The sequence below is a fragment of the Arthrobacter sp. ISL-48 genome (assembly GCF_018613805.1).
GTDB lineage: Bacteria > Actinomycetota > Actinomycetes > Actinomycetales > Micrococcaceae > Arthrobacter.
On sequence record NZ_JAGGPL010000019.1, the window covers coordinates 1 to 54740 of the forward strand.

A 54740-nucleotide genomic window follows, 5' to 3' on the forward strand; every position below is an offset into this window, starting at 1 on the left:
CAGAACCGGGGGCAGTCCCCTGATCCCGGTGGCCGGGTCGGTGAAGCGCAGCGGCGGGCAGAGGTAGCGGGTCAGGATGCGGTGGACCGTGGAGACATTCAGGTGCAGGTGGTAAGCGATCCGGGCCGGGCCCCAGCGCCGGTTCACCCGCAGTCCCAGCACCCGCCGCTCCGTGCGTATCCGGGTCTGGTAAGGGCAGCTCAGGGGCCGGCTCCGACGGTCCTCCAGCCCGGCTTCGCCCAGTTCCCGGTAGCGGCGTGACCAGCGCACCGCGGTCGGGACCGAGACATGAAATCTTTCGGCGGCACGACGCAACGGCCACCCATCAACCACGATGCAGCGCGCCAGCTGCAAACGACCCGAATACGCCAAAAACGCGTTACGGTGGGACACGAGGACCTCCTGGTTTGCGTTCGCTCTTGACAAGCACCACACAACACCCGGAGGTCCTCTTATTGCGTCAAATCAATCCCCGTGTCACCAACCTGCCGGGACAGTACATCTAGGTGCCTGAAGCTCGCTCCTCTTCCTCCGGGACCACAGGCAGCTCGATATACGACGGACGGCTGGCGTCGTGGTAGAGCCGCTGATGCGCGGTGACGAACTCCGTCCCCCTTTGGTCACCCGTGTTCAGGTTCCGGTCCCACCGCGGGAAGCAACTGTTGGTGACTTGCACCCTGATCCTGTGTCCCGCCAGGAACACGTTGCTTGTTGACCAAAGATCGATCTCGATCTCCTGAGCCTCGTCTGCACCGCTGTCTATGCGGAGGATTCCATCGGTCAGGTTTAGAGACCGCCCGTCAGGGTCCACATCGCACAGGCGGGCGACCCAGTCAGTCGAGGGTGCTGTGCTCTGCACGTGCAGGCGTACACGGATCCGTCCTGTTACTTCCAGGTTTTCCTCAAGGACCGCGGAGGTGAAGGTGAGCACGTCAGGTCGTGACTCAACCAATGTTTGGTCAATTGGTCCCCGTCCGGGGCCGACGCCGAGGGTCCCGCCATGCGTGGGGACCGGGTCGGCAGGGTCGTAGTCGATCTCACTGGGTTCCGCCCCGAGGGGCAGTTCCGCTGCGCCAAGGCCACCACCGGGGTGCAGGTTCCAGCGCACGTCGCGTGAGCGCTGGAGGGGCCAGGCGTCCTCGTCGCGCCATTGGTTGAGTCCCATGACGAATATACGCACCGGCGCTGAGGTAATTGCAGGTGCATCATCGGTGAGGTGGCGGCGGAGAAACGCCAGTACCTCATCGCTCCAGCTCCCATTCGGATGGGCCCCCGCGTTCCGGCTGGACATAATTCCGAAATCTTGCGCGCCGATCCGGTTGCCGAAGTCTTCGTGGGTCCATGGGCCGATGATCAGCCGTGACTCCCGCCCGAGGTCGCGCATTGCTGTGAAGTTGTCGATGGTTCCCTGCAGGCAGCTGTCGTACCAGCCTCCACTGTGCAGGCTCGGGACCTGGACACGCGGGTGGCTCCCGCGCACGCGCATGTGCTGCGTGGCATCCACATCAGTGGCTGCGCCGGGCTCCACGAACACGGGCGTACCGTACCGTCGCAGCACGGGGAGGTCCGTGATTGGTAGTCCCCAGAAGCCGTCTGACTCGAGACCATCGAAGTCTTCAACCAAGGAGGCGACGCGGTCGGTCATCTCCTTGTCAGTCAGTCTCTGACGTGACAACCAGTCGAACCCGGCAGCCAGAGACCACGACGTAATGACCGATATTTGGGTTGCACCACCCCGGGCGACCAGGGCTTCACTCGGATCCGTCCATGTCATCAGGGGAGTGATCGCCTTCAACGCGGGCGGCTGCTGGATCGCGGCCTGCCATTGTGTGTTCCCGCAGTAACTGCCACCGACCATGCCGACCCGGCCGTTGGAGCCGGCGAGCTGGGCGGCCCAGGCAATCGTGTCGAAGCCGTCAGGACCCTCGTGGCGCAACGGTTCCCAGACACCGTCCGACGCATAACGTCCACGGACATCCTGGATGACCATGATGAACCCGCTTCGGGCCACTTCGGTCGGAGAGAAACCATTCCAGACATTGTCAGCGGCGCCGCCCTTATTGTAAGGAGTGCGCACGACCAAGGTAGGCCAGGGCCCTACCCCGGAAGGCCGGTAGACGTCAGCCCGCAGCACGACACCGTCCCGCATCCGCGCTGGGACATCAAAATCCACCTGCACAGACGCCGTGGCGTCCATCTCAGCGTTCATTACACTGCTCAATTCCTGTGCCTTGGTATCCACTGTCATTTGTCTTCAATCTGGTCTCGGAAGATCCATCGGAGTGTCTCGGGGAACACCGCGCCGGCGTGCCCGAGGGTGTGTCCGGCGCTGCCGAATACGAACATGGAATCGTAGCGGCGGTACTTCAGGGCGGCGTCGAGGTCGTGGTTGGCGATGGGGATGTTGCCGTAGATGATGTCGACGTCGCGCGTGCCCGATTGGTGCCAGACGCGGATTGGCTTGCGTGGGGTGCGCCGGACCATGCTGGGCAGGTTGTGCGCACCGCGGATGTTGATGAAGCTGCCGCAGTGAGAGATCACGTTTCCGAACTCGTCCGGGCGGTGGAAGGCAGCGGTGAAGGCGCCGGCGCCGCCGGAGCTGAAGCCGCTGATGACGCGGCCCCTGGGGTCGTCCGTGAGCCTGACTTTGGTCCGGATGACAGGAAAAAGCTCCTCCACGAGGTAGCGGGCGAAGTCCTCGCTCACTGTGTCGTACTCGACAGCACGGTTGGTGCTCCCGCCATAGATTGGGTAGCCAGGTCCGGTCTCGCCCGGGTTGTGGAAGAGGCCAACGGTCATGGGGATTTCGCCTGTGTGCACGAGGTTGTCCAGCACCGTGGTGGCCCGGCACTTCTCTCCGGCGTACTCCAGGCCGTCCAGGCAGACCATCAGGTTGACCGATTCAGCCTCTTCAGCGCCGTGGGGCAGGTACAGATAGACGCTGCTGGTGACGCCCGGATATACGGTGTGACTGGTCCACCTGAAGTGGTAGTACTTCCCGGCAGGAACGCCGTCCTGAGGAAGCGACTCGGACGTCAGGTGGTACTCGGATACCGTGTCGTTTTCTGATAACTCGTAAGTGGCAATGTCCCGGCTCGGCAACGTGTTCGCCAAGTCTTCGTCGCTGGTCATCATTCCCCAGTGGTCGAGATCCACCAGTTCGAGTTCGGTTGCAGCTACCTGTGGATGGGTCATGGTGAAACACCCTTTCTTCTTCTCAAGGTGGTCGAGATCTTCTCTCGAGGTCGTGAATACTTGGCCGCCTCGGTGGGCGCTGAGCTCGAAACGTGAAGTTTTGACGCTCTGCTGGTACAAGCACCAAGAAACCAACTCCGTGCACTCTGACGACGGCGGCTGCGGGCCACCGTCAGAATCGGCTTACGCGCCCCGCTGGCTCCATTTGTAGGTCAGGTGGTCTCCTTGGGTCGTAAGGTTTCGACGGCTGTGAACAAGTGGCCTCTAAGAGAGGTACTTGCGTGACTTTGGCGCTGCCGACTCCATGACACCAAGCCCAAACCGTCAATTCAGCAGCGTGCATTGATGTTGCCTTAAGTGTGATGCTTCAGATAGTGGTGGTTTAACCAATCCCCGAGCAAGGATTTGGTCTTGTTTCAATGTCCAAACCACTTTCAACGTAGCCTCCGTCACAAGCAGCAACTGTTTGCGCGGGTCAATAGTCGAGGACGGGACTGTCTGAATAACGGTGTGTGGGGTCCGGCCTGATCCGAAAGGAGATGGCCGTGTCAGAGTCCACGACCGCAATAGCAGGTGTGATGATCGATCCTGTGACGGGAGAGACCATCGATCAGAAGGAGCTTGCGGAGCAGTTGCTCGCGCAGGCCAAGGAACAGGGCGTGAGTCTGGTGGGCCCCGGTGGGCTATTGAACCAGCTCACGAGGAATGTGCTGGAGACCGCGCTGGAAGCCGAGCTGACCGAGCACCTCGGGCACGAGCATGGCCAGAGACCGCTCGCAGCCAACATGCGCAACGGCACCAGATCAAAGACCGTGCTAACCGAGATCGGGCCGGTCGAGATCGAGGTGCCGCGGGATCGGGACGGCTCGTTCGAGCCGGTGATCGTGCCTAAGCGGAAACGGCGTCTGGACGGGATCGACCAGATCGTGCTCTCGCTCTCTGCCCGGGGGCTCACCACGGGGGAAATCGCCGCGCACTTCGAGGAGGTCTATACGGCCAGGGTCTCTAAAGACACCATCAGCCGCATCACGGAGAAGGTCACTGGGGAACTGGCCGAATGGTCGGCCCGGCCTTTGGATCCGATCTATCCGGTGCTGTTCGTTGATGCGGTCGTGGTCAAGGTTCGTGACGGGCAGGTGCGTAACACCGCGTTCTATGTCGTCATGGGGGTCACCACAAACGGGGAGCGGGAGATTCTGGGCATCTGGGCCGGCGACGGTGGCGAGGGTGCACGGTTCTGGCTGCAGGTATTCTCCGAGCTGAAGAACCGGGGTGTGGAGGATGTCTTGATCGCCGTCTGCGATGGGCTCAAGGGCCTGCCGGAAGCGATCACGACCACGTGGGAGCGAACGGTGGTGCAGCAGTGCATCGTGTACTTGATCCGCAACAGCTTCCGATACGCCGGGCGCCAGCACCGCGACGGCATCGTCAAGGCACTCAAGCCCGTCTACACGGCCCCGTCCGAGAAAGCGGCAAAGGACCGGTTCGCCGAGTTCACTGCCGAATGGGGCCAGCGATATCCGGCAATCGTGCGGCTTTGGGAGTCCTCCTGGGCTGAGTTTGTGCCATTCCTGGAGTACGACGTGGAGATCCGCCGGGTGATCTGCACGACGAACGCGATTGAATCGATCAACGCCCGCTACCGAAGGGCAGTAAGGGCCCGCTGGCACTTCCCGAACGAAACCGCCGCCCTGAAATGCCTGTACCTCGTCACCAGGTCCCTTGATCCAACCGGTGGCAGTCGGGCACGCTGGGTGATGAGGTGGAAGCCAGCACTAAACGCGTTCGCTATTACCTTCGCCGGCCGGTTCGAAAGAACTATCCACTAATGAAAACCGCCGGAGCCTACACACCGTTTATCGGACAGTCCCTCGAGGACAGGAGTGTCTTACTCGTTAAGGGGCTACTAAGAAGTAGGTAACGTGCCTCTATGGTTTTCGTCAAGCGGCTGAGGGCAGCGTTCTCGGTTCGGGGTCTTGGTAGAGCGTTCCGTCGCGGAGCATGGCGAAGAGGACGTCTGAGCGTCGGCGTGCGAGGGCTATGAGTGCCTGGTTGTGGCGTTTCCCTTCGGCTCGTTTGCGGTCGTAGTAGGCCCGCGACGGCGGGTGGTGAAGGGCCGCGAAGGCGGAGAGAAACAGGGCGCGTTTGAGTTTCTTGTTTCCTCTCCGGCTGGTGTGTTCGCCGCGGATGGAGGTTCCCGAACGTCTTGTGACGGGGGCGATCCCGGCGTAGGAGGCCAGGTGGGCGGCGCTGGCGAAGTGTTTGCCGGTGACTTCTGTGAGGATTCGTGCGCAGGTCCTGACCCCGACGCCGGGCATCGAGGTCAGGACCTTGTGAAGAGGGTGGGCCTCCACGAGGGCCTCGACCCGGGCGGCGATGTCGTCCCGCTGGTGGCGCAGGGCCAGAAGCTGCTCGGCCAGTCTCGGCAGGACGATCCCGGCCGCGCTGGTGCCCACGACCACCACGGACTGCTGGCTAAGAGCAGCGAAGACTGCTTCGGTGAGGCGTTCGGCGGCGCGTGGGGCGTGTTTCCTCAGCCGGGCCCGGAAGTGTCCGCGGCCGGCCGTCTTCAGTGTTGCCGGGGTCGGATAGCGGGTGAGTAGATCGGCCACCGCTGGGTGGTCCAGGTGCGGGCCAAGCGCCCGCTCCAAGGCTGGGTGGATCTGGGTCAGCAGGCCGCGGATGCGGTTGGACGTTGCCGTGATCTGGGCGGCGAGGTCGTCATCGAAACCACAGAGGACACCGGGTTCGGCCAGAGTCTCGTCATCCACGGCGATGCTCCGTAGCGTGTGCGGCATGGTCCGGGCGGCTTCTGCAATGATCGCCGCGTCCCGGGCATCGGTCTTGGCCTGACCAGGATGGAGATCAGCGATCCGGCGCATGGCCAGGCCCGGCAGGTAACCCACCGCTGCGCCGGAGGCCTGGGCGACCGCGACCGGGAGTGCCCCGATGGTGGCCGGCTGGTCCACGACGAGCAGGACTTTCCCATGCCCGGACAGGGAACTGAGGATCTCCCGCAGTCGGGCTTCGTCGTTGGGCAGGGCCTTGTCGAACAGCTTCTTGCCCGCCCGGTCCAGTGCCACGGCGTGGTGGCCAGATTTGCCGACGTCCAGGCCGATGAAAACTTCAATGTCCTGCTGATCCAGAATCACCGCCATACCCGCTCCCTCGTTCGTGCGTCCCCTGTCGTGTGCTGGCTGGTCAACGGCGGCAGGAGTCGGCATCCACGTTACGAAGGACCCGTCGTCGTGCCTCTATCAGCGATCAGCTGCCGCCAAGCCGGTCCCGGTGACAACACCCCCCGGCTCATTGATGACTGGGGGCAGAAACCATGCCGGGACCGACCGGCCAACACACCCTTCATCCTGCAACAGGACCAGGGCTACGAAAAAGGTAACGGGGCCGGTACAGGTCTGGCCTCAGGATTTAGAGCTGGGTCGACCAGGAATATGGCTAAGAATGGACTTAGAGAAGCCACCATCGACACAGATGTCTTGCCCGGTGACATAACCCGATAGCGGGCTTACAAGAAATTCGATCACGTTCGCAATGTCCATGGGATCTCCAATTCTTGACAACGGGATAATGTCTTCTCTTGCCTTTTTGATCTGGGGATCTTCATACATTTTTTCAGTCATCCGCGTATGCGTCATACCCGGGGATACCACATTTACACGAATTCCTTCAGGTGCCCATTCCAGCGCAAGTGTTTGGGCCAGCATCGTCAAGGCGGCCTTGCTGGGGCTGTAAGCACCTGATCCGGCATGTGGTAGCTGGCCAGACATTGAAGAGGTAAAACAGGCGGAACCGCGGCTCTGCCTCAAATGCGGGTAGCTTGCTTTGGCAAGAAGCCACGGGCCGCGGAGGTTAACGGAGAACATGCCGTCCCAGTCCTCAATGGATAGGTCACAGATTGCGCCCGGGTTGGCGATTCCAGCGTTCGCTACCAACGCGTCCAGGCCACCGAATTCGGCTACCGCAGCTTCTACTAGTTGACTTGGCACCTCGGGATTACCGAGGTCGCCCGTCAATGCTATGGCGGTACCTCCCATTGACTGGATTGAACGAACAACTTGCTCTTGGCTGCTGTTCGATTCGTGTCCACACACGGCAATCATCGGGTGCACGCCACGTGCAAGAGCCGCCTCTGCGAGTCTCAGGCATGTAGACGCGCCTATGCCGCTACTTCCGCCACTGACCAAAGCTCTCATTGCATACACTCCTTTTACAGGGATTCACGTGGGAATCATTTTTGACTACCAAAATGAGGTAGTAAATCATGGGCTGCGAAACACGGATCGATTTGCAGTTCAATTCGCAAAGGAAGCCGATTTCATTGTTTTCTAACAACCATCGGTTGATGGGGCGCGGCGTTCAACCCGGGAGTTAATTGCCTAGTTCCCAGCCGCGATTTTTGAGATCATGCATCGCCTTCTCGAATTCTTGCACGGGGTTCTCCTCGCGAATGATCTCAAGGACGACGTTGTTGACACCGCACGTTTCCCTGACAGCTTTGCCCAGTCCGTTCCAGTCGATCACTCCGGTGCCGATCGGATCGTGGCCCCAAGTGTCAGTGCCTGTATCAGAAATGTGTACCAATCCAATGGATTCGTGATGGGAGAGCAGGCTTTCTACGGGATCCTCGCCTATGTAGGCAGCGTTGGCGACGTCGTACACGATCTTGACTGAGTCGTCGTTGATCGTGCTTACGACTCCTGCCAAGTCCTGGATGGTGGGCGTGAAGCAATAGGGGGTGTTTTCGAAGAGCAGTCGCGTACCGGCCTGTTTGGCCAGCGGGATGAGATTCTCTAGGCTCTCGTACATCCACCCGTAGGTCTTTTCAAGTGAAGGTGAGATCATCGGGCGTCTTGTACCGGGGGATATCACGACTTCGGGGACCTCCCAGGCTGCGGCCAAGTCAATCACCGATTTGATGTGCTCGATGCTTTTGCGACGCATGTTAGCACCAGGGCTGGCCAGGTTGATGTCATATCCGCCGGCGTTCAGTGACCTGATTTTTGCGCCGTATTCATTGAGTCTTGCATGAGTTGCCGAACGCTCCGGGCCGGATAGTTCGTCCGGCCAGCAATGTGGCGAGCTGATCGGAACTTCAAAAGTGTTATACCCGCTGTCGACCAATTCAGCTATTGCATCAATGGCCGTAGATGACCATAAATAGGAAAATGTATTAATAATCATTTGGTTCATTTGAAGGCATCCTCTCTATTCTTCGCTTATGGAAAAAGACTATTCACTTACGCAATCTGAATTATGATCCTGCGTACGGGATCGCAGGCGCGCGCCGGGCGGCTCGACGAGACCTCGGCGGACACCACCTCTTCTTGCCTGGTCGAGCCAGCACGGCTTACTTGGTACCAGCGTGCCTACCGGGAACGCGTCGGTTCTTCGGCGGACCGCGGAGTGCTGAGGAGCAGGCGTTCGCCTTCGAGTACCTCGGGGTCGGCGGGAGCTACGGTGGCCCGGGCGGCGCGGCTGCCGGTCTCCGGGAGGGTGAAATAGACGATAAGGCTGAGGGCGACAATGGCGATCATGTAGACCGCGACGAGCATCGGCTGTCCGGCGCCGACGAATGCGGCGGCGATCAGGGGCGCGGTACCACCGAAGACGGCAATCACGATCTGGTGTGCAAAGCCGATGCCCGATACACGGACGGATGCTGGGAACAGCTCGGCCTGGATGGTCGGATAGACCGACTGCCAGATGCCGAGAACAACCCATCCGGACGCCGATACCAGAACGTATACCCAAAAGCCCGGCTGGTTCAGCAGCAGGAGCATGGGGTAGAAGAGAACGATCATGCCGATGGCGCCGATAATGGGAAAGATTTTGCGTCGGCCGAGTCGATCAGAGAGCGCGCCGCAGACCGGCACGATGATCACAAGCAGGGCCAGCCCGATAACGCTCCCGGCAAGGGTGGAGGACAGGTCGCGGCCGGTGGTCAGCTTTGCGTAGGTGGGAAGGAAAGTAGCCCAGGTGTAGTAGGCCACAGCCGGGGCAGAGAGCGCTGCTGCCTGCAGCAGCGCCTTCGGGTGTTCGCGAAGCAGGTCCATGAGGCGGGCCGCGGCGGACTTTTGATCGACGAGGGACTCTGCCTCAAACTCAGGGGTCTCTTCTGCGCGTGCCCTCAGGAGCAGGCCGACGATGCCGAGGATGCCTCCCACGACGAATGGGATGCGCCAGCCCCAGGCGGCGAGGTCGGCGGGCGAAAAGGATGATGTCACCATCGCCGCGGCGCCGGTCGCTGCGAGGGTCGCCAGGCCGCTTGCCATGTTGGTGAACGAACCGAACAGGCCCCTGCGGTTCGCGGGAGCGTGTTCGACCATGAACGCAATAGCGCTCTGGCCCTCGCTGCCGGCCGAAATGCCCTGGATAATACGTGCAACCAGAAAGAGAACAGGCGCGGCATAGCCGATGGTCGCAAAGGAAGGCGTGAGGCCGATGATGAGCGAGCCGAGCGCCATCCCGGAGACGGACAGCGTCAGGATGAGCCGTCGGCCGAAACGGTCGGCCAGTGGAGAGACGATGATGCCGCTCAGGGGGCGTACAACAAACCCGACCGCGTAGGTGAGCAGTGCCGCGATCAAGGAGGCGAACGGGGAATCACTTGGAAATATCTGTGATGAGAACACCGCTGCTAGCAGCCCGTAAATGTACCAGTCGTACCACTCCACGAAGTGGCCGATCGTGCCTGCCACGATGTTGCGGAGGCTACGAGCGGGCGCCTTGAGACGATCGGAAAGGCCCGGGCCGGCGAGGGCGTCTTGTGAGGTCTTCATTGAACTCTCCATATTTTCACGTGTACTGAGGAGGCGTATTGGAATATTCCCGGACACCTGAAACGGTGTGCGGGTCTCGCCCGGCTGCAACTCGGCTGGACGGGACAACTGACTGCCAAGGCCAAGAACCGGCGCAACGCATAGGCGCTGCCTGACTTGCAGTGGGAAAGAAGCTGATTCAGCCTCCTCATTCTTAATTAATGAGATCGGTTGCTGAGATCGGTTGCAAGCAACGATACGGATGAAATGTGATCCTTGTCAACGTCTTGTGCTCGCGGCGCAGATATCGAAGGTAGGCCTCCGACTCGCTGCCACTAATCGCCCGACGCGGTTCACGTCAATCGACCGGAAGGGGCGCCTCATTGTTGAAGTCTTGGAAATTCACTCCGGACCAAGCGCACTCCAGGCTGCCATATACCGACCAGTAGTCATCCCAGTGGGCAAGTTTCCACTGGTCTCGCTCCAGTCCGCGGCGGGTGAGCCGCGTACGTAGAAGGTCTTGAGGTACCCGGACCCGTATGACGGTGATCGCGGGCGACGGCCATTGGAATTCTTCTGCCACACGACTCAGGTAGTCTGGGTCTCCGAAATAGGCTCCAAAGGGAGCATCAAGGACCACTGACCGGCCGAGACGCAGGTTTATCCCCGCCACATCCATGAGAGTCTCGTACTCAAGGGGCAGCAAATTGTCGCGATAGTAGTCGTTGGATTCGCGGTCGGTGGGAGCATGCCCGGTAGCGGTCAGCGCGAATTCGACGAAGCGGCCACTGACCCGGTCCTTGTCCAGGTACGCAGCCCCGTACTCTTGTGCTGTTTGCTGGGCAACCGTTGTTTTCCCTGAGCCGGCAGGACCGATGACAATGAAGACTTTGGGGGCCGTCATTGGCGGGCCTCTGCCACAGCTGACAGGAACTCCTTGGCGGCCTCGGTGACGCGGGAGAAGTCGCCATCGGATTGCCATGCTTTCGTCACGTAGCTGCCTACGCCGACGCCCGCCACGCCAGCCGCGAACCATTCGCCCACGTTCTCTACGGTTACGCCGCCAGCCGGCATGATCGGCAGATGTGCGAGCGGGGCGAGGACTGATTTCGCGTAAGGGATGCCGCCGGCTTCGGTGGGGAAGAGCTTGAGGATGTCGGCGCCTGCCTCGGCGGAGTTAACAAGCTCAGTGGGTGTATAGGCGCCGCTGATTGTCGGCACCTGGTATCGGTTCGCGGTACGGATCATCGCGGGGTTCAGCTGAGGACTGACCAGGAACTGAGCGCCGGCCCGAATGCATTCGTACGCTGAGTGCTCGTCCAGCACTGTTCCGGCACCGATTGCCACGCCGGTTGAGCCGTGTTTGGCGGCGAGCCGACGGATCACGTCGACAGCGCCTGGAATGGAAAGTGTAATCTCGAGGGCCCGGAAACCGCCTGCGATGGCAGCTTCCGCAACGCGCTCGGCAATCTCCGCGCTCTCCAGCCGCACGATAAGGACGGCCCCGGACTCGTCGATAGTTTGCAGGGTGCGAAGTTTCTTGTACATGTTGGCCTCTCTCTGGCCGGGTATCTCTTACTTCTTGAGCTGCCCGACCCTTGCTGGTGTTTGGTTGTCGTTGACAAACTCTCCCACCATCCATAGTGTTATTGCAACCGATCTCAGCAATCGATCTCATACAAGGGGGTATTGCGGTTGACTCACACACGCACAATCATTCTTGGTGCTTCCCATTGGCATGTTCCGCTCTGCGCGCCGGCCATTGCCGAAGAGCACGAGGTGATCGGAGTCAGTGACGACGACGTATCCCGCGTGCAGGTGCAGGAGCTGGCCGAAGGCTGGGGGGCGCCGGTTGAAGCCGACTGGCAGAAGCTGGTTGATCTCCCCGACGTCGGACTCGCATATGTCTTCGGCCCCCATGAGGGGATGGCTGAAAAGTGTCTCGCCCTGATCGCGCGCGGTATTCCGTTCGTCGTGGAAAAGCCATTGGGCACTTCCCTTGACGAGCTTTCTGCCGTGCGTCAGGCGGCCGAGGCAGCTGGCGTGCCTGCCACTGTCCCCCTGGTTCAGCGCGGCGGACCCACAGATCAATGGCTTGCCAAGGCAGGACGGCCCGCTTACCAGCGAACCTCATTTATTGCTGGTCCACCATCCCGGTATCTCGACAATGCCAATCCCTGGATGCTCGACCCGCTCAAGGCGGGCGGGGGTTGCCTGGCCAATCTGGGTCCGCATTTTGTCGATCTGTTCCTCAGGGGCAGTGGCGAGACTGCAGCACATGTGGACTCCCGGCTCTCATCGGTTCTTCACAGCCAGGCTGTTGAGGATCATGCCAGCCTCATCATCACGACACCGGACGGTCGCGAAGCCATCGTGGAAGTTGGCTACGCATTCCCTGGCTCGCCGCTCAAGCGCTACTGCAGCTTTACCTCGGTCGGTGAGGCAGGATTCGCCTCTGTTGATTCGGACGGTACAGCTACGTTCACGGCATTGGATGGCACCACGGAGGTCGACAAGATCAATGTGGATAGCGACCCTCTTTACGATCCGTTCGTGCGGAGCGTCGCCCGGACGCTGGATGATGGATTCCGGGGCCTGCCGACGCTGGCCCAGCTCGAAAATGTCATGCGCCCCATTTGGCAGGCCTATGACGACCAGCACGGAGGAAGAGAACATGCCTGATCTGAGTATCGACGTCGTTGCAAAAGCTGCCGGTGTCCATCGGTCAACGGTCTCCCGGGCGTTCTCACGCCCTGAGGCGGTGAAGAGTGAAACACGCGAGCACATCCTCCGGGTCGCCGAGGGACTCGGCTACACGATGAGTCCACTCGCCCAGGCGCTTCGCCGAAAGACCAGCACCTTTATCCCGCTGATCGTCCCTGACATCACGAACCCGTTCTTTGCAGAACTTGCCAAGACGATGACCCAGGCAGCTGACGACCGCGGATACCAGCTACTGCTCTGCGTCACCAACGGGGACCCGGCCAAAACCGACGGATACTTCACCGCCATGCAGGCCATGTATGCCCCCTTTGGCATCGTCGCGCCGTCCACAAAGGTCGATACCGAGGCCATGAAACGCTTCGACTTCGGCCACAAGGTCGTGGTGATCGACCGGGTTGAAGGGGACGATGCCGTCCCAACGGTCACCGTCGACAGCCGCCGCGGAATCAAGATCGCTTTGGAGCACCTGCACTCTCTGGGGCACACCTCGATCGGCTACGTATCCGGCATCGCCGGAACGCACACCGCCCAGGACCGGATGGACGCCTATTTGGAGCTGTCCGCCGAGAGCGGCATTGCACCTGTCGTGCTGGACAGCGGGTCGGATCTGGATGCGGGCACGCGCGGGGCAGAACATTACCTCGAGATCGACAATCCTCCAACGGCAATCATCGCGGCCAATGACATGGTGGCCTTTGCGGTCATCTCGGCACTCGGCCAACGTGGCGTACGGGTACCGGAGGACGTGTCGGTCATCGGCTTCGACGGTCTCGCTCTCGGCGCCCGGTTCAACCCTCCTCTGACCACGGTTCGCCAGCCGATCGCCGACATGGGACACATCGCCATCGAACTGGCTGAGAAGCAGAACATTGACGGTTCCGTGGACCACATCGTCCTCGAACCTGAACTTCTGGTCCGCGGCTCCACCTCTGGACCACGCAAATGACCAGGGGACAGGAATCAACGCTCCGGCGTCTGCCAGGGCTCCAGCACACAGACCACGTCGGCCTGACAGTGCCAAACCTAGAGGAAGGCATCCGCTTCTTCGTCGAAGTCCTCGGAGCTGAGGAGCTCTACCGCTCCGAACGCGGGCCCGACGAAGAATTCATGCCCACAAACTTCGAAGTCCCGGCAGATGCCAAGCTCACGCTCGCAATGTTGCGCCTGCCACCAAACCTCAACATCGAGCTTTTCGAATGGAGCAGCGCTGAGCGGCGTGATACCCCGCCGCGGCACTGCGACGCCGGCGGCCACCACCTGTGCTTCGTCGTGGACGACGTCGACGAGGCGATCGCAGTACTGCAGGCAACACCTGGAGTACGCGTGCTCGGTGAGCGCAAAGAAGTCGCCGGCGACAGCCCCCGAGTAGCCGGCAATCGCTGGACATACTTCATCACCCCTTGGGGATTGCTGATGGAAATCGTGGATCGATCCCGCGTCGCAGCCCCGCCCCGGCTGGTCGGTCCCGCGGACTGGGCAGCACCTCCAAACACTTCAGAAAGGACATAAACAATGCGGCTAGCCGGTCACACACTAGGCACCCCGGACCACACGGTTCCCCAAGCACTTGATCTATTCCGAGCCGCAGGGCTCGATGCCGCCGAAGTCATCTACCAGAATGACTACAAATCAGGATTGCCATTAGGCGACCGGCGTGCCGCGATAGAGGCAATGAAAGCCGCCGAAACCGCAGGGATACCCATCGTAGGTCTGACGCCTTACACGACCGCCATCAACTCGCTGGATGACGCGGAATGGCGCACAGCAGTCGATGAATTCCGCGGCGCCATAGAAACCGCACACCTGCTGGGCGCTGACCGGGTCCGTGTCTATGCTGGTTCGTGGCACCCTGGGGACAACCATCACGCCGCGCGTTGGGGCAAACTGCGTAAGGCGCTGGAGGCCCTCGCGCCCGAAGCCGGCCAGGCCGGCGTTCGCCTTTGCGTGGAAAACCACTTCGGCACCATGACCCAGACCGCGGCAGACACCGCTGCCCTTGTCCGGGAAATTGCCCATCCGGCCGTCCGCGTTCTCTATGACCAGGCGAACCTGACATTCACGCACGACGAAACGTACGAACAGGCCCTCGCAGTTCAAGGTGACCTGATCGGTCACGTTCACGTGAAGGACCTCGTCTTCACGGATCCCAACGCGGCCTTCCGCGCCACGGAAACAGCCCGAGTCAACGCTTCCGAGCGAGCCGTCCGATCCCGCGTCGTGGGAAGCGGCGTCGTTCCATGGTCGGACATCCTCGCCGCGTTGCTGCAGCATGGCTACGACGACGTGCTGAGCATCGAACTCGAGTACCGTTGGCACCCGCAAGACCTCCCCGCGCCCGAGGACGGATTCCGCGAATCCGCCGCCGTCCTACGCTCAATGCTCTCTGAAGTGAGGAACGTCTGATGACCACCAACCGTCTGCGCGTCGGAGTTGTCGGCGCGGGCAATATCGCTACGATTGCCCAATTGCCCACTCTCGTCCAACGCGATGATGTCGAGTTGGCCGCTCTGGTGTCCCGGCGTGAGGATCCAGGCAATCTGGTCCGGCGCTGGGGCTTCAACGCCGCCTACAAAACGGTGGAGGACATGCTGGATTCGCAGGAGCTGGATGCAGTTTTCGTCCTCACGCCGCGGTCCGAGCACGCCCATGCCGTCCAGCTGTGCCTGAACCGTGACGTCGACGTGTTCTGCGAAAAGCCGTTGGCTCCGGCAACCGATGAAGCAGAACGTCTTGCAGATCTCGCCGACGAGCGGGGCCGCATCCTGATGGTGGACTTCAACCGCCGCTATGCGCCGGTCTATACGGCCGGTCGGGAAGTCTTTGGTGCCAAAGGCGCCACCTTCTGCGTTGCCCAGAAGAATCGCCCTGGATCGGAATACCGTGCGACATTCGAGAACGCCATTCACATGGTCGATCTCCTCCGCTGGTACTGCGGCGGCGAACCGGAGGACGTCGCCGCCCACGCCGCCGGTGATGACCCTTGGGAAGAAGACGGCGTCGCAGCAACTATCCGCTTCAGTACCGGGAACACGGGCGTCCTGATGGCAGCCCGTACGGCAGGAGCATGGAACGAAAAACTGGACGCCTACGGCGACGGAAAGACCGTCGAAGTCAGGGCGCCGGAGACGGTTTCGACCACTATCAAAGGCGTCACCACCTCGCGGGAACTGAGCGCCGAGGCGTACGGTTGGGCTACAGCCACCGAAACCTTGGGGTTCTCGGCGGCCGTTCATCATTTTCTGGACCGGGTTGCTGACAGGGCGCAGCCACTTACCTCAGGCCGGGAAGCTGTCCATACCCAACGCCTGCTCGACCGGATTCTCGCTGCCGCCGGTTTGCCGACAGAAGAGCAAGCCGGCCGGGAATGGGCCAGCCACGCAGTAAACGGAAGCTAACAACCAACCGAGCTCGCCCATTCTCAACTGCACTTCCAGTCCTTGATGCGCGCACTGTGGAACCGTGGCCTGAACAAACCTGCGGAAAATAGGAGGTGCCAACATGGCTCGACTTCGCCTCCGTCAGGGCAGCCCATACATGGGGGGAGCGGGGAGACAACCGTTCCGCGGCCGGCTCACCGCGCTCGCCGGCATCCTGCTGGTCGCGTTCAGCGCCAGAGAAGCGGTTTCGGCGGTGTCCCCGCTCCTTGGTCCCATAAGCGAGGACCTTCCCCTCGACGCGGTGACGACAGGGATCCTTGGGATGCTGCCGACCGCCGGCTTCGCAGTGATGGGCTTCCTGGCTCCGCCGCTCCTCCGGCGTATCCAGCTGGAACACCTGCTACTGGTTGCGATGTTGCTGACAACACTTGGTCAGGTCGGCCGCGCACTGGGATGGAACATCCCGGCCTTTTTGCTGTTCACCTGGATCGCCATGCTCGGGATCGGCGTGGTCAATGTCGTGATTCCGCCTCTGCTGATGAAGTACTTTCCCGACAAAACCGGGATCCTCGCAGCGCTCCACATAACCCTCCTGGGCGCCAGCACGGCCATGGCCGCCCAATTCGCCATACCCTTGAGCGATCCTTATGGCTGGCGGTTCTCCATCGGCATTTGGGCGGCCCTCAGCGTGGCCGCTGCGATGCCTTGGCTGATTGTTCTTGCAGGCAAGCGCACTGTTGCCCGCTCCAAGACATCACCAGCCAACGATAGGCCATCTCTCCCTACGAACCCGATCAAACCCTGGAGATCATCAATTGGCTGGGGTGCAGCACTGATCTTCGCGGGTTGCTCAAGCAATACTTTTGCGGCGCTCAGTTGGCTTCCGGTTGTCCTTATCGACAGAGGAATGAGTCAGGAAACCGCTGGATCAATGCTGGCGCTCTATTCAATCCTTACCGTGCCTGTCGCCTTGATTGCGCCTCTGGTAGTAGTGAGAATGCCTCGCCCGCTACCCGTTGCAATCCTGTTTGTCCTCGCATTCGCCATCGGTTACGGAGGCATCCTCTTTGCTCCACCACGCTCTGCAGCGGTCTGGGTCGTCATAGCCGGACTTGGCCAAGGCGCGTACGCCTTCGCGTTCACGATGATCAATAAGCGAACACGAACGCAATCCGGCTCAGGGATCCTATCGGGGTTCGCCCAGGGAGTCGGTTACGCCCTTGCAAGCGTTGGCCCGTTCTTTTTTGGTCTCCTGCATCATCCGGGGGACGGCTGGCTGCCCTCGTTCGGCATGCTCGGAGCGTGGCTCCTGGTGCTTTCGGCAGGAGCGATGATGGTCAACAAGCCGCGCTTGCTCGAAGACGCCTTCCTGGTGGTACAGCCAGACGCCAAAGAAGCAAGAAACTGATGCAGAGCCTGACTGCAGCAGATAGACAGACTGAAATCAGTTTCGCTGACAGCCGAGACCGCCGGGCCCGGGAAGACCTGAACCACGTAGATCCTTGACAGACCCTTTTTGCGACCCTATGTTTATTGCAACCGATCTCAGCAATCGATCTCACTGACACTAAAAGAACGTCACCGATCTCAAGGGAGGGACTTTATGGTCACCTGCTTCGTCCCTGGCAGCATCTTCGGCGGCCCGACATCATGACCGTGACGGCACATGCCCCGCGCGTCGCCGTCGTGGGAGCGGCCGGCTGGGCCGGGTCACGGCACGCCCGGGCATTCGCCGCGGCAGGTGCCAAGGTCTCCATCCTTGCGGAGAAGGACGAGCGCGGCCTCGCCCTCGCTCAGGAGCTCGGCGCACAGTTGGTGCCCAGTACAGCGGATCTCCATCCCGAACACCTTGACCTGGTAGTCGTTGCACTGCCCACCACGATGCAACCGGTCATATGCGCAGATCTGCTAAACAGGGGATTCCGAGTGTTGACTGAAAAGCCGGTGGCCGCAGATGCCGAAGGTGCTGCCGTCCTGGCTGCCGCTTCCGGGTGCACGGGAGACTCATGGTTGGGTATACGCTCCACCACCATCCCGCCGCCGCACTGGTCTCTCAATGGATCAGGAACAAGGACGTGATCGCCGTGTCTGTCCGTTCCGTCGCCCACAAACAGAACGTCCACTCATGGCGCGCTGACCCGAAAGAGGGCGGCGTCGCTGTAGTGAATGGCATTCACGCCATCGAATTAGTCTCATCATGGTTCAACGGCGACCCGAAAGTACTGGCCACCAGCGCCAGCAGCAACCTCTTTGGGTCGCCGGTGCCGGAGCACGTCGTCTGCACCCTCGAATTTCCTGAGGGCGTCATATTCACCATGCAGAGCTACTGGTCTCCCTGGCAGGAGCCTCAAGGACTCAATCAGGGCGACTGGAGCCTCACCATCGACGTCCTGGTCACTGAGGGCCGGATGTTATGGTCCAACGACTCCCTTCACGTGTGGGAGCGTGAGGGCGGCCAGTACGTAAAGACCTTTGACCCCTCCGACCTCTTCCTTCGCCCAGCAGAGATGGCGCTGAAGTCTTGCAAGGGTGGAACCCCGGCAGTCACATTCGCCCAGGCACTCCGCGCGACAGAAATCGCCGATGCAGTCCTGGCAGCGGCACCTTCCCGCGCTGAGGATGTGGTCTCCCCGCAACATCCCAAAAACCTGACCGTCGACTGAACAACCATAACTAAGGAATTAGACATGAAGCGAGCAACCCACGGCCGGACCGCAGGAGAACCGCGGAGCAGCCGCATCCAGAGTGGGGAGAACCGATGAGCCTCAAAGACCAGGTGGTTCTGGTAACCGGATCGAGCGGGGGAATCGGCGATGCTGCTGTCAGCGCATTCGTAGCCGCAGGAGCCGTCGTCGTCGGCGCTGATCGTTCCCCCAAGGAGGACCAGGCGCTGGGGGCCTTCTATCCCCTCGACATCACGTCCGAGCAACAATGCGCAACGGTTATCCAGGACATCAAAGCCAGATTCGGCCGCATCGACGTCCTCGTCCACGCAGCAGGAGTGCTCGGCACCACACCGGACATCATGGAGACAACCACAGAAGAGTTCGACTCCATTCTGAGGATCAATGCCTCTGCAACGTTCTCGATGGTACGAGAGACAGCAAAGTCAATGCTTGAGTCCGGTACTGCCGGCGCCATCGTGGTCTTATCCTCCGTCGCGGCCAAAGAAGCACGCCTGAACTACCTGCCCTATAACGCGAGCAAGCTCGCAGTCCTACATATCATGTGGTCATTCGCAGAATTACTCGGGCCTCAGGGCATCTCCGTCAACGCCGTCGCACCAGGCCCGGTGAACACACCCATGTGGGCGCAGTTTGCCAAAGATTCAGGCCCGGATGCGGCTGCCAACCGGGCGAAGAGGGCAGCGCAACTGCCGATGCGCCGCTTTGCCGAACCGGACGAAGTCGCCCGCGCCATCCTTTTTCTGACCGATCCCGACAACCGCTACATCACCGGAGTGTCTCTCGATGTGGCCGGCGGAGCACACCTGGGAATAGGAACCTGAACCCCTGCACGGTGCCTCTGAACACGCGTAACCATAACCCAGCACCGACCCCTCAAGGCTGCTCTGACGTCCTTACTGTGACCCAGCAACCCAAGCAAAGTTGAAGTCCCAACCTACTGAGGAGACAACGATATGTCCGTTCTTTTTGTCCAGTTCAAGCCCCTCGGGAATGTTTAGGTGGGAGAAATGGAAACTGCAATTCGACATCATCACACTGCCCTGCACGTCACGGACATAGAGTGCACCGCTCGGTTCTACGTGGAAGGGCTTGGCCTTACCCGCGTGAAAGAGTGGACGTCCGGCCCATACATCGGCGAACTCTACGGCCGTCCCAACGTCAAGGTCAAAGCTCTGATGCTCACAACGGGTGACGGGGACTTCAACCTGGAACTGGTCCAGGTGGAGGATCCGCCACCCGCCGTTAACCCCTCAGAGGCGCAGCCTGGAACGGCACATCTTGCCTTTACCGATATCGACGTGCGCAAGGTCTACGCCAAAATGACAGCGCTTGGGTATAAGGCTCTGTCCGAACCGGTCGCGCCTGCCTCGGGCCCAGTTGCAGGAGGCCTGCTGATCTACATGCTCGATCCAGACGGCAACCGTGTGGAGCTAATTCAGACGCCAGACTGGCAGCCAAGCGACCAGTCTTGAGCCACCCCGCACCCAGCAAACATGCTCGGAATGTTTAAACGCCACCTGACCATTTTGGGCAAGTTAGGGGACATGTCGCATGGAAGCAGGAGCGCGGCTTTAAGGTTCCGGCCGGCAAGGGCCGCCGTCATCAAACGAGACCTGCGTCTCCTCGACAACAACGAAACTTCCGCCGGGAAGTCGATCCAATGGGACAAGTCTGAGGCAAGGACTTGCTGGGCCACCTGATGGTTTGGCTAACGGGGGCCCTCCCAAGAGTGCCCGACATTCAGCGCCCGGCACGCCAAGGAGCACCAAATCCTGTCCTATAGCGAGGAAGGTTGCACGGGCGCGGATTGCAGACTTGTCCTCAAAGCTTAACGATGAGACTGCCGGCGAGGTCGAGGCCCCTGTTCGGGAGCCGCTCGGGCGGAACACAGACGGCCCCTGTGTTCCGCCCGAAGGCTGTTGATTCCTGATCAAGCTCTTCGTAGCTGAGGGAATCTCCCCGGGCGCGAGCAGCGACGTCGTCGCCGACCAAATGCAGGAATGGTCCGGGTGGGAGCACTGTCAGGCTTCGCGCAAGACATTGGGTACCACTGGCCGGTGGGCAGGGCGTTCGGGCGGTGCGCCGCCCGGGTTGCAGTTGGATCCCATCGTGTGGGGGTGAGATCTGGTTGCTCGTGGGGCCGTAGCAGCGGCCTTGAGAAGCATTCTCGTATGCTCGGGTCCCTAATGAACTCTGCCGCTTCGTAGCGGTTCAACCATTGAGTTACGGGCTGCAGATGATCCTAACCTCAGCAGTGCGGGTGAGGTTAAGGCCTGCCGAAACAGCCGAACAGGGTTCATAGCTGGAGTGGATGCCTGACTTAAGGCCCAGGACCTTTTTGAACTGCCTTTTTGTTTCGCTTGGCAGCAGCCCACACAGATTCTCTCGCTCGAGGGCGAATTCGGTGGCCACGAGCCCAGCGCCGACCCTCAGAGGTTCAGTGAACAAACGATGGTCAGGCCTTCCCTGGCAAATGGGGCGGCCTTTGGTACACGACTTCTTTGATATGGGCGACCAAGTGGTCACTGGCGGTGGCGAGCCGACCACCGACTGGGATTAGTCGGGGTTGAAAAGACTGATGCAGGTCGAAATAACTTCCCCCAATATCGTTGCCGGCGTGGCGGAGAGCGCCTATGGCCGCGAGATTGCCGTTACCAGGCAGTTCAACAACGTAAGGGACTTTGCAATTGCCGGTCCGCCCCTCAAGGCAACGGGACACCCCTCGTTTCCGCAAATACACGGAAAATCTACGCTGCGTTGAATGGGGATGTGTCCAATGGCGTCCAGCAGTGCCCTTCATTCCGCGAAGCAGAGTGCCACGGTCAATCAGCCCCGCGCCAATGCCGGTGGAAGATTCAACAGCGATCATTTTCGTCGCGGCAGGCCTCAACAGGTGTTCGCCGTCCCCCAAGAGCGGGAGCCGACGCTGGCTTCGTGGCGGAATTCGAGCCCATACCAGCGCCAGGTCTCCAGACGGTCTCCGGACACGGCGATTTAAGGGTCGTCGTAGCCCCATCCCGAGGCGAGCTTGCCGTCTTCGTCGAGGGGAAGATTGGCCCACTGGCCGGTGGGCAGGGCGTTCGGGCGGTGCTTTGGTCAGGCTCCTTCGTTGGCGTTGGTGTTGAACGAGCGCATTCAGCCCCCGCGGGTACTTATGGCGCGGGCTGAGGGGCTTGTCAGAGTTTAGGGATTGCAGTTCCGGTGAGTTGGTCGCGAAAGGGCACGCCACATGACCGCTTGGAAGCGGTCATGTGGCGTGCTTTCTGAGTTGTTGGGAGAGTGCGGCAGAACTGTTGCTGTAGTTATCCCTTGACGCCACCGGACGTCATGCCGGCAACAAACCAGCGCTGGAAGGCCAGGAAGATTGAGAGAACGGGGATGAAAGCAACGACGATGAATGCAGCGAAGAGTCCCCAGAAGCTACCGAAGCCAGTGGTTATATACCGCACGATGCCGTTCTGGACGGTCTTCATGTCTTCTGTGGTGGCGAGGACGGTGCCTACAAGGAAGTCGTTCCAAACGAATACGAAGATGAAGATAGCTACAGCAGCGATGCCGGGACGGATGAGCGGGAGGATGATTCGCCACAAGATCTGTATCCGGGAGCAGCCATCGATTGCGGCCGCTTCTTCAATTTCGACGGGTATGTTCTCGATGAAGTTGCGAAGAAACAGAATGGTCTGTCCACAAATGATGGCTGTGTAGACGACGATCAGCATCGGATAGGTGTTGATTAAGGCTGTTTTAACGAACATGGAGTACAGGGCGATGAAGACCACGATCGCGGGAACCATCGATAGCACCAGGATTCCGGTCATGAGAGTTTCCATGCGGCGGCTTCGGTACCTGGTGGCGACATATGCTGCCGGAATGGAAATCGCCAACGCGAGGGCGATAGAACCGCCAGCGTAGATGAGGGAGTTAACAAAAAACCGGATGTTCGGTGAAGTCAGCAGACCCGCATAGCCCTCGAATGAGATCGGGTCCGGAATCCATCTTGGCGGGAACTCAAGGGTGTCCGATGCGGTTTTCAGCGAGGTGGATACGATCCATGCGACAGGCGGTAGAACGATCGCGGCTGAGAGGGTGACGTATGCCCAGGCCGGAACCGCCCGAAGGGCCGCGCCGACGCGGCCTTGACGACGTGAAGTTGTGGTGCTCACAGGCTTTCCTTCCGTCGGAAGCGAATCGCGACAAGAGTGAGGACAATGTTTACGGCAAAAAGGAGGATAGCCGTTGCTGATGCCCCGGAGAGATCGAACTTGTCGAACATCTGGTTGTATACCCGCATTGACAGCGTCTCGGTCGATCCGATGGGACCACCTCGTGTGGTCACCAGGATGATGGTGACCATCTGTACATAGAGCATGAGTAGAACGACCACCACGGAGACGATGGTGTTGCGCAGGTGAGGCAACGTGATGTTGACAAATGCGTGCCGAATGCCCCCGCCGTCCACTTTGAGGCTTTCGTACAATTCCCCTGGAATGGTTTGTAGGGCGCCGAGAAAGAGAAGCATGGCTTGCGGGTAGGACCACCACGCCGTCATCAGAGTCACGGCAACGAGCGCACTGTTCGGGGACGAGAAGACATCAGTAGGACCGAACCCAAGGGATTTGGTGATAGCTGAGGCCGGCCCGTAATTGGGGTTCAGAAACCAAAGCCAGATTGTTCCTGCTGTGGCCTGGGACATGAGCCACGGCAACAGGAAGAGACTGCGGACTGAGCGCTTGAATCGATGCAGGTTGTTCAGCACAAGTGCAGACAAGAGCCCCGCGGGCAATGCAATGACCAGCGCCCCGAGCGAAAATACAAGGGTTGTCCAGATGCGGGCTGGCAGATCGGAGTCCGAGAACAGCTTGGTAAAAGAGTTCAGACCGGAGAATTTTCCGATCTGGTAATACGAAGTCTCGTGAAGCGCCGTCCATGCCGTGTAGATGAGCGGTCCAACAAAGACAAAGAGGAACACGGCAGTGACGGGGACGACGTACAACCAGACCATGCGGTCCTTACGAGCCCGGCGGGAAGCCTGGATGCCTGTGGGTGGAGTGGCCGTCTGAGATGAAGTGCGGGTCCGGCTGTTTGTTGACATTATCTCTCCCTTCCGTGGGGAGCCTGATTTCTCAGGCTCCCCACGGACGTTGGGGGGCTATTTCTTGTTGGCCGCATCCTGGGCGGAACGGATAAATTCGCTGCCCGAAGTTCCGTTCAGGGTCAGTTTCTGTCCGGCCTGGGAGAGCCCGGTGGCCAGCGAGGTCCAGTTATTGGAGTATGTGCGGGGTTTGCTGTTGCTCTTGACGTAGGCGGCGATGTCGTTCACCGTTTTCGCTTCGGGCGTGGAGAAGAATGGCTGCTTATAAGTGGCAGCGCGTGTGGGGACCTCACCGCCGGTGGCCATCTTTGCGCCGGCTTCGGGACCGGTCATGTACTCGATGAACTTCCAGGCCGCCTCTGTGTGCTTGCTTCCGGAGCCTATTCCCAGAGTCCACCCGATGGTGGTGCCTGTAGTGTCGCCAGTAGATGCCTTTGGCAGGGAGGTCCACTTGAGGTCCGGGTTCTGCGAGGCGAAGGAAACGGCTCGTTCCGTGCCGAGGACCGCCATCGCGACAGTGCCGCTGGCCATGCCGTCTGCTACGGTGCCGTACGTATCGGAGACGACATTGCTACCCAGAGCCTTCGCGCCCCGGAGTGCGCTCAGGAAGTTGCCAAACTCCTCGCCCTTCTTTGTCGCAAAATCTGCCTGTCCGTCCCCAGTCCATATTTCCTGATCAACCTGCGTCATGAAGCAGTTGAAGAAAGTGCTGATGATGGCTGAATTGTCAGTGTCCGAGAACCCGGTTCCGAACCCGGTGAACCCAGCGGCGGCAGCTTTTCGTGCAACGTCGACGACTTCCTCGTAGGTGGTTGGAGTGGCCGCACCGATCTGAGAAAGAATCTTCTGGTTGTAGTACAGCGCGCAGGTGCGGTATTCATAGGGCACCGCGACCTGCTTGCCGTCAGGTCCAGCGAGAGTGTCGGTGGGGCGAAGCCAGTCAGTGACCTTGGACGCAGCATCAGGCAGCGGCGAGTAGACGCCGGCGCCGGCCATTTGGGGGACGAGCGGGGTGAACATCTTAAATACATCCGGCGCCTGACCGGCCGCTGCTGACTGCGGCAGCCTGTTCAGCATATCGCCCAGAGAAACCACCGAGAGATTGATCTTAATGTCAGGGTTTGCCGCCTCGAAATTGGCAATGTTTTCCTTCAGGGCTTTTGAGCGCGGATTCGCCTGGCTGGGATCGAGGAAGTCCCAGTAATTGAGCGTCACCGGCCCCCCGGATTCCGGAGTTGAGGGGGAGCAGCCGCTGAGGGCAAGGCTGGCTACGACTGCTGTGACGAGTGCCAAGCCCCATCGCTTCTTGATCATGAATCTCTCCTGTGTGGTGGGTTGCTGATGCGGGAGCATGCCGTACTCAAAACGACGCCTGCTGAATGTGGGGCTACCGAAGGTCCGGGAATGAGCCAGTTAATCATCGAGTCTCTCCTTTGAGATCGGTTGCATTGACGAGCAGTGAGATCGGTTGCTGAGATCGGTTGCAATAAACATAGGACTGCAGGAAGACTCTGTCAAGGATTCTTTTAGTGCGGATCTTGGGGGTCCGGAGTTCTCGATCGTCATCGAATATTTCTGGGTTGTGTTCTGCGATCGGGCTCGGCATCCGTTTCTTGCTTCCTTAGTGCATGGCTGTACCACCTTGGAGCTGTCTTTAAGCACGCGCGGCTTGTTGACGATCATGGCCCCTACAGAAAGCACCAGGTAGGCAGCGAAGAGGACGGTGTGGAGAACGAGATCAACGAGCAGCTCTACCACACAGTTGAAGACGCACTGGCCACCGTTGAGGCACTCGGCGCGGGTGAGCACGGCCGCTACATCGCGGCCCTGACCTTCGGCAACGTCCACGGCGTGTACAAGCCCGGTGGCGTGAAGCTCCGCCCGAAAATCCACAAGGACGTCCAGGCCCAGGTGGGTGCGAAATCAATCCCGTGCGACCCAAGCCGGGCGACATGGAAGAAGTTTTACAGGCTCCGACGACGGCAGGAGATGGCATACTAACGTAGCCGAATGGCCTCGTCTGAAATGGCCAAAGTAGAAGACGCCTGCTTGTGGCAGGCGATGATGTTACGGGTCGCCCATTCCACGAAAAGGAGCAGAACCATGCCTGAGACGATGCGCGCAATCCGGCTCACGGGCCCCGTCGACATCGACGGCCTCATCGCCAGTGACGTCCCGATCCCAGAAGTGCGCCCGCGATGGGTGCGTGTTCACGTGATGGCGTTTGGGGTCAACGAGTCCGAGGTGACGAGCCGCAAGGGTGAATCCGGTCCCGACTTCTCCTTGCCCCGGATCTTGGGCATCGAAGCCGTCGGTGTCGTGGACGCCATCGGCGTCGGCGTCCACCTCGCTCGCGGGCAGAAAGTCGCCACCCTGATGGGTGGTCTCGGCCGAACCATCGACGGCAGCTACGCCGAGTACACCGTCGTCGACGCAGCGAACGTGATCCCGTTCGACACGGACCTGGGATGGGATGTCATCGGCGCGTTTCCAGAGATGCTGCAAACCGCGCACGGGGCGATCACCACCGGGCTGCGGCTGGCGGCCGGACAGCGCATCCTCATCCACGGTGGCACCTCCACCGTAGGGCTCACCGCGATCGCGATCGCCCACCAGCTGGGTGCAACGGTCATCGCGACCACCCGCGCTCCGGCTAGCATCGATTTGTTGAAGCGCGTCGGCGCCGACTACGCCCTGATCGACGACGAGGGACTTTCGGAAACGGTGGCCGAGATTGCTCCGACGGGAGTCGTGGGGTTCTCGAGTTCGTTAGCGCCCGCTCTCTGCCTGCAATGCTTGCCCTCGTCCGCACGGGTGGGACAGTGTGTTTTATCGGCTCTCTCGCCGACGAGTGGACTATTGCGCAGTTCTCCCCGTTCGAGATTCCCAACGGTGTCCACCTCACCAGCTACGCAGGCCGCGCCTCGGACCTCCCCGCAGACGCACTCGCCCGCTACCTCGCGGCGATCGAAGCCGGGACCCTGGAGATCGTCATCGCGGGCGTGTATTCGGGACTCGACGACGTGGCAAGTGCCCATCGGGCCTTCGAGGGCGAACGGCGACCTGGGAAGAATGTCGTCGTTCTCGCCGCCACCTGAGTAGGTGAACCCCGATCCCGCACTCTTCCATCAAATGGGGGAAGGGTACGGGATCGCTTTCGTCCCGGAGCAGGTTCTGGTCAGGCCTTCTCGATGGTCATGGTGAAGGGATCACCGGCGGCCGCGATCAGGTCCAGGCCAGTGGTGATGGTGCCCAAGTGAACGATGCCCGGCTCCGGGATCGAGAGATCCCCGGTGTCGGCGTAGAAGAAGACGATGTCCTGGCTCGGGGCCCAGTAGGCGATCTGGCCGACGGTGTACGCCTCGACGGTGTCGGCGACGTTCGCGAGGGCCTCGGGCAAGGGGCCCATCTTCTCGCGCTCGAAGAGGTCTCCCATAGTAAGTGTGAGCGGGAGGACGCTGGAGAGTTCTCGGCCAGCGGGCGAGTCGATGATCTCGCCCGTCGCTTCGCCGTTGGGAAGGGTGATGCGGATGTTCACGGTGGTACTCCATTGTCGGGTGTTCGTTGATGTCGGCGAAATTATCGTCAGCTGAGGATTCGCGGCGATGGAGCGTGCCTGTCGTTTCTGCGCCTCGTCAGCTGGTTACTGCCATTCGGCGGTCATGCCGACGGGGAACCGGGAGCCGAAGCCACCGGTGGGGAGGATTTCCTTTACACGGTCGAGATCTGCCGGAGTGAGGGGGAGGTCGGCGGCGCCGATGTTCTCCTGGACGCGCGTGGCGCTGCGGGTGCCGGGGATCGGGACGATGTGCTCGCCCTGCGCGAGCAGCCAGGCGAGGGCGAGCTGCGCGACGGTCGCGCCCTTGGAGGCGGCCAGGTCGCTGAGCTGGCGGGTGGCGTCGAGGTTCTTCTCGAAGTTGCCGGGCTGCCAGCGGGCTGCGGTGTGGCGCATGTCGCTCTCGTCGTACTCGGCTCCCGGCTTCGCGGTGCCGGTGAGGAAACCGCGCCCGAGCGGCGAGTAGGGGACGAAGCCGATGCCGAGCTCGTCAAGGACCGGGAACAGGGCCTCGACTTCGCGATCGAAGAGGGAGTACTCGGTCTGCAGGACCGAGACCGGCTGCACCGCGTGCGCGCGGCGCATCGTGTCGGAGCCGGCTTCGCTCAGGCCGAAGTACTTCACCTTGCCGGCGTCGATGAACTCCTTCACGGTCCCGGCGACCTCCTCGATGGGGACGTTGGGGTCGGGGCGGTGCTGGTAGAGGACGTCGATGTGATCCATGCCGAGGTAGCGGAGGCTGTTCTCGACGACTTCGCGGATGTGCTCGGGGCGGCTGTCGAGGCCGAATTCGGGTGTGAATCCGAACTTGGTGGCGATGACCACGTCGTCGCGGAAGCTCTTGACGGCGCGGCCGACGATCTTCTCGTTCTCGCCCCAGCCATACATCTCGGCGGTGTCGAAGAACGTTACGCCTAGCTCGTACGCCTTCTGGATCGCAGCGATGCCCTCGTGCTCCTCGCCGGGTCCGTAGAACGAGGAGATCCCCATGGAGCCGTAGCCGAGGGCGGAGGTCGTGAGGCCTTGCTGGCCGAGTGTGCGTGTCTTCATGGTGTGTCTTTCTTCTCTGTAGTGATGCGTAGCGCGACCAGGTCATTTGGGGCGCCGTGTGGCAGTCTAAGTCTGGAACGTCAGAGTCTGACAGAATATTCCTGGTGCTTGGGCCCGGCAGATAGTGAGAGGCTTGTTGGGAAAAGCCGTGCCAGGCGGGGTGTTCGTGGCGCGGGGTTCTGCTGTCGTGACCCACGAGGTTCAGCGTTAGACGTGGGCTCCGCGGGGTGCGATCCCCTCGATCTGGGCGAGGTCGCCGGGTGTCAGGGTGAGCTCGGCGGCCGCCGAGTTTTCGGTCACGCGCTCCGGGTTTCGGGAGCCGGGGATGGGGACAATGTAGGGCTTGCGGGCGAGCAGCCAGGCGAGGGACAGTTGCGACAAGGTCACTCCCCGCTTGTCCGCGAGAACCTGCAGCTCGTCGGCGATCGCGAGGTTCGCTTTGAAGTTGCCGGGTGCCCACCAGGGGTTGTTGCGGCGGAAGTCACCGGCCGGGTAGCCCTCGAGGGGTTTCACGGCACCGGTGAGAAACCCTCTAGCCAGTGGGCGGTAGGCGATTAGGCCGATCCCGAGATCCTCAAGCACGGCAAATTGCCTCTCGGACTGGCGGTCGAAGATCGAGTAAGAGGCCTGCACGACGCTGATCGGGTGGACGGCGTGGGCCTTCCGGATGTTCTCGGCACTGGTGTTGGACAGGCCCAGGTACTTGACCTTCCCGGCGTCCACGAACTCCGCCATCAGTCCCACGATGTCCTCGATGGGAACTGCTGGGTCGTGGATGTGCTGGTAGAGCACGTCGATGGTATCGACGCCGAGGCGTCGGAGGCTGTTGTCCACGACGTCCCGCACATGGTCCAGGCGCGAGTTCGGGGTGAATGCGGGCGTGAATCCGAATTTCGTCGCGATCGTCACATCGTCGCGGATCGGGGCGAGGGCTTCGCCGAGCACCCGCTCACTCTTGCCCCAGCCGTAGAGCTCGGCGGTATCGAAATGTGTGACGCCGGCTTCGTGAGCGCGGCGTATCGCAGAGATCGACGCTGCGTCGTAGTCCGCGTCGTTCCCGAGGGCAGTATCCATCGCGCCATAGCCGATGGCGGAGGTGGCCAGCCCTTGCTGGCCGAGGGGGCGTATCTTCATGTGAAATCCTTTCGCGAGGCAGGTAAGTCATACTATGCCATAAGTGTCAGAGTCTGACACGTTTGTCAGATGTAGAATGTCTCCATGAGCCATCAAGACGCCCCACGTGGAGGACTCCGCGCCGTCATTCGCGACGTGGTCAGGCAACGGCTTTCCGATGTGGCGGTCGACCTTTTCGCCGAGCGTGGTTTCGAGGGGGTGACCGTCGAGCAGGTCGCAGCAGCTGCCGGTGTGTCCGCGAGGAGTGTGCACCGGTACTTCCCCGCGAAAGAGGACATGGTCGTTGGTACCCTCGCCGATTACGGGGAGCGTGTGGCCGAAGCGTTCGCAGCCCGAACGACTGACGAGCGCGCCATCGAGTCGCTGTATGCCGCGTACGCCACGATGCTCGGCACCCGCGAGCAGACGGACCGTGACAAGATCGCGATCCGGCTGCTCTCGAGCACACCCTCACTCCGCGCGCGCAACTTCGAGAAGCACCTGCAGTGGGCCGAAATCCTGACCCCCGTTGTCGCTCAGCGGCTCGACGGTGACCACGCTCTCCTACGAGCGAAGGTCATCGTCCAGGCCAGCCTCTGCGCCTTTGACGTCGCCCTGGCAACCTGGGCCGAGACCGACGAGATGCAGGGCCTGCAGGAGATCCTCAGCACCACCTTTGGGGCGCTCGAGCCCTAATCCGCAGCCCTGCGACTCCCGGCAGGGGCGTGACGCTTCGACGCCATGGCGACACGACTCGATCCCCTCCGGTGCACTGACATAGCCGAGGGACGCTAGTAAATGAGGCTCCTCACCATCCGCACTGAAACCGGAACCCAAGCCCGCCAGGGCCAACCAAGCTCACTCCCTGTTCCTTGGCCTGCGGGAGCAGCTGCTCCGCAAGCTCCTTCTGATCGATGATTTCTCCCGTCACAGGATCGATCATCACCCCTGTCATCTCGGCCGTGGATTCTGACACGGCCGTCTCCTTCGGATCAGGCCAGACCCCACACACCGTTATGCAGAGAGTTCCACCGGACGCGTCATCCGCCGGTGTGGGTGGCGGATGGGTTACACCACGCTGAGCAAGGAGGCGCCAATAGGCGGTGCCGGTGGTCCGTGACAGGCCCTGGGGTGGCGGCCGGAATCCGGGTTCTTGGCTGCCAGACTGTCACGGACACCCATTGACCGCGGCGGGGGCCGATCATGACGCCCAAGCCCTGCCCGGTTCGCGGTCCCATGGTGGCTGTTACAAGGCGCCCATGGCGGCGTAGGTCTCGCGGAGCCGGGCCAGGGCGCGGGTGCAGTGGGGGCATTTGTCCAGGTGTTCGTAGAGTTTGGTCCGTTCCCGGTGCGATGCCGTTTGCAGTACCTCCCGTGCCAGGAGTTTGCCGAGCGGGACACAGTCATCCTGCGCTGGTTCGTCCAGGCTGAGGGTCAGGTACGCTTCCCGGAGCCCGCGCCGTGCCCGGCCGGCCAGCGCTGATACGGCGTTCGGCCTCATCCCGAGGATGGGTGCTGCCTCCGCGGGTTTGAGTCCCTGGACATCGAGGAGTTCCAGGCCGTGCCGCCACCGGGAGGGCAGGGCGGTGAACGCGCGGGCTGCCAGTTCGTGCTCGCCGGACTCTTCCACGAAGGTGTACCCGGCCCCCCGGTCCGGGAGGTCCCCGACCTGGCGTACTTTGTTGGTGGTGTTCCAGTGACCAACGGCGCTGGTACGAATCACCCGGTACAAGTACGGGCGGAACGGCCCTACCGGGCCCTTCCCGGCACGGATCGCCGCAAGGATCTTCAGGAAGGACCGCGAGACCAGGTCATCGGCATCAGCGTGGTGCCGCACCAGCGAATACGCGAACGCCAGACCACCATCCCGGTGCTCTTCAAAGAGCTCCGCGAAACCCTCGGGAACCTCACCACGGGGCCGATCTCCGTGTCCGGCTGGGACGGCAGTACCCGCGGCTCCGCGCCGCACACGTTCGGGCGGGGATGCTGTGGAGGTTTGCGCCCCGCAGGCGAGCATGGGAGTGGCCGCAAATCCGGTGGCTTCAGGTTCAGCGTGGATGCTTTCCATCGGGTCGATGTCCCGGTTTAGTTGTAATGCTGCCGGATGAGCCCAAAGGGCACTGCCGGGTGTGCCCGGACGATGTAGCGGCCAGCGCCGGTTCGGGTGATCATGATCCCGGTCTCGTGGCGGGTGGCCGCGGCTTTACAGTCTCAACTGCGTCCTTCAGGGCATGGTCTACCTGTGAGGCGTTGTCAATGCTGACGTCAACCATTCCCGGTGAGGGATATGTTTGTGTCGGGTCACCGTAACTGCCATTCGGTAGTCGCCGGGCGTCGTCACCAACCTCGGCGTCACGCACGGCGTCACGCATCTCGGAGTTTGGCCGTCGTTCTGGCCTCAGCCAGCTCTTTCCTGGTTTGCCTTTGCCCGGTCGCCATTCTGGGATGTCGTTGCCGTAGCGGACTAGTCGCCATGCGGAGTGCGATAGGACAACGTGGCAGATTCTTGCTCGATCAGGTACTGATGACCTCCAGCCCCGTGCGGGCGCCCGAGTCGACGAATGGGGCAGCGAAATGGGCAAAAGAAGGGTGTGCACAATGTGCACACCTTGGGCTTCGGATCGGGTCGTATATCGGTCGGACTGGGCCGGATTGGGGATGTTTGCGGGAGTTCCCAGCGTTGGCGGGGGCCGGAGTCCGGTTCGAGTCCCACCTCGGGCATGTGTTTTCCCTGTTCAGGGGCTTGTGGGCCTCTGAGTGTGCACAAATGTTCACGTATGGGCCCCTTCGGGGGCCTTTTTGGTCGCAGATACCTCCTTCCTGAAGTGCGGCGGGCGGCTTCGGGCCTAGTTGCTCTTCATGGTTTTCGCAGGCCTCCACGACATAAACGTTGTGGATTTGGAGCGGCATGTCCAGTGGTACCGGTTACGTGGCTGGTTCTTCATATACATTCATTGCCTGTGTGTTGGATGACTACATGACGGGAATGGTGAGACGCCGACGTGGCCTCAGCGGAGGGGCGGTGCCGTGTCCGTGTGCCGGCGCGAGCACGAGCGCGCGACCCCGAAGCTCCGCCGCAAGCCGATAAGAACCCTCTTGTCGTTCTTTCCGCGCCATTGTGACGGGGTCTGGCTGATCAGTCGCACGCGCCTCGACATTACATCAGTGCTGGGACGTCCACCCTCGCCCGAAACGTTGCGGACCGAACTTACCTGAGACTGACCACGGGAAGCACCGCAAGTTGCGCGTGCGAGGCGGCGGCCGGCGCCGCCGAAGACACCACACACGATGGACCGTATGGAAACCGTGAGAACAGATTGGTGAAGGGCGTTTAAACCTGCTTATGTTGGCATCAACTGATGGACCGCCAGATTCCTGGCAGCGTCATTTGAGAGTCTGCTGGCTCGGTCTGAGATCACTGAAAGGAGGAATCGATGCATGAAAGTTCCCGAAGCCGACCAAATCGATCGTCCCGTCCAACCGGGCCCGGGTTCCTGCTGTCGCCGAGGTTGTCCAGGAACACACAGACCTGCTGATTAGGCTGCCTAGCTGGAACCACCAGGACTTACCAACTGATGCTGGACCTCCATATCCGGCACGTCATCGGCCACATTCCGGTGGACAAGCTCGACTACCGGCACCCTAACCACTGGGCCAAAACCACTGGGCGAAGTCGATGATAGCCAAGGGCAAGTCCCCGAAGACGATCCACAACGTTCACCGTTTCTTCTCCGCAGCGATGAACACTGCAGAAATGCTGCAGTAGGTCCCCCGAAATCCCTGCCGCCGGCCGCGTTGGCGACGAGCTTCTGTTTAAGACGCCGAATGGGGAGCGGATCATTCACAAGCTTTATTGGCATCATTATTGGGTTCCGGCGGTGAAGGCTGCCCAATCTCATGGATTGAAAAATCTCCCCGCTTCCACTACTACCTCGGCGGGCGATCCGGCCTGTTTGTCTCAAGGCCCGCCAGTATCTGACGAAGCGCGTGTGATCCTCAAGCGCCTCCGATTCCACCGCCGGCCGGGATCGAGGGTCCGTCAGCAACTGCGCGCTGAAGCGGGCGAACCACGTGGGTGTGCCCAGCGACTCGAGGTGCTCAGTGCGGGGCTCACCGCCAGTGTTTGAGTTGTTCGCGAGCAGTTCGTCCGGTTTTGTCATCCCGTCGGCTACCCACGTGGATACACCACGCCGGGTGGACGACTTCACCCTTTGCCTCCCGAAGGGGCGCCCGTGCCGTCCCAGCATTTAGAGTTGCGGCGGTTCCAGGAGCTGTCTTGCCACGTCGGCGTCCGTTATGAGGACATTGATCCATCCTCCGGCGACGGCGCCGCGGATGGCGCCTAGTTTGCGCATGCCCCCGGCGACGCCGATGCGGCGGGGTACCCGCAGCATCGCTTCGGCCTCGATAGAGATCATTCGCTCTTCAATGGCGGGCTTCATAGGCTGGCCATCAATGTCGAAAAAGCGTAAACATATCTCGCCGACGGCGCCGGCTCGGGAAAGTTCCCTTTCTTCCGCTCTGCTGAGGGCGTTTCCGCTCGCCTGCCATAGTGGAGACGCCGGAAAAGTTCCAATGCCGACCAGCAAAGTGGTCAGGCGGTCCCAAGCTTCAATGGACGTCTTCACGGCCGGATCGCCGAGGAACGCCTCGCGGATCTGCCGGTTCGCCACGAGCCCGGGGCATCCCATGTAGTAAGGTTTGGCCGATGTCAGTTCGGCGAGGTGCGAGACAAGGCGCGTGGCCTGTATCTGTGCCTGCGGACTGCCTACGCCACCGATGAGTTGGATCACTTCATTGGCGATTTTTCTCGGCCGTGAGCGCATCGCTTCCACGGTATGCAGGAGCGTCGTGCTCCATGAGGAGATTCCCACGTAATCGTCGGCGTCGATTGTGGTTTCGAGGTAGGTCGCCGCGGATGAGCCCAATCGCATTCCCAGTGAGGCGCCGTCCATGACATCGACCACCACAACTTCGCGGAGTTGATATTTTTCCTCGAGCGCCTTCTCCAGTCCGACGTAGATGCCTGCGGGCTGAACTATCGATGTGCGGACGATTCCGAGCTCAACAGCGTTCTTGAGATAGCGCGAAACCCTTGCCTGCGAGAGATTCAGTCGCTGGGAGATTTCGCCCTGCGACATACCTTCCTCGTGGTATAGCACGGCGATCTTGGTGAACAGGCGAAGCTGCTCCGTGCTGGCTGAAAGGAGGGACGACTGTGTTGTGACCTGCGTCATGTTTCGTCACTTTCGGACTGGCTATGAATATTCATTCACGTACGAATATAGCCTCATTTGGCTTTCCATGTCACGGCTCCGGCAACTCGGGGCCTTCGTGCCGCAAGGCGGCGCTGGACGGCAAATGAGGAGGCTCCTGAATCGATATTCAGTAGTGAAAGATTCCGGATCTTGCTGCCATGACACGGCCGAATGCCTCGTAGACTTCCAACATCAGCCCAACTTCAGAGCCGAAGTTCCGTCAGGAATTTCGATCGCCGTCCATGCGGGCCAAGCGGCCTGCTCGATCGAAAGCGAACACAAGTGACCGACATCAAATACTCCACCCGACTCAATTCCTTTGCACTGGGCAAGGGCAAGAAATACCCCAGCGGCGAAGATTCCGTGATCGACCTGATCGCCCTGGCCGGAAGCGTGAAAGGGCTGACATCGCTCGAACTGAACTACCCGGAGCACTTCGGCCAGCACGCTGTAGAGGACATAAAGGCCGCTTTGGACACCGCCGGCCTGGACGTCCGCGGCATCCAGCTTCGCTGGCCGGCGCCCCGGTTCGCCAACGGAGGTTTTACTAACCCCGATCCAGCGCTCCGGGAAGCGGCCGTCGGAATGGTGAAGGAAGCCATCAGCCTGTGCCGGGAATTCGGCTCGGACCACGTACTTCTGTGGCCCGCCCATGACGGGTATGAATACCCGCTTCAAATGGACTACATGAAGTCCTGGAACTGGATGGTCGAAAGCCTGCAGGCCGTCGCCGACGTCGACCAGGACATCCGCATTTCGATCGAGTACAAGCCTGCCGAGCCACGTGGACGCACTATCCTCAACACCACCGGCGCCGTGATGAACCTCATCAAAGACTGTGACCGCCCGAACCTCGGGGTGACCCTGGACTTCGGTCACCTGCTTATGGCCCGGGAGAATCCGGCCCAGTCCGCCGCCATGTGCCTGCGCGAGCAGAAACTGTACGGGCTGCAGCTCAACGATTCGCACGGTGTGGCTGACGACGGCCTCGTGGTAGCGTCGATCCACTTTGCGGAAACACTGGAACTCGTGTACTACCTCCTCCGCGAGGGATACGAGGGAACGTTCTATTTCGACACTGACCCGGTACGCGAAAACCCCGTCTCCGAATGCGAAATGAACATCGAGAGGATGGGAACCATCATCGACAAGGCCCGCGAACTGGTCCGGGACCATCCGGACCTGCCCAACGGCGATGCACTGAACTCATCATCAGTTCTCTGGTCGAAAGTCGTGGGTGTCTAGATGCGCTCAACCAGTATCTGCGTGGTCGGCTCGCTCAACGCGGACCTTATCGCGTACGTGGGTGCAGAGGGGAGCGCGGCGAGCTACGCAACCGGGTCCAACTTCGAAATGGCAGCCGGCGGCAAGAGCCTCAATGCCGCCATGAGCATCGCCTCGTTGGACCCGACAGTCACGCTCGTCGGACGCGTCGGGTCGGATGATCTCGGCAACTTCATCGCCGGGACACTCCGGGCACGGGGCATCACCACAGACGGAATAATTCGCGATGATCGGACCTACACCGGTGTGGGGCATGTACGAGTCAACCCGGAGGGCGAGTACGACACCGTCGTCGTCCCGGGAGCCAACGGCAATTTCTCGGCAGCCGATGTCGACGCCTACCTCAACGGCCATGAACCGCCCGCCTTTGTGGTTCTAAACCTCGAGGTCCCGCTTCCCGCCGTCCGCCGGGCCGCGACCCGGTTCCGTGAACTTGGCTCAACCGTGGTGCTGAACCTCTCTCCGGTTCATTCAGAGGCCAGGACTCTCCTCCGGCTCGCCGACGTCGTGGTCATGAATCGCAGCGAGGCGTGTCACGTACTGGACGTCCCGCCAGACACCGACGAACATCTGCTACTTACGGCTCTGCGCGAGGCCGGCGCCAAGACCCCCGTGCTGACACTAGGCGACGGCGGGGCGGTGGCCCTGGACGGGAACCACCTGGTAGAGGAAAAGGTCGAACCGATCCACGTCGTGAACTCCATCGGGGCGGGGGATAGCTTCCTGGCCACCATGGTGCTGGCGATGGCCAACGACCACCCGTTCGCAGTAAGCCTTCGGGCTGCCAACCAGGCCGGCCGGCTCGTCTGCAGCCGCTCCGAATCTTTCCTGACTTCCGATGACATCCGGCAGATCGAAAACGTCATTGGCGTTCCCCTCTCCAAGGGCTCCATTACAGCCAGTCAAGCGTCGGAGAGCATCCGTCGCTGAGGACACTGTCGACACTCAACTTCAACCGCACTCCACAGGATGACGAAACCTGGGCGCCGTTCCTCTCATTGAGACTGTCGCCCACAAAGTCGCCCACAAACAAAAAGCCTGAATCCCGCACGCGCGGGGCCTTCCAAAGACGAAAGGAATACAAAGATCATGAACAAAATTCCCAAGGCAGCGACCCAAATTGCCGCCGCCGCAGCCGTGGCGCTCCTGGCAGCCTGCAGTGCCACCCCTGAGGGTTCTTCAGGGCAGTCAGGCCAGGCTGCGGGTCCGGTCAGTCTGGTCGACGCGGCAACGAAGACACCCATCAAGGAGCTCACGGCCAGTCTTGGGGCGCCCGCAGGGTCAGCAGACACCAAGCTTTGCTACATCACTCGGACTCTGTCCAATGAGTTCTGGGGCTTCGAGAGGGACGGGTTTGAAGCTGAGGCAAAAAAGCTCGGCGTCAAGTACCAGACGTTCGACGTGACGGATGAGTCTTCGATCACGGAGCAGTTGGACAAGGCGAAAAGCGCGGCGAACCAGGGCTGCAGCGCCTTGCTCGCCTCACCAATCTCCGCAACGGGCCTCGACACCGTCTTCAACGATGCCTTGGCCAAAAATACTCCGGTCATCATTCTCAACGACGCGAAGGGCACCGTCCCCGGAACTGTCTACGTTGGCCCCGATGCCAAGACGATTGGACAGACCGCAGCGGACTATATCGCCGCAAAGCTGCCGGAAGGCGGCAAAGTGGCCATGATTGAAGGCGACCCCGGGTCCTCGAACGCCCTTAACCGCGGAGAGGGATTCAAAGCCGGTGTTGCAAAGCATTCCAACATGCAGCTGGTTGCATCCCAGACCGCCAAATGGGATCAGACCAAAGCACAGGAAATCGCCTCTGCCATGCTGACAGCGAACCCCGACATTAAGGCGTTCTATTCCCAGAACGACGGTATGGCTCTGGGTGTCTCGGCCGCCATCGCCGCGAAGAACCTCACGGGCAAGGTCCTGCTGGTCGGCACCGACGGCATTCCCCAAGCCAAGAAAGAAATCCAGGCCGGCACCATGACCGCCACAGTGAGCGAGCAGCCAACCACTGAAGGGGCCAGCGGTGTGGACGCTGCACTCTGGCTTCTGGCCGGGAAAAAAGTCCCGGGATGGGTCGACGTTCCTGCCTTCATCATCGACTCCGCCAATGTCGGGCAGTACCCGACCGGCATGCCGTAGGGGGCGTTGCGGATCATGGTTGCACCGCTGCTTGAACTGCAGAATATCGCCAAGTCCTTCCCCGGTGTCCGAGCCCTGAACGACGTCAACTTCACGCTGGAACGCGGCGAAATCTGCACGCTGGCTGGAGAAAACGGGGCCGGCAAAAGCACCTTGCTCGCCATCCTCGGTGGCTCGCTCGTCCCCGACCACGGTTCCGTGATCATCGACGGAATCCGAAGGGCGCACTTCTCACCGCGGCAGGCACTGGCTGAGGGCGTGAAAATCGCACACCAGGAACCGGCCATCGTGCCGCAGCTGACCGTGGAACAGAACCTGCTGCTAGGCCGGACCTCACGGCAGCGCCGGGAAGCCGCGGCGGACATTGATCAGGCCCTGGCAGACGTCGCCCAGATGGGGTTTCCGCTCAACGCCAAGGCCCCCGTGCAGGGATTGAGTCCGGCACAGCGCCACGCCCTGACCATCGCCCGGGCAATGGCATTCGGCGCAAAAATCGTAGCGTTGGACGAACCCACGACCAGCATGCTCGAACATAACGTCGAGGGCGTCCTCACCAGGGTCAGGGAGATTGCCCACACCCGCGGTGTGGGGATCATCTATGTTTCGCACAAAATGCCCGAGGTCATGAGCGTCTCCGACAAAGTGGTGGTCCTGCGCGACGGCACCGTCAACTACACAACTGCCATCAGACAGACATCTGAACAGGACATCGTGCGGAACATGGTCGGCCGGGAATTGCTCGCGTTCAAGCGGCAGCACCCTATGCAACCCAACGCCCCAGTCATCTTCTCCGCTTCGGACGTCACCCACCCCACGGGCGTCAAGCCCCTCTCCCTGGATGCTCGTGCAGGGGAGGTCGTGGGCATTGCCGGCCTGGTCGGTTCTGGGCGCACCGAATTCCTGCGCGCGATCATCAGGGCCGACAAAGGCAGCACGGGAACGGTGCGCATCGACGGGAAGAAACGTAAAATCCGTTCGCCTCGTGACAGCCGCAATGCCGGCATTGCGTTCATCCCCGAAGAACGCAAGCACCAGGGGCTTGTCCTGCAGGTTCCGGCATACGCAAACGTGGCGCTCACCGCAGACAGGCAGTTCAACGGCTTGGGACCGTTGATCAGCAGGCGCAAACAGATAGCCGCGGCGGAAGAGGCCGCGGCGCGAATGTCACTGCGCCCCGCCAACGTGCGTCTCAACGCCCGCCAGTTCTCCGGTGGCAACCAGCAAAAAATAGTCATCGCCAAGTGGACTTGGCGCAACACCAAGGTTTTCCTCTTTGACGAACCGACCAAAGGTGTGGACGTCGGAGGAAAAGTCGAGATCTACGAGCTCATCGACGCGCTGGCCCATGCCGGCAGCGCCGTCATCGTGGTCTCCTCCGACCTTCCGGAAATCATCTCACTCAGCGACAGGGTCAAAGTAATGCGGCAGGGTCAATTCGTCTCCGAACATACCGGGGACGACATCAACGAACACAGCCTCGTGGCCAACGCCATGGGCATCGCCGAAAGGACGACGACATGAGCCAGCCCACGCTGCCCAAACATGATGCGGGCGAACACGACCCGAAAACCGTGAATCAACAACAGGACGCCACCGCCAAGCCCCGCACCCGGCCGACCCTTAACCTCCAGGCGCTGGGTATTTACATCGCGGCCGTTGTCATCTTCCTGATCTTCGGAATGCTGAACGGAAACTTCCTCACGGCTGGCAACCTCAGGGACATCGCCATCTCCGCCAGCGTCAACGCCATCATCGGCCTCGGCATCACCTTCGTGGTCATCACCGGCGGCATCGATCTCGCCGTGGGCTCCATCGCGAGTTTCGTCGGGATCGTCTCCGCCACTCTCATGGTCAACGCCGGGACCTCGCCCTTCCTCGCCTTGCTCGCCGGCATCGCCCTCGGCCTGGTATGCGGTGCCCTCAACGGCGTGCTCATCACTAAACTCAAGCTGCCGCCCTTCATCGCAACGCTTGGAACGATGAGCATCTACCAGGGTTGCGCATACGTCGTCACCAATGGCCGCCCCGTCTACAACGTGCCCAAGGACTTCGTGTTCATGCTCAACAGCTACATCGGTGGCGTTCCGGTGGCGGTCATCCTCGTCGCGGTCCTGGCCGCGCTCTGTTGGCTACTGCTTCGCCGCACAGTTTTCGGACAGAACGTCATCGCCACCGGCGGCAGCGAAGAAACAGCCTGGCTCTCTGGAGTCCGTGTCGACAGGGTCAAAATCGCCGTCTACGCCCTCTCCGGTATGCTGGCCGGCGTCGGCGGACTGGTCATCGTCGCCCGGATCAACGCCGCACAGACCGACGCCGGCAGCCCCTACCTGCTGACGGCCATCGCCTCCGCTGTGATCGGCGGAGCCAACCTCATGGGTGGTGAGGGCCGCATCGCCGGGACCCTGGTCGGAGCCTTGATCCTTGGCGCCCTGACTAACGGCCTTGTCCTGCTCAACGTCCCGAGCTTCTACGAACAGATCGTCACCGGACTCGTCGTCGTCATCGCCGTGGCACTTGACCAGGGCAGCAAGGGCTGGCCGATGATGAAAAAGCGGTCCCGCGAGAAGTCCGAGAAGAAGGAGGTAACAGCCTAATGGCGTCCGCTCTGCTTGGGAAGGTCCTGGCCGCTACGACCGTCAGTCCCTCCGCGGAACAGCTGGCGGCCACCAGTGCACGAACAGCTGGAACTGATGCTTGATCTGGACATCATCGACGCGCACCACCATCTTTGCGACTTTTCGCAGTCATACCCCTGGTTGGAAGGCCCCGCGGAGCCTTTCCGTTACCACGGAGACGACCGTCCGCTCCGGAGAAGTTACCTCCTCAACGACTACCTTGCCGACGCCCAGGGCTTCAAGCTGGCCGGCTGCGTCCACATCGAAAACGGCGCAGCCGACCCGCTCTGGGAGGCCGGCTGGGTGCAGGGGGTACACGACAGCCATGGCCTGCCATCAGCTCAGGTAGCCAAAGCCTCCCTGAGTGATCCTGCTGCGCTGCCCCATCTGGAAAAGCTTGCCGCCGTTCCGACAGTGCGGGGGGTGCGGGACATCCTCAATTGGCACCCCGACCCGCGATACACACACACGGCCCGGCCTGACCTGCTCAACGACCGGGCATGGCTGAACGGATTCTCGCACCTTGCGCCACTAGGGCTGTCCTTTGACCTGCAGGTCTTCCCCGATCAGCTGGAACAGGCTGCACGGCTGGCCGCGGACCACCCGGAGACGCTGATCATCCTGGACCATGCGGGGATGCCGATCCAACGAGACCCGGAGTCCCTGAGGCACTGGCGGAAAGGCATGTCTGGAATGGCGGCCCAGCCAAACGTAGTTACGAAGATATCGGCCCTCGGAACGAACGATCATTCCTGGACCGCCACGTCAATTCGCCCGATAGTCCTGGAAACCATAGACGCCTTCGGGCCGAACCGGACCATGTTCGGTAGCAACTTCCCAGTGGACAGCCTCTATTCCAGCTTCGCCGCCCTATACACGGCATTTGACGACATAACCGGCTCGATGTCCGTCCACGAACGCCGTGAATTGTTTGCGGAAACCGCACGGCGGACCTACCGCCTCGCACCCGACGCCACCACAGGCAACCCGGAGAGGAACGGAGCCGCTGCGCCGATCTAGGCCAAGACGACAAGGACGGGCTTCATCACAGCGTCCCTTGGTGCTCGGTTCCTGCGGGAATCGGAGAGAGCCGCGTAACGTCGACAGGTTCCTGAAGGAGGCCCTCAAGCGAGGCATTGAGGCGTTTGACGGCCTCTCCCTCGCCATGGGCATCGAGCAGTTCCGCGGATTCCCACTTTTCAATCATGATGATCTGGCCGTTCGGCGCTTCATGGATGGCGTACAGCTGGCATCCGGGTTCCTCGTGCACTTCAGCAATGGCGGGGGAAAGGGCGGCAGCTACCTTGCTAAACGCCCCTTCCATGGGCGTGAAGACTGCAGTAACAATGACGGTCATGGGGATTCCTTAATTGATGGTGGAGAGAGTCATGGGTGAGCAGCTGCTGCGTGGGACGAAGTCGGCGTTAACCTCAATCGTGCGGGGGGCGGGAGGAAGCCGTCCCTGCATCCTCCCCAGCACCAGCTCCAAGGAGTGCACTGCCAGCATGTCGATCGGCTGACGAATCACGCTCAGAGGCGGGCTGGTGAGTTCCGTCCAGGGATTGTCGTCAAAGACTATGACCGACAGATCGTCAGGTATCCGCACGCCGATCTGGACGAGGCGACGAACGGAGCTCTGGACCTGGGCCGTGTTGGCCACAATGAGCGCGGTGGGCCGCTCCCGCAGAGTGAGAAGAGATCCGACTGCGTCACCCCCGCCGTCTCCCCGAAATGGTACATCCCGGATCAGCTGGGGGTCGACGCTGGCCGAAAAGTTGTTGTGAGCCCTCTGGTAGCCCTCGATCCTTGACCTACCCGTAGAGGTGCTGAGGGGCCCTGAGATGAGGCCAATACGCCTGTGTCCGAGACCAAGCATGTGTTCGGTGGCGCGTCGGGCCGAATCTACGTTTTCGATGCTCACAAGGTCGACGGCTTCGAGTTCCGGAATGGTGCGGTCGACGAAGACGACATTTACGCCCAGGGCCCGGAGACGCGCCCACTTTTCGATGTTTGCTCCCGTGGGCGTAGCAATGACGCCTGCTACGGAACGGTCAAGGAGTGTCTCCAGGGATTCGGCTTCGAGGTGAGGGTCTTCCTGGGTGGTCATCACCATCACTTGCACGCCGTGGCTGCGGGCCTCCCAGACCACGCGGTCGGCCAGCTGCGCGAAGAAGGGGTTTGCCAGGTCTGCTACCACCAGGCCAATAGTGGGGGTATGGCCGACGCTGAGTTCACGGGCAGCGGCCCGGGGCCGGTACCCGAGTTCATCGATGACCCTCAACACCGTTTCGCGCTTGGCCGGCGCGACCGGGCCCGAGTCAGGGTTGAGGACACGGGACACGACGGAGACTGAAACGCCGGCCGCCGACGCGACATCGCGAATAGTTGGTGCCTTCTTCACTTCTTCTCCTCCTCGAGGGTCCTGTCTCGGCAGGTGATCACCCCCGCTGTCCATCTGGCTTGAGACCGTGCCTGAGAACCTTCGATTGCGTTCCGCTGTGACTGTTGACACAGCCTATCAGCAACTGGTACAAAAGTGGAACCGGTTCCACTCCGGTCTTAAAATTCCAGTTTGCGACGAAGAGGTTGCTCCGCCACTCAGGTAAAGGGTCCTTCTCGACGCGGAACGCCAAATCAGAGAGATCCCCATGAACCTCCACAAACTTCTTAGCGACCGCGAGCAGGAAGGCCGCCCAGTCCGAGTCGGACTCATCGGAGCTGGCCGCTACGGCACCATGTACCTGGCCCAGGCAAATAACATTCCGGGCATCCACGTGGTCGCTATCGCCGACATCAACGTCAAGCGCGCCGAGGGCGCATTCGAACTGGTCGGATGGCCGAAGAGCCAGATCGCGCCGGACATCGCTACCGCCTTCAGGGACCGTTCCACGACCATCGTGGCCAACGCGGACGAGCTGTTTGATGTCGACATCGACGTCATCGTTGAAGCGACGGGCAACCCGATCGTCGGGGTGAAGCATGCACTGCGTGCCATTGAGACGAAGAAGCACATCATCATGGTCACCGTTGAGGCAGACGCCCTGGCAGGCCCGGCCCTGGCCAGGCGCGCGGAAGCCGCTGGCGTGGTCTACTCGATGGCTTACGGTGACCAGCCGGCCCTCATCATGGAACTTGTGGACTGGGCGCGCACCAGCGGCTTCGACGTTGTCTGCGCGGGCAAGGGAGCAAAGTTCCTTGAGCACTATCACGAGATGAACCCGGACAACGTCTGGGAAAACTGGGAGTTCTCCAAGGAACTCACCGATTCCGGGCAACTGAACCCGAACATGCACACCTCCTTCCGTGACGGTACAAAGGCCTCTATCGAGATGGCAGCCGTTGCCAACGGAGCCGGGCTGGTGCCTTCTGACACCGGGTTGACGTTTTCGCCGGGGGATGTCGAGGAGATCGCCACAATCTGCCGTCCCGCCGATGTCGGGGGAGTCCTCGCCCACGAAGGCACCGTCGACGTCATGTCCAGCGTCAAGCGTGACGGCACGTGGATCCCGCACAACACCCAGGAGGGCGTCTTCGTCGTGGTGAAGGCCACCAACGCTTACGTTTCCGGCTGCTTCACTGAGTACCCATGGCACCCGGACCCCACCGGCCAGTACGCCGCGCTCTACCGCCCCTACCACTACGTGGGCCTCGAACTGAATATGTCCATCGCCAACGCTGCTCTCCGCGGGATCGCCACGGGTTCGCCAATCGGGTTCTTCGGCGACGTTGTCGCGACCGCCAAGAAGGACCTCAAAGCCGGTGAATTCCTCGACGGCGAAGGCGGGTACACGGTCTGGGGCCAGCTCGTTTCGGCCAGGCACTCCGTCGCAACGGGCGCCCTTCCGGTTGCTTTGGCCCACCACGTGGAGCTGCGGAACGACGTAGCCAAGGGCAGGATCGTCGGCTGGGACGACGTCATCATGGACGACTCCCTGGCCCAGGCCCTGGAGGTTCGCCGGGAAACCGAAGCGCTCGTGGCGGAATCCGCAATCAACGCCTGACCCTCCCCGCAGCAAACGGGGCGCGGCAATGAACTTCAGCCGACGTCGTTCACGCCCCGGAACAAGACTCCTTCCAATGAAGAAAGGCATCACATGAAATCCAAGACCCGCGCCCTCACCGGAGTGCTGGCCTGCACCCTCGCAGCCTCAGTCCTCGCCGGATGCGCCTCTGGGGCCTCCGGCGGGGCTGGAGCTCCGCCAGCCAAAATCCAGCTCTCCATCCCTGACCCCCTCACGTCCTCCGTCGGCGTCTCTGCACAGCATTTCGCCGACCAGGTCAAGAAAACATCCAACGGGTCCGTGACCGTCACCGTGGTTCCCAACGGAACCAGCTTCAGCGGAGACCAGAACGCGGCTGTGACACGCCTTCAGGGCGGTTCCCTCGACGCGCTTATCCTGTCGACGTCCGTCTACGCCGCTGTCGTCCCTGAAATGAACGCCATCAGCATTCCGTACCTCTTCAAAGACACCACCGAGGAAGCGGCGTTCCTGGCAGGAAAGCCCGGGCAAGCGCTGAAGGAGAAGCTCGCCGCCAAAGACACCGTCGCGCTTTCCTTCCTCACCCGGACCGGCCGGGAGATCACGAATTCCGTTCGCCCGATCGAGCAGCCCTCGGATCTGAAGGGACTAAAAATCCGGGTCCCCGGCAACCCGTTGTGGACCGACTACTTCAGCAAGCTCGGCGCGAGCCCCACCACTATGGCGTTCTCCGAGGTATTTACCGGGTTGCAGACCGGAACGATCAACGGCCAGGAAAACCCCATCGAGGTGCCATGGACCAACAAGTTCACCGAAGTCCAGAAGTACATCTCGATGACCAACCACATCAACGACGCCTGGGTGCTCGCCCTGTCTTCGAAGAAGTGGGACACCCTCACCGATGACCAAAAGAAGGTCCTCACGGAGGCTTCTACGGAAACCGCCACCTTCAAGACCGGGTATGACGCCGAGCAGTCCAAGAAGCAGCTTGAGGAACTCACCGCCAAGGGAATGAAATCCAACGAGCTCAGCGCCTCCGGCCTGGAGGAATTCAAAGCGGCCTCAAAGAGCCTCTACCCGACCTTCTCCCAGCTGATCGGCAAGGACTTCTTCGACCAGGCCATCGCTTTCACCACCACCAAGTAGCCCCGCCGGCCCGGGGAGACACCTGCTCCCCGGGCCGCCCGCAAGGAAACGCCCCCACTCTCAATGTCGACAGTCTGGAAGCCCATGAAACACATCACTACGACCGAGGAACTCGAGGAGGTCCTCCCCTCGGACGCGGAAGAGATCCTCCACCACGGCCACGTCCCCCCGCGCTGGAGCGGTGCCGTCTGGCTCGACAAGACACTCGAATGGGTTGTGGGAGCGGCAATCCTCGCGGAGCTAGTCGTTATCCTGCTGAACATCACGGTCAGGGTCATCACCGGCGATTCGGTGCTCTGGACCCAGGAAGTCTCAGAAATCGCGCTGCTGACCATAGCGTTCATCGGCGGCGCCATCGCGTATCCCAAGGGCGCGCACATGTCCGTTCAGGCCCTCATCATGCGCCTTCCCGTAGCATGGAAGCCCTATCTGGCCGCTCTGGTCGACTGGCTAGTCTTCGTTATGAGCGCCGGGGCTTTTGCGCTGTTCGTTCCGACGCTCGTCCAGCAGATCGAGGAAAAAACCCCGATCCTGCAGCTGCCCGTTTTCTGGGTCTCACTGCCCTTCTCCGTCGGCATGGTGCTGATCGCCTGGTTCGCACTCCTGAAGCTGTGGCGCCAGGAGCGCCGCCCTGCGCTCACTGCAGCGGGAATCGCGGCAATCCTGATTGTTCTCGTCCTTTTGGCCCAGCCGCTTTTCTACTACGCCACCCCAAACCTCCTTCTCGGCGTCGTGCTTCTGCTGTTGTTCATGCTGCTGTTCCTGGGCCTGCCCATCGCATTCGTTCTTGCACTGGCATCCGGGATCTACCTCTATCTGGGCGGCATTTCGGAGGTCAGCGCCATCCCAATTGGAATGGCTTCCGGGGCTAAGGGCTTCGTCCTTCTGGCCATCCCGTTCTTTATCCTTGCCGGCACGGTCATGAACTCCGCCGGCTTGACCCTCCCGCTGGCCAAGCTCGTCGACGCGCTGATCGGGCACCTGCGCGGCGGCCTTCTCCAGGTGGTCGTCGTGACCGTGTACATCTTCTCCGGCATCTCCGGCTCCAAGGTGGCCGACGTCGCAGCAGTGGGCACCACGATGCGCGGCATGCTCGAAGAACGCAAGTACCCCCGGGGCGAAGTCGTCGCCGTCCTGTCGGCCTCGGCCATCATGGGCGAAACCATCCCGCCGAGCATCGTGCTCCTGATTCTCGGATCCATCACCACCATCTCCACCACCACGCTCTTCCTGGCCGGATTTGTTCCCGCCGCCTTCCTGGCCCTCTGTGTCATGGCACTCGTCTTCTTCCGCGCCCGTAAACAGGGCGGCGTCGCCAGCCCCAAGTCCAGCTGGCGTGAACGAGGGTCGGCAACCTTCTTCGCAATTCCGACTCTTCTGCTTCCTGTGGGCATGGTGGTGGGCATCCTCAGCGGGTTCGCCACACCCACCGAAGTGTCGTCCGTGGCCGTCGCCTACGCCTTCATCCTCGCCGCCGCCTACCGGCGCGGCAGCAGGCACCTGCTTGGTGACACGCTGCGGGAAACGACGACGACGGCGGGAATGGTTCTGTTCATCATCGCGGCGGCGTCCCCGCTGGCCCAGACCCTCGCCCTTGCAGGTGTCTCCCAGCAGATTCACGACCTCATGTCAGGGCTGGGCGACTCACCGCTGCTCTTTATGCTGTTCACCGTTGTCCTGCTGATCATCATGGGCCAGCTGCTGGAAGGCCTTCCGGCGGTACTGATCTTCGCGCCCCTGCTCCTGCCGATCGCCGTCGACTTCGGCGTCAACCCTGTGCAATACGCCATGGTGCTGATCATTTCCATGGGTATCGGCTCATTCGCACCGCCGGCCGGCGTCGGCTTTTACGTAGCTTGCGCAACCGCACATGAAACCGTGGAGAAGAGCCTGAAGCACTTCTGGCCCTATCTGATCGCCGTGTTCCTCGGACTCCTCGTGCTTGCCGCAGTCCCGTGGTTCAGCACCTTCCTTCCCGCCCTCGCCGGACTCATCCCTTTCTAAGCACATGACAACACCGACAACTATTGATGAAGAAATGCCCGGCTACTCTGGATCTGTGGCCCTCATTGGCACAGGGCCCATGGGTGCCCCGATAGCCCGGAACATCCTCGCTGCCCAGGTTCCTCTGACTCTTTGGAACCGCACACCGGAAAAAGCCCGTGCGATTGGGGGAGGCACGGTCGTAGCCACTCCGGCCTTGGCCGCAAGAGAAGTCGTGCTGACTGTATTACCCGACCTCCCTCAGGTTGCGGCTCTACTTCCTGGCGAGGACGGCCTCCTGAAAGGATGGAAAACCGCAGGGATCGAACACCCCATCCTCGTGATTCACGGAACGGTGTCACCGGTGGTGGTCGCAGAGTTAGCCGACGACTGCCTGCGCAACTGGGGGGTGACGGTCGTGGACGCACCCCTTAGCGGCGGAACTATTGGCGCCAAAGAGGGGCGGCTGAGTATCATGGTCGGCGGACCTCCCGACGCAGTGGAACGACTGACCCCGCTCTTCGAGCTATACAGCTCAACAGCCGTTCATTTCGGCAAAACCGGCGCGGGATCAACGGTGAAGGCCTGCAACCAGATCGTCGTCGCCGCCACGGTAACGGCCCTGGCCGAAGCGATGGCCCTCGCTACCACTGCCGGACTGGACCTTGAGAAAGTGCAAACTGTCCTGGCCGGCGGTCTTGCCGACTCAGAAGTACTTCGCCAAAAGGGACGACGCTGGATCGACCAGGACTTCGACGGCGGCGGATCAGCTAAAAACCAGCTCAAAGACCTCAACTTCATAGCCGAGATTGCGACGGCACGCGGGCTGAACCTGCCGCTCGCTAACAGCATCCGGAACGCCTTCCAACTCATGATCGAGGAGGGCTACGGCGACTTGGACCACACGGGGATCTACCGGACCATCCTCGGCTAACCCGCAACCAGGTTCAGGAATGCCATCTCAATGTCCCCAGCGGACGCCAGCTTGTCGTAATCACTGCTTTCGGTGTTCGGCTTCGGGACGATCAGCTAGGTTCCAACCGACCGCAGAATAGTCTTTCGAGGCTCTGGGGGCAGCTTTACTTGTACGCGACGGGGCAATGTTGTGGTTGAGGTGGAAGAAGTTCTCAGGGTCGTAGCGGGACCATAGAAACCAACCATGCGTCCTGTACATCCTGCAAGGAGGATCACTGCCCAGCAGAGTGGAGTCGCTAGGGACTATGGGCCAGGAATGGCGATTCACGGGACGGGGGCCCGGTTTTGGCATGTGGACAATGTCCACACTTCGGGCTTCGGATCGGGTCGTACATCGGCCGGATTGGCTCGGATTAGCGATGTTTTCAGGAGTTCCCAGTGTTCGCAAGGACTGGAATGCAGTTCGAGTCCCACCTCGGGCACGTGTTTTCCCTGTTCAGGGGCTTGTGGGCCTCTGAGTGTGGGCAAAATGTTCACGTTGGGCCCCTTCGGTGGCCCTTTTTCGTTGGTGGCCGTTGCGGTGGCCTGGCGCTCCCTTCGACGACGGTTCTGGGCTTGATACTCCTTCATGGTCGTTCAGGGTCTGGGCAACATGACCTGATCGGGACTGGCCGAGGGGACTGCGCCGGCCAGCTATCTGCGAGTCTCTTCGTGGCTTTCATGGCGTGAACCCGGGTCTACTGCATGATCACGTGAGCGGTTCCATGTTCCTTCTCCTTCAGCGACTGGCGGGCACCGTGCGTGTCTGTCAGGTCTTGGCGTCGTTCTGACATGAAAATAAGGTGCCCACGGCTGTGCGGGACCCGGGCGGGAGCGACATGACCTTGCTGGGCTGGGGGGGGGGGCGGGGCGCGCCGGCTTCTGCGGTCATGACTGTTCATGGGGTTGTTGGTGGGTTGCAGCGTGACTACCGAGCCTGTTCAGCCTCCTTTTTGAGGGGCTTGATGCCAGCGGCCTGAGTCAAGGACGGGCAGGTTGAAGGAACCGGAATCATGGAACACCGACGATCGATCCCTCCGCGCACCTGCTTAGCCTCATCGCACACGACTGTTAGCCTGGACTGCTCAGCGCAGGCATCAACCACAGCTGATGCCGCCATCATTTGCCGGCGGCGATGGCCGACCCGGGTGCAATTGCGGGCAAACCCATTTGCGAAATCCAAACGGGTGACGGTTGAGGTGGGTCTTATCGTGCTTCTGGGAGTGGTTCGATGGTGACTTTGTAGCCCAGGGATTCAAGTTGTCCGATCGCGCGGGCCTTGGTTTTGGTCGGTGCGCGGAGGTTGAAGTAGTCGGCGCCGGGATCCTGGTAGAGCGCGCCGGTGGTGAGCATGTGCCAGGCAGCGGTGAGCATGGCGTGTTCGACGGCGACGATTGCCTTGAGGGGTCCGCGCCGGGAAGCGATGCGCCGGTATTTGGCGGCGAAATACGTGTTGTTGGATCGTGCGACCGAGAGGGCGGCGATGCCCAGGGCTCCCTTGAGGTAGGGGCTGTCCGGCCGGGTTTTGGTGGATTTGACCCTGCCGGCGGATTCATTTGGAACCCGGGCAGATGCCGGCCCAGGAGGCCAATTGCCCGGCGGTGGGAAAGACGGCCATGTCGGCTCCGGTTTCGGCGATGAAGATCTCGGCGGTGGTGGTGCTGAAACCCGGGATGCTCACGAGGATCTCCCGGGCGAGGCGAAAGGGTTCCATCGCCACCTCGATCTTGGCGCTGAGGTCGTTGATGTCGGCGGTGTGGGCATCGATCCGGCGCAGGTACATTGCCGTCATGTAGCGGTGGTGTTCGCTGAACCGGCCCGTGAGCGCCTCGGTGAGCTCGGGGATCTTGGAGCGCATCCGGCCCCGGGCCATTTCCGCGAGTGCCTGCGGTTCGGTCTGCCCGTCGATGAGGGCCTGCAGCATCAGCCGCCCGGAGACGCCGGTGATCTCCGAGGCCACCGAGGAGAGTTTGATGCAGGCGTCCTCGAGGAGCTTCTCCAGGCGCTGGATCTCGCGGGTCCGCTCCCTGGTGATGATTGTGCGGGCACGGGTGAGGTCCCGCAGTTCACGGATCGGCGGCGGCGGGACAAAGGAGGCGCGTACCAGCCCGTGGGCGCCCAGATCGGCAAGCCAGGCCGCGTCCGATACGTCGGTACGTTCCTGGCATCCCGGGCGTTCACCAGCATGATGTCCAGCCCTTCGTCTTCAAGCAGGTAGTAGAAGGGGCGCCAGTAAGCGCCGGTGGCCTCCATGACCACCAGGCTCACATGCTCGCGGAGCAGGTAATCCTTCAATTCCAGGACCTGCCCGGTCATCGCGCCCCACGTCGTGACCGTTGACGCGGTGGCCCGGCTTCCCCGGCCCTGGATGCGGACACAGACCTTCGCGTCCTTCTTCGAAATATCCACACCCGCGCAGCGCGGGTGAATGACCTCCATGGCAGATCACCCTCCTGGGTTTGTTTGAACTGAAATGTGTCTGTGTTCCGGGGAGGGCGGATAAACAACAAATCTGACATTCGTGCTCAAGGGCAACATTCCACGGTCCCGCGGGACAAAATGCTGTGCCCTCCACCACCAAACTGATAGTCAGGCTCACTGGCACCATAGAACGATCGGGGTTGACCGGAACACACTGATCAAGTCTGCCCCTGCGCCCCCGAAGAGCACCAGCGATGCCCGCAGGCGCCGGTGCCGGACGATCTATTTTCCCTCCCCACGGCGGAGCGAAGCCCCTCGGGAACTGATATCGGAGTCACCGCTGGGTTTCAGGGTCCGGAGTGCAATTTGGGGAACCGGGAGCGATCCAAAATTCCGCGAGGAATAACGAAGGAGGAGCGCCGAACGAAATTTTGGATCCTTCCCGGCGCGTAGCGCCCTGGTTGCGCGGAGGACCCGCCCAGCGATGATGGACGATCAGAATGACAAACAGCGAAGGTGCTTCTGGTGGTTCATAGATGTGGTGGAGCGGGCGGCATGACGCGAAGAGATCCTGTGGGAATGCCGTTGTGGCGCGTCCGCTGGCCGCGAAAACTCTGGCTGTCAACACCTGCTTCGTGATCTAGGTGGACTACGGCCATCGGCCCGCGTCGGCCCGGCGACAACGCAGCCGTGGAGGTCGTCGCGCTGCAAGGGTCCGTGGTTGATCTGCAGCTACCTGACAGAACCTGTGGACTGGAAACCACTATTGGTTTTAAGGGAAGCAATGTTCGTGGAAGAACCGGTGATGGTCTTGTGCCCGACCACGTGGGCCGTTGCGGCACTCTTCTTCGAAGCTATCCCCTGCGTCCTGTCCGGTGTCGCCGTGCTCTTTGCCCCCAAGCCCCAGCATGTTGCAGGCCCGTGCACATCCGGCCGTCGTCGGGGGAGCCCCGGCCGTCGAGTCAGCCCACTAACACTTCTGCCGGCAGGTCTCAGGTCAGTCAGGAGCCCATGGGAACGGTCCGAACGGTACCTACCTGCCTTTCTCCACCTTGTTTACCTGAGGGTGTCTCGTAACAGCGACGCACACGGCACCCAACGACAACGGCATGATGCACCAGCAGTTCCTCGCCAAGCTCGGCATCCCCTTGGGCGAACTCTGGCAGCTCGGCCCCCTGAGCCGACACATGAGGGTCACCGGAAGCTGGGACGCTCATCACCATCAAATCACTGAACATCACGGGAGCTACGGGCTCGCCAGGCAATACCACGGTGGCTTTCTATTGTCGCAAAGGGTTCGAAGCAGTCATGTGACCGGGCGGTTCGGCCAGCAGCTCAGTATTCGAAAGCCGCCATTCTGAACTAACAGTCACAGCTCATCTGACCGTCGTTCTGAGACCCCTAGCATGGCGGACTTCCGGTGGCCGACCCTCGCCGCCGAACACCGGAAAGCCGACGACATCGTCCACGATCTGGGCGTTCTGTTCTGGTCCCACCTACCGGCGATGCTTCGAAGCCACCTGCGACGCGGCCAAGCGCGACGTCGTGGTCGAATCAGGATGCACCATAGCCAGCCGCTACCGTGAAGCCGGCTGCTACATGCCCAGCTTCCGGCAGCCGGACGACCTGTTCTTCGACATCGTGACGAACATTCACGTGCCCCTCAATGCCGCACAACAGGCCGGGGACCAGAACATGGCGCGCAAGGCCGTCCACCACTGCCTGACCACCTGCCGTTTCGTGATGCGTGGTGACGGATCCGCCCCCCACGAAGGCAATGTTCGACCTTCTAAAACCGGGGCGTTCCTGATGCAGGCCACCCAACAGGGCTCCTCCGACGACGGATCATGGGCATTACTGCAGTGCTGCGGAACCCCCTCCCGAGGTTCCGCAGCACCTGATATTGCTACAGCAGGGGCTACTCGTACCGCAGGGATTCAATGGGGTCGGCGCGTGCTGCGCGGGCGGCGGGCAGGGTACCGGCTACAAGGGCGATGCCCATCACGACGAGCATGATGACGGTGATTGACATCGGGTCGAAGGCGATCAAGGTCAGCCCCGGCAGGTTTGCAAAGAGAGAGGACCCGAGCGCATTGCCAACCAGGCTTCCCGCGACCATCCCGAGCCCGACGCCGATCGCGCTGCCCAGGAAGCCAATGAAGACGGCTTCGAAACTGAACAGGCCGAACACTTTGCCTCCGCTCATACCCATGGCCTTCATCAGGCCAATCTCCCTTGTTCGCTCCTGGACGGACATCAGCAAGGTATTTACGATGCCGAAGCTCGCAGCAAGCAGGGAGATGACGGCGAAAGCGTTGAGGACCAGCACGATGGCGTCAATGACCGACTGGAAGGTGCCCAGCTGCTCGGCAACTGTGGTCGATTCGTAGCCGGCGGCCGTGAGGCGGTCCTGCAGGGCCGTAACCTGCTCAGGCGTGTAATTCGCGGCGTCGAACCAGATGGTCGCGGAAGCATAGTTGGTGGTCGCCGCCCCGGTGAGGCCAGCGTTTTGGAGCGCCGAGAGTTCGTCGCTGAGAGCCGTGTTCGGTATGGCGTTGCTGCCACTTACCCCGATCCCGGCTTCGCTGACGGCTACAACCTTCGCCGTGACGGTGTGGGCGGTGCGGTTGGCGTCAGTGACCCCGAAGTCAATCGTGCTCCCGATCGCATCCTCGTTGCTTGCGTAGCCGAGGGATTCAATGAACGAGACGGGTAATGCGACCTGCAGTTGGCTCGAGGTCTGGTCAAGTTGCGTGCCGGAAGCGAGTTGAAGGGTTTGCCCGGAGACGAAACCGCCGATGCCGATCTGATACTTGGTGCCGCCGTCGTGCTGGACGTAGTCCACTTTGACTGTCTTGTTCGGCTGTACCGAGAGGACTCCGTCTATGGCGCTGAGCTCTGTGAGCCGCTCCGGTGTGATGGGGTCAACTGTGGCGTTTTGCTGGCCAGTCCCAGAGGTGACTTTCGCGTTGGAAGAAACTTGTTCGGGGTCATACTTCTTTGGTCCGTCGGTAGTGGATTCTGCGTTCTCCGCCTTCTTGGTTACGGTCATGACGTCGTCGGCGCCAATGGCGGAAACGGTGCTGTCGATGTATCGGTTAATGCCCGTTCCAAGCCCGCTGGTGATGGTCAGGGTGAACGCGCCGATAAAGATCGCGAGCACGGTGAGCGTGGTGCGCATCTTGCTGCGGAAGGTGTTGTTAACTGCCGAGCTGATCACGTCGATGTTTTTCATGCTGCGATCCTTGCGTGGGATTCGGCGAGGACGCCGTCGCGGATGTAGATGCGGCGGTCGCAGCGTGCGGCCAGCTCTTCGTCGTGGGTAACGATGACCAGGGTGATGCCCTGCTCCTTGTTGAGGTCGAACAGGATGTCCTCGACGAT

The 54740-nt window shown here is 61.3% G+C and carries 45 protein-coding genes and 6 pseudogenes; 26 read left to right on the plus strand and 25 right to left on the minus strand.

The window, feature by feature from the left end; translation table 11 throughout:
- The 3 genes from J7E83_RS16670 to J7E83_RS16680 all read right to left on the minus strand — a co-directional run.
- A partial coding sequence (locus J7E83_RS16670; protein WP_214964488.1) for a helix-turn-helix domain-containing protein occupies positions 1-393 on the minus strand: 393 nt, incomplete at its 3' end.
- 109 nt (positions 394-502) lie between these two features.
- Positions 503-2209: a CocE/NonD family hydrolase gene (locus tag J7E83_RS16675; protein WP_214964490.1), complete on the minus strand. Its 1707-nt coding sequence runs from the start codon at positions 2207-2209 to the stop codon at positions 503-505.
- A 35-nt stretch (positions 2210-2244) separates the two neighbouring features.
- Positions 2245-3195 (minus strand): esterase family protein, encoded by a 951-nt coding sequence (locus J7E83_RS16680; protein WP_214964498.1) that lies wholly within the window; start codon positions 3193-3195, stop codon positions 2245-2247.
- A gap of 578 nt (positions 3196-3773) precedes the next feature.
- Here J7E83_RS16680 and J7E83_RS16685 point away from each other — a divergent pair.
- Complete coding sequence (locus J7E83_RS16685) at positions 3774-5024, plus strand: IS256 family transposase (RefSeq protein WP_214964579.1); 1251 nt, start codon at positions 3774-3776, stop codon at positions 5022-5024.
- A gap of 111 nt (positions 5025-5135) precedes the next feature.
- Here the strand turns inward: J7E83_RS16685 and J7E83_RS16690 are convergent, their stop codons facing one another.
- The 6 genes from J7E83_RS16690 to J7E83_RS16715 form a co-directional block, all read right to left on the minus strand.
- A complete protein-coding gene (locus J7E83_RS16690; RefSeq protein WP_214964507.1) occupies positions 5136-6353 on the minus strand; it encodes an IS110 family transposase in 1218 nt (405 codons plus the stop codon).
- Positions 6354-6614: 261 nt separating this feature from the next.
- Positions 6615-7406, minus strand: a complete 792-nt coding sequence (locus J7E83_RS16695; protein ID WP_214964509.1) for an SDR family NAD(P)-dependent oxidoreductase — start codon at positions 7404-7406, stop codon at positions 6615-6617.
- 175 nt (positions 7407-7581) lie between these two features.
- Complete coding sequence (locus tag J7E83_RS16700) at positions 7582-8403, minus strand: sugar phosphate isomerase/epimerase (protein WP_214964511.1); 822 nt, start codon at positions 8401-8403, stop codon at positions 7582-7584.
- 176 nt (positions 8404-8579) lie between these two features.
- On the minus strand, positions 8580-9992 hold the full coding sequence (locus J7E83_RS16705; RefSeq protein ID WP_214964513.1) for an MFS transporter: 1413 nt from the start codon (positions 9990-9992) through the stop codon (positions 8580-8582).
- Positions 9993-10329: 337 nt separating this feature from the next.
- Positions 10330-10875, minus strand: coding sequence for an ATP-binding protein (locus J7E83_RS16710; RefSeq protein WP_214964515.1), 546 nt, complete (start codon positions 10873-10875; stop codon positions 10330-10332).
- Positions 10872-11519 (minus strand): bifunctional 4-hydroxy-2-oxoglutarate aldolase/2-dehydro-3-deoxy-phosphogluconate aldolase, encoded by a 648-nt coding sequence (locus tag J7E83_RS16715; RefSeq protein ID WP_214964517.1) that lies wholly within the window; start codon positions 11517-11519, stop codon positions 10872-10874. Before J7E83_RS16715 ends, J7E83_RS16710 begins: the two co-directional genes overlap by 4 nt.
- A 147-nt stretch (positions 11520-11666) precedes the next feature.
- Here J7E83_RS16715 and J7E83_RS16720 point away from each other — a divergent pair, with 147 nt between their 5' ends.
- The 10 genes from J7E83_RS16720 to J7E83_RS16760 all read left to right on the plus strand — a co-directional run bounded on the left by J7E83_RS16720 (position 11667) and on the right by J7E83_RS16760 (position 20231).
- On the plus strand, positions 11667-12653 hold the full coding sequence (locus J7E83_RS16720; RefSeq protein ID WP_214964519.1) for a Gfo/Idh/MocA family protein: 987 nt from the start codon (positions 11667-11669) through the stop codon (positions 12651-12653).
- A complete protein-coding gene (locus tag J7E83_RS16725) occupies positions 12646-13641 on the plus strand; it encodes a LacI family DNA-binding transcriptional regulator (protein WP_214964521.1) in 996 nt (331 codons plus the stop codon). Before J7E83_RS16720 ends, J7E83_RS16725 begins: the two co-directional genes overlap by 8 nt.
- Positions 13638-14204 carry a VOC family protein gene (locus J7E83_RS16730; protein WP_214964523.1) on the plus strand — a complete coding sequence of 189 codons (567 nt, stop codon included), beginning with the start codon at positions 13638-13640 and terminating at the stop codon, positions 14202-14204. Before J7E83_RS16725 ends, J7E83_RS16730 begins: the two co-directional genes overlap by 4 nt.
- Positions 14205-14207: 3 nt before the next feature.
- Positions 14208-15098, plus strand: coding sequence for a sugar phosphate isomerase/epimerase (locus tag J7E83_RS16735; protein ID WP_214964525.1), 891 nt, complete (start codon positions 14208-14210; stop codon positions 15096-15098).
- Entirely contained in the window at positions 15098-16090 is a 993-nt protein-coding gene (locus J7E83_RS16740) for a Gfo/Idh/MocA family protein (RefSeq protein WP_214964527.1), read from the plus strand. The genes J7E83_RS16735 and J7E83_RS16740 overlap by 1 nt, the downstream gene beginning before the upstream one ends.
- Before the next feature lie 103 nt (positions 16091-16193).
- Positions 16194-17480: a CynX/NimT family MFS transporter gene (locus J7E83_RS16745; RefSeq protein WP_251043982.1), complete on the plus strand. Its 1287-nt coding sequence runs from the start codon at positions 16194-16196 to the stop codon at positions 17478-17480.
- A gap of 248 nt (positions 17481-17728) precedes the next feature.
- Positions 17729-18151, plus strand: coding sequence for a Gfo/Idh/MocA family oxidoreductase (locus J7E83_RS21240; protein WP_311379736.1), 423 nt, complete (start codon positions 17729-17731; stop codon positions 18149-18151).
- Positions 18148-18735 (plus strand): Gfo/Idh/MocA family oxidoreductase, encoded by a 588-nt coding sequence (locus J7E83_RS21245; RefSeq protein WP_311379737.1) that lies wholly within the window; start codon positions 18148-18150, stop codon positions 18733-18735. Before J7E83_RS21240 ends, J7E83_RS21245 begins: the two co-directional genes overlap by 4 nt.
- 95 nt (positions 18736-18830) lie before the next feature.
- The gene (locus J7E83_RS16755) at positions 18831-19580 is read left to right on the plus strand and encodes an SDR family NAD(P)-dependent oxidoreductase (RefSeq protein ID WP_214964529.1); all 750 of its coding nucleotides are present in this window, start codon (positions 18831-18833) and stop codon (positions 19578-19580) included.
- 186 nt (positions 19581-19766) lie between these two features.
- A complete protein-coding gene (locus J7E83_RS16760; RefSeq protein ID WP_214964530.1) occupies positions 19767-20231 on the plus strand; it encodes a VOC family protein in 465 nt (154 codons plus the stop codon).
- Between the two features lie 983 nt (positions 20232-21214).
- Here the strand turns inward: J7E83_RS16760 and J7E83_RS21620 are convergent.
- The 5 genes and pseudogenes from J7E83_RS21620 to J7E83_RS16780 form a co-directional block, all read right to left on the minus strand.
- Complete coding sequence (locus J7E83_RS21620) at positions 21215-21628, minus strand: ROK family protein (protein ID WP_214964532.1); 414 nt, start codon at positions 21626-21628, stop codon at positions 21215-21217.
- 35 nt (positions 21629-21663) lie between these two features.
- Positions 21664-21834 (minus strand): annotated as a pseudogene (locus J7E83_RS21250) (sugar phosphate isomerase/epimerase); the annotation flags it as partial.
- A 227-nt stretch (positions 21835-22061) separates the two neighbouring features.
- The gene (locus tag J7E83_RS21255; protein WP_214964534.1) at positions 22062-22922 is read right to left on the minus strand and encodes a carbohydrate ABC transporter permease; all 861 of its coding nucleotides are present in this window, start codon (positions 22920-22922) and stop codon (positions 22062-22064) included.
- Positions 22919-23761 (minus strand): carbohydrate ABC transporter permease, encoded by an 843-nt coding sequence (locus J7E83_RS16775; protein ID WP_214964536.1) that lies wholly within the window; start codon positions 23759-23761, stop codon positions 22919-22921. Before J7E83_RS16775 ends, J7E83_RS21255 begins: the two co-directional genes overlap by 4 nt.
- A gap of 147 nt (positions 23762-23908) precedes the next feature.
- Complete coding sequence (locus J7E83_RS16780) at positions 23909-25165, minus strand: ABC transporter substrate-binding protein (RefSeq protein WP_251043985.1); 1257 nt, start codon at positions 25163-25165, stop codon at positions 23909-23911.
- Between the two features lie 390 nt (positions 25166-25555).
- Between J7E83_RS16780 and J7E83_RS16785 the strand changes: the two are divergent.
- The 3 pseudogenes from J7E83_RS16785 to J7E83_RS16795 all read left to right on the plus strand — a co-directional run.
- Positions 25556-25774, plus strand: a pseudogene (locus J7E83_RS16785) (class II fructose-bisphosphate aldolase); the annotation flags it as partial.
- A 294-nt stretch (positions 25775-26068) separates the two neighbouring features.
- A pseudogene (locus tag J7E83_RS21625) lies at positions 26069-26635 on the plus strand (alcohol dehydrogenase catalytic domain-containing protein); the annotation flags it as partial.
- A pseudogene (locus J7E83_RS16795) lies at positions 26608-26949 on the plus strand (zinc-binding dehydrogenase); the annotation flags it as partial. The pseudogenes J7E83_RS21625 and J7E83_RS16795, both read left to right, overlap by 28 nt.
- An 80-nt stretch (positions 26950-27029) precedes the next feature.
- Here J7E83_RS16795 and J7E83_RS16800 read toward each other — a convergent pair.
- From J7E83_RS16800 to J7E83_RS16810, 3 genes are all read right to left on the minus strand, one after another.
- On the minus strand, positions 27030-27389 hold the full coding sequence (locus tag J7E83_RS16800; RefSeq protein ID WP_214964540.1) for a cyclophilin-like fold protein: 360 nt from the start codon (positions 27387-27389) through the stop codon (positions 27030-27032).
- Positions 27390-27494: 105 nt separating this feature from the next.
- Complete coding sequence (locus tag J7E83_RS16805) at positions 27495-28457, minus strand: aldo/keto reductase (RefSeq protein WP_214964542.1); 963 nt, start codon at positions 28455-28457, stop codon at positions 27495-27497.
- A 207-nt stretch (positions 28458-28664) separates the two neighbouring features.
- Positions 28665-29591, minus strand: a complete 927-nt coding sequence (locus J7E83_RS16810) for an aldo/keto reductase (protein WP_214964543.1) — start codon at positions 29589-29591, stop codon at positions 28665-28667.
- 84 nt (positions 29592-29675) lie between these two features.
- Here J7E83_RS16810 and J7E83_RS16815 point away from each other — a divergent pair, with 84 nt between their 5' ends.
- The gene (locus J7E83_RS16815; protein WP_214964544.1) at positions 29676-30266 is read left to right on the plus strand and encodes a TetR family transcriptional regulator; all 591 of its coding nucleotides are present in this window, start codon (positions 29676-29678) and stop codon (positions 30264-30266) included.
- Between the two features lie 112 nt (positions 30267-30378).
- Here J7E83_RS16815 and J7E83_RS16820 read toward each other — a convergent pair whose 3' ends face one another.
- The 3 genes from J7E83_RS16820 to J7E83_RS16830 all read right to left on the minus strand — a co-directional run bounded on the left by J7E83_RS16820 (position 30379) and on the right by J7E83_RS16830 (position 34807).
- On the minus strand, positions 30379-30546 hold the full coding sequence (locus tag J7E83_RS16820; protein ID WP_214964585.1) for a hypothetical protein: 168 nt from the start codon (positions 30544-30546) through the stop codon (positions 30379-30381).
- Between the two features lie 270 nt (positions 30547-30816).
- The gene (locus tag J7E83_RS16825; RefSeq protein WP_214964546.1) at positions 30817-31638 is read right to left on the minus strand and encodes an RNA polymerase sigma factor; all 822 of its coding nucleotides are present in this window, start codon (positions 31636-31638) and stop codon (positions 30817-30819) included.
- 2179 nt (positions 31639-33817) lie between these two features.
- On the minus strand, positions 33818-34807 hold the full coding sequence (locus J7E83_RS16830; protein ID WP_214964548.1) for a sugar-binding transcriptional regulator: 990 nt from the start codon (positions 34805-34807) through the stop codon (positions 33818-33820).
- Positions 34808-35110: 303 nt separating this feature from the next.
- Between J7E83_RS16830 and J7E83_RS16835 the strand changes: the two genes are divergently transcribed.
- The 6 genes from J7E83_RS16835 (at position 35111) to J7E83_RS16860 (ending at position 41892) form a co-directional block, all read left to right on the plus strand.
- Positions 35111-36073 carry a sugar phosphate isomerase/epimerase gene (locus J7E83_RS16835; RefSeq protein WP_214964550.1) on the plus strand — a complete coding sequence of 321 codons (963 nt, stop codon included), beginning with the start codon at positions 35111-35113 and terminating at the stop codon, positions 36071-36073.
- Positions 36074-37042, plus strand: a complete 969-nt coding sequence (locus tag J7E83_RS16840) for a PfkB family carbohydrate kinase (RefSeq protein WP_214964552.1) — start codon at positions 36074-36076, stop codon at positions 37040-37042.
- Between the two features lie 159 nt (positions 37043-37201).
- Entirely contained in the window at positions 37202-38257 is a 1056-nt protein-coding gene (locus J7E83_RS16845; RefSeq protein ID WP_214964554.1) for a substrate-binding domain-containing protein, read from the plus strand.
- Positions 38258-38272: 15 nt separating this feature from the next.
- Positions 38273-39778 (plus strand): sugar ABC transporter ATP-binding protein, encoded by a 1506-nt coding sequence (locus tag J7E83_RS16850; protein WP_214964556.1) that lies wholly within the window; start codon positions 38273-38275, stop codon positions 39776-39778.
- Positions 39775-40851, plus strand: coding sequence for an ABC transporter permease (locus J7E83_RS16855; protein WP_214964558.1), 1077 nt, complete (start codon positions 39775-39777; stop codon positions 40849-40851). Before J7E83_RS16850 ends, J7E83_RS16855 begins: the two co-directional genes overlap by 4 nt.
- Positions 40852-40926: 75 nt before the next feature.
- Positions 40927-41892, plus strand: a complete 966-nt coding sequence (locus tag J7E83_RS16860; RefSeq protein ID WP_214964560.1) for an amidohydrolase — start codon at positions 40927-40929, stop codon at positions 41890-41892.
- Between the two features lie 25 nt (positions 41893-41917).
- Here the strand turns inward: J7E83_RS16860 and J7E83_RS16865 are convergent, their stop codons facing one another.
- The gene (locus J7E83_RS16865) at positions 41918-42229 is read right to left on the minus strand and encodes a putative quinol monooxygenase (protein WP_214964562.1); all 312 of its coding nucleotides are present in this window, start codon (positions 42227-42229) and stop codon (positions 41918-41920) included.
- Positions 42230-42238: 9 nt separating this feature from the next.
- Entirely contained in the window at positions 42239-43273 is a 1035-nt protein-coding gene (locus J7E83_RS16870) for a LacI family DNA-binding transcriptional regulator (protein WP_214964564.1), read from the minus strand.
- Positions 43274-43520: 247 nt separating this feature from the next.
- Between J7E83_RS16870 and J7E83_RS16875 the strand changes: the two genes are divergently transcribed.
- The 4 genes from J7E83_RS16875 to J7E83_RS16890 all read left to right on the plus strand — a co-directional run bounded on the left by J7E83_RS16875 (position 43521) and on the right by J7E83_RS16890 (position 48915).
- Complete coding sequence (locus tag J7E83_RS16875; protein WP_214964566.1) at positions 43521-44873, plus strand: NAD(P)H-dependent oxidoreductase; 1353 nt, start codon at positions 43521-43523, stop codon at positions 44871-44873.
- A gap of 93 nt (positions 44874-44966) precedes the next feature.
- Positions 44967-45998 (plus strand): DctP family TRAP transporter solute-binding subunit, encoded by a 1032-nt coding sequence (locus J7E83_RS16880; protein ID WP_214964568.1) that lies wholly within the window; start codon positions 44967-44969, stop codon positions 45996-45998.
- An 84-nt stretch (positions 45999-46082) separates the two neighbouring features.
- Positions 46083-48002, plus strand: a complete 1920-nt coding sequence (locus J7E83_RS16885) for a TRAP transporter large permease subunit (RefSeq protein WP_251043988.1) — start codon at positions 46083-46085, stop codon at positions 48000-48002.
- A 4-nt stretch (positions 48003-48006) separates the two neighbouring features.
- Entirely contained in the window at positions 48007-48915 is a 909-nt protein-coding gene (locus tag J7E83_RS16890; protein WP_214964572.1) for an NAD(P)-dependent oxidoreductase, read from the plus strand.
- A 1226-nt stretch (positions 48916-50141) separates the two neighbouring features.
- On the opposite strand, the pseudogene J7E83_RS16895 reads toward J7E83_RS16890, so the two are convergent.
- Positions 50142-51374 (minus strand): annotated as a pseudogene (locus J7E83_RS16895) (IS110 family transposase).
- Positions 51375-52444: 1070 nt separating this feature from the next.
- Here J7E83_RS16895 and J7E83_RS21260 point away from each other — a divergent pair.
- Positions 52445-52670, plus strand: a pseudogene (locus J7E83_RS21260) (hypothetical protein); the annotation flags it as partial.
- A gap of 240 nt (positions 52671-52910) precedes the next feature.
- Here J7E83_RS21260 and J7E83_RS16900 read toward each other — a convergent pair.
- On the minus strand, positions 52911-53126 hold the full coding sequence (locus J7E83_RS16900; protein ID WP_214964575.1) for a hypothetical protein: 216 nt from the start codon (positions 53124-53126) through the stop codon (positions 52911-52913).
- A 148-nt stretch (positions 53127-53274) separates the two neighbouring features.
- Positions 53275-54591, minus strand: a complete 1317-nt coding sequence (locus J7E83_RS16905) for an ABC transporter permease (protein WP_214964577.1) — start codon at positions 54589-54591, stop codon at positions 53275-53277.
- Positions 54592-54740: the final 149 nt, after the last annotated feature.

Coding starts and splice junctions, on each gene's coding strand:
- J7E83_RS16675 (WP_214964490.1), bottom strand. CDS start 2,209: ATGAACGCTGAGATGGACGCCACGGCGTCTGTGCAGGTGGATTTTGAT.
- J7E83_RS16680 (WP_214964498.1), bottom strand. CDS start 3,195: ATGACCCATCCACAGGTAGCTGCAACCGAACTCGAACTGGTGGATCTC.
- J7E83_RS16685 (WP_214964579.1), top strand. CDS start 3,774: ATGATCGATCCTGTGACGGGAGAGACCATCGATCAGAAGGAGCTTGCG.
- J7E83_RS16690 (WP_214964507.1), bottom strand. CDS start 6,353: ATGGCGGTGATTCTGGATCAGCAGGACATTGAAGTTTTCATCGGCCTG.
- J7E83_RS16695 (WP_214964509.1), bottom strand. CDS start 7,406: ATGAGAGCTTTGGTCAGTGGCGGAAGTAGCGGCATAGGCGCGTCTACA.
- J7E83_RS16700 (WP_214964511.1), bottom strand. CDS start 8,403: ATGAACCAAATGATTATTAATACATTTTCCTATTTATGGTCATCTACG.
- J7E83_RS16705 (WP_214964513.1), bottom strand. CDS start 9,992: ATGAAGACCTCACAAGACGCCCTCGCCGGCCCGGGCCTTTCCGATCGT.
- J7E83_RS16710 (WP_214964515.1), bottom strand. CDS start 10,875: ATGACGGCCCCCAAAGTCTTCATTGTCATCGGTCCTGCCGGCTCAGGG.
- J7E83_RS16715 (WP_214964517.1), bottom strand. CDS start 11,519: ATGTACAAGAAACTTCGCACCCTGCAAACTATCGACGAGTCCGGGGCC.
- J7E83_RS16725 (WP_214964521.1), top strand. CDS start 12,646: ATGCCTGATCTGAGTATCGACGTCGTTGCAAAAGCTGCCGGTGTCCAT.
- J7E83_RS16730 (WP_214964523.1), top strand. CDS start 13,638: ATGACCAGGGGACAGGAATCAACGCTCCGGCGTCTGCCAGGGCTCCAG.
- J7E83_RS16735 (WP_214964525.1), top strand. CDS start 14,208: ATGCGGCTAGCCGGTCACACACTAGGCACCCCGGACCACACGGTTCCC.
- J7E83_RS16740 (WP_214964527.1), top strand. CDS start 15,098: ATGACCACCAACCGTCTGCGCGTCGGAGTTGTCGGCGCGGGCAATATC.
- J7E83_RS16745 (WP_251043982.1), top strand. CDS start 16,194: ATGGCTCGACTTCGCCTCCGTCAGGGCAGCCCATACATGGGGGGAGCG.
- J7E83_RS16755 (WP_214964529.1), top strand. CDS start 18,831: ATGAGCCTCAAAGACCAGGTGGTTCTGGTAACCGGATCGAGCGGGGGA.
- J7E83_RS16760 (WP_214964530.1), top strand. CDS start 19,767: ATGGAAACTGCAATTCGACATCATCACACTGCCCTGCACGTCACGGAC.
- J7E83_RS21620 (WP_214964532.1), bottom strand. CDS start 21,628: ATGATCGCTGTTGAATCTTCCACCGGCATTGGCGCGGGGCTGATTGAC.
- J7E83_RS16775 (WP_214964536.1), bottom strand. CDS start 23,761: ATGGTCTGGTTGTACGTCGTCCCCGTCACTGCCGTGTTCCTCTTTGTC.
- J7E83_RS16780 (WP_251043985.1), bottom strand. CDS start 25,165: ATGATCAAGAAGCGATGGGGCTTGGCACTCGTCACAGCAGTCGTAGCC.
- J7E83_RS16805 (WP_214964542.1), bottom strand. CDS start 28,457: ATGAAGACACGCACACTCGGCCAGCAAGGCCTCACGACCTCCGCCCTC.
- J7E83_RS16810 (WP_214964543.1), bottom strand. CDS start 29,591: ATGAAGATACGCCCCCTCGGCCAGCAAGGGCTGGCCACCTCCGCCATC.
- J7E83_RS16815 (WP_214964544.1), top strand. CDS start 29,676: ATGAGCCATCAAGACGCCCCACGTGGAGGACTCCGCGCCGTCATTCGC.
- J7E83_RS16825 (WP_214964546.1), bottom strand. CDS start 31,638: ATGGAAAGCATCCACGCTGAACCTGAAGCCACCGGATTTGCGGCCACT.
- J7E83_RS16830 (WP_214964548.1), bottom strand. CDS start 34,807: ATGACGCAGGTCACAACACAGTCGTCCCTCCTTTCAGCCAGCACGGAG.
- J7E83_RS16840 (WP_214964552.1), top strand. CDS start 36,074: ATGCGCTCAACCAGTATCTGCGTGGTCGGCTCGCTCAACGCGGACCTT.
- J7E83_RS16845 (WP_214964554.1), top strand. CDS start 37,202: ATGAACAAAATTCCCAAGGCAGCGACCCAAATTGCCGCCGCCGCAGCC.
- J7E83_RS16850 (WP_214964556.1), top strand. CDS start 38,273: ATGGTTGCACCGCTGCTTGAACTGCAGAATATCGCCAAGTCCTTCCCC.
- J7E83_RS16855 (WP_214964558.1), top strand. CDS start 39,775: ATGAGCCAGCCCACGCTGCCCAAACATGATGCGGGCGAACACGACCCG.
- J7E83_RS16865 (WP_214964562.1), bottom strand. CDS start 42,229: ATGACCGTCATTGTTACTGCAGTCTTCACGCCCATGGAAGGGGCGTTT.
- J7E83_RS16875 (WP_214964566.1), top strand. CDS start 43,521: ATGAACCTCCACAAACTTCTTAGCGACCGCGAGCAGGAAGGCCGCCCA.
- J7E83_RS16880 (WP_214964568.1), top strand. CDS start 44,967: ATGAAATCCAAGACCCGCGCCCTCACCGGAGTGCTGGCCTGCACCCTC.
- J7E83_RS16885 (WP_251043988.1), top strand. CDS start 46,083: ATGAAACACATCACTACGACCGAGGAACTCGAGGAGGTCCTCCCCTCG.
- J7E83_RS16890 (WP_214964572.1), top strand. CDS start 48,007: ATGACAACACCGACAACTATTGATGAAGAAATGCCCGGCTACTCTGGA.
- J7E83_RS16905 (WP_214964577.1), bottom strand. CDS start 54,591: ATGAAAAACATCGACGTGATCAGCTCGGCAGTTAACAACACCTTCCGC.